Raw genomic sequence first — 53,636 nt, 5'->3', positions numbered from 1 at the left:
TCAGGTGCAGCTCGTCAAAACCAAGCATCGCCGCGGTGCGGCTGCGCGAGATCACCCACGGATGATTGGTGATGCGTGCCTCGTCACCGTCTACGCGGCCGGCCACCGCGAACACGCCGCGGCTGGCGGCAGCGCCGATCTGCTCAAGGTGATGGCGGGCGGCATCGCCAAGCGACGGGAACTCCGCCACTGCGTACTCGCGGATGCTCTCCTTCAGCAATGGCGCGTCCAGCGAGGTGTCGGCCAGGGCGAAGCGGGCGTTGGTGCCACCGATGTCGGCGACCAGCACCGGCTGCGAGTTGGCACTCATGCCGACGCCTCGCTGTCCGGTGCGTCCACGCCCTGCGGCAGGAACTCCGTTGCGTTGCTCGGGCCCCATTGGCCGGCGGGATAGGGTTCCAGCGGCAGCTTGGCCTCCTTCCAGGCGTAGGCCACGCTGTCGATCCACGCCCAGGCGGCGCGCACTTCGTCGTCACGCACGAACAAGGTGTGGTTGCCGTTGAACGCATCCAGGAACAGGCGTTCGTACGCGATGCGGCGATGCAGGCCGGTCGGCACCGACAGTTCCAGTTCCAGCGGATGCAGTTCCAGCGCGCCCCATTCCGGGCCGGCCAGGCTGCTCATCAGTCCCAGTTCGATGTTCTCCTGCGGCTGCAGCTGGAACACCAGGCGGTTCGGTGCGGCCTGGGCGCGCTGCGGGCGCTCGAACAGCCAGTGGGTGACCGGCTTCAGCGTGACCACCACGCGGGTGGTGCGCTCGGGCAGGCGCTTGCCGGTGACCAGGTGGAACGGCACGCCGCTCCAGCGCCAGTTGTCGATGTGCGCGGTGACGCCGGCGAAGGTTTCCACGTCGCTGCCTTCCGGCGGCTGGTAGGCCTGCGCCGGCTGGCCGTTGATGGTACCGGCGGTGTAGCGGCCGCGGATGCTGTCACGCGCGGCGTGCCTGGCATCGAGCGGACGCAGCGCGCGCAGCACCTTGACCTTCTCGTCGCGGATGCGATCGGCTTCCAGCGAGGCCGGTGGCTCCATCGCCACCATGCACAGCAGCTGCAGGATGTGGCTCTGCACCATGTCGCGCAGCGCGCCGGAGCGGGCGTAGTAGGCGTCGCGGCCATCCACGCCTTCGCTCTCGGCCACCAGGATGTGCACCGACTCGATGTAGTTGCGGTTCCATACCGCTTCCAGCAGCGTATTGCCGAAGCGCAGCGCGATCAGGTTCTGCACCGCCGCCTTGCCCAGGTAGTGGTCGAGACGGAACACACGGTCCTCGTCGATCCACTGGCCGATGGTGCTGATGATTTCCTCGGCGCTCTCGCTGTCGCTGCCGATCGGCTTCTCCAGCATCAGGCGTGCCGGCGCGGCGAGGGCGCCACCCTTGGCCAGGCCTTCGCAGGTGGAGATGTACAGGCCCGGCGGAATGGCCAGGTAGCTGACGCACTTGCGATGCACCAGATCGGAGACGGCGGCGGCGACAGAGTCGACGTCGCGCAGGTCGACCGAACGGTAGTCGATGCGGCGCAGCAGGCCGTTGATGTCGTCCTGCGAGGCCATCGGCATGGCCTGCTGCAGGCGCGGGCGCAGGATGTCATGGAAGGCTTCGGTGTCATGCCCGGACAACGCCAGTGCGCGGATGCGGAAGTCCTCCGGCAGCAGGCCGTCGCCAAGCAGGCGAAGCAGCGAAGGGAACAGGTAGCGCTGGGCCAGATCACCTGTGGCACCGAACAGGAAGAGGGTGTCGTGCATCGCTCGAGTTTCAGATCCGGGTGACATCGTTGTCAATCGCTTCATGGCTGGGTTCGGGGGACATCCGCGCAACTGCCTGTCCGAGGTTCGTTGGGGGCGTTCTCCGGGGCACCGGAAGACCGTTCCATTCGAAACCACTACCCCGGCGGAACCTTCGTTCAACCGCCGACGCAGATCGGTGCGCACCGATCATCGGATAGTGCCACGTGAAAACGTTTACATGGCAGAATGGGCAACTGTATTCGATTGCAGTGCTCGCCGTCATGCGGCAAGCGCGCAATCATCACTGCCATCGGGAGGGCCGAGGCAGTCCCAAAAGACAGCCCGGCTTCGGGCGGACCGGATAGGTGATATGGCAAAAGTGCAGTTGCAGGGTGTGCGCAAGGTCTATGACAACGGCCAGGTCGCGGTGAAGGACGCCACCTTCGAGGTCGCCGATGGCGAGCTGATGGTGCTGGTCGGTCCCTCCGGCTGTGGCAAGTCGACCCTGCTGCGGATGGTGGCTGGCCTGGAAGAGATCAGCGGCGGCACGCTGACCATCGGTGATCGCGTGGTCAACGATGTGGCGCCGAAGGATCGCGACATCGCGATGGTGTTCCAGAGCTACGCGCTGTACCCGCACATGACGGTGGCCGAGAACCTGGCCTTCGGCCTGAAGCTGCGCGGCCATGACAAGGCCACCATCGACAAGCGCATCGCCGAGGCGGCGCAGACGCTGGGCCTCACCGAGATGATGGACAAGCTGCCCAAGGCGATGTCCGGCGGCCAGCGCCAGCGTGTTGCGCTGGGCCGGGCGCTGGTGCGCGAGCCGGCGGTGTTCCTGCTCGACGAGCCGCTGTCCAATCTGGATGCCAAGCTGCGCCACAGCGTGCGTACCGAAATCGCGCAGCTGCACCGCAAGCTGGGCACCACCATGATCTACGTGACGCACGATCAGGTCGAGGCGATGACCCTGGGCCAGCGCATCGTGGTGCTGAAGGACGGCATCATCCAGCAGATCGATACGCCGATGGCGCTGTACGATCGTCCGGCCAATCTGTTCGTGGCCGGCTTCCTCGGCAGCCCGGCGATGAACGTGCTGCGCGGCACGCTGCAGGGCGATGCCAGCGGCGTGACCGTGGTCGACGGCGACTGGCGTGCACCGCTGGGCCAGGCCATGATCGATCCGGCGTGGCTGCAGAAGCCGATCGCGGTGGGTGTGCGTCCGGAGCACCTGCAGCCGGCCAGCGCCGATGATGCGCATGCGTTCACCGCGCGCATCGAAGGCATCGAGCCGGTCGGCAACGAGATCTTCGTCAACCTGAGCAGTGGCCAGCACGCGCTGACCATGCGCGTGGCGCCGCAGGCGCTGCCGGCGGTGGGCGAGCAGATCCGCGTGGCGATCCACCCGCAGGGCCTGCATTTCTTCAGCGCGGAAACCGGCGAGCGCCTGTAACGGGTAGTGCCGGCCGCTGGTCGGCAGCCTCAACCGTGCTTGGTTGCCGGCCAGCGGCCGGCACTACCATTTCAGGCGTGCGGACCAACGGTCCGCACCCACCAGTGCAGATCCCCACCAACCTGCTTCAGCGTGCCAATCCATCCAGCAACGGCACGCGCTGCGCGATGGCATCACCCACCTGCAGGTCAGCATCACCGGCCTCCAGTGGCAGCACCGCCAGTGCCAGGTCGCCGGCCACGCAGGCGATCGTGCCCAGCGCCGCGCCGTCCTGCTGCACGCCATCGCCGGCCTGCGCCGGTGCCGCGGTATGCAGCAGCTGCACCGCGCGCTTGGCCTTGCCGAGGAAGTGGGTGCGGGCGACGATTTCCTGGCCGGGATAGCAGCCCTTCTTCACGCTGTAGCCGTTCAGACGGTCCAGGCCCAGCTGCTGCGGGGTCCACACCTCGCGCTGGCCTTCTTCCAGCCGCGGCAGCCCGTAGCGCAGGTCGGCCTGGCGCCAGGCCAGGGCGAAAGCGGCCTCATCGGTTTCGCTGCCGGCCGCAAAGGCATCGGCGGCGCCGATGCGCAGGGTGCGCGGCAGGGCATCGCTGCCCAGGTCCAGTTCCCAGCCATCACCTGCGGCCTGCGCAATCGCAGCGCCGCTGGCGGCCTCGGGTGCAGTGAACGCCCCGGCCGCCGCCAGATCGTCGCGCACCAGCACCTTCACCTTGCGGCGGAACACGAAGCGCTGCAGTTGCGACGCAATCGCATCGGCATCGCCATCCGCCAGCACGAGCATCAGGTGGTCGTCGGCCAACCGCAGCAGCTGGAACACCGCCAGGGTGCGGCCCTTGGCGCTCAACCAGGCACTCCACTGCCAGTGCAGCAGGGGCAGGGCGGTGACATCGCTGCTGAACTGGGCGTGGGCAAAGACAGCCGCATCCGGGCCCTGCAGGCTCAGCAGCTGGTGGCCGGGCAGGCGCGGATATCCGGCGAAAGCAGGGGGCAGGTTGTCAGGCACGTGAACGAGGTCTAAAATTTGTGCGTTGCGAGACCGAACATGATAGGCCAAACAACCCCCACTCCCGACGACGAATCTGAAGCCCCGCTGGTCCCCGCGGCACCCGTGCCCGTGGAACAGGAAAAAGCAGAAGAATTCGGCGGCCGCGGCGGACTTGATCCGGTGCGGTATGGCGATTGGGAGAAAAACGGACGCTGCATCGATTTCTGATCAGCATTGAGCCAACGCGGCCGCGTGCCGCCCAGCCGAGACAACGAGCCCAGCGAATGGCGACCAGACAACGCCCACTTTCCCCGCACCTTCAGGTGTATCGCTGGCAGATTCAGATGGCCACCTCGATCCTGCATCGAGCCACTGGCGTCTTTCTGTCTGTTGGTGCCCTCATCATCGCTGCCGGCCTGCTGGCCCTGATGATGGGGCCCGAGTCCTGGAACTGCTTCACCGGCCATGCCGGGGCCTGGTATGGCCGCGTGTTCCTGTTCGCGTGGACATGGTCGTTCGCCTATCACCTGTGCAATGGCATCCGCCATGTGGTGCAGGACTTCGCCATCGGCTTCAGCATCCCCGCCTTCATCCGCAGCAGCTGGCTGTCGGTCACCGGCAGCCTGGTGATCACCCTGCTGGTGTGGGCCTATGTGATGTTCGGAGGTGCCGCGTGAGCAAGTTCCGTACCCCGTTGAAGAACGTGCGTGGCCTTGGCTCGGCCAAGACCGGCACCGAGCACTTCGTGCATCAGCGCCTGACCGCCGCCGCGCTGGTGGTGCTGGGCATCTGGTTCCTGGTCTTCGTGCTGGGCCTGCTGGGCTCGGACTACGCGACCGCCGCCGCCGCCGTGGCCAAGCCGTGGAACGCAGTGCCGCTGATCGGCCTGCTGATCGCCATGTTCTGGCACGCGCAGCTCGGCATGCAGGTCGTGCTGGAAGACTACATCCACGAATCGCTGCTGGCCCTGGTGCTGCAGACCGCGGTGAAGTTCGTCGCCGTGCTCGGCATGATCGTCAGTGTGTTTGCGGTGGGCCGCATCGCCCTCGGCGTTGCCTGAGCCCAGGCACCTACACAGGAATCCAGATTAGATGTCCGCTTACAAGATCACCGAACACAAGTACGACATGGTCGTGGTCGGCGCCGGCGGCGCCGGCCTGCGCGCCACGTTCGGCCTGGCCGCCAAGGGCCTGCAGACCGTGTGCCTGACCAAGGTCTTCCCGACCCGTTCGCACACCGTTGCCGCCCAGGGCGGCATCTCGGCCGCACTCGCCAACATGGGCGAAGACGACTGGCGCTACCACTTCTTCGACACCATCAAGGGGTCGGACTGGCTGGGCGACCAGGACGCCATCGAATACATGTGCCGTGAGGCCATCCCGGCCATCATCGAGCTCGAACACTACGGCGTGCCGTTCTCGCGCACCGCCGAAGGCAAGATCTACCAGCGTCCGTTCGGTGGCATGACCACCAAGTACGGCGAAGGCCCGGCGGCGCAGCGTACCTGCGCGGCGGCCGACCGTACCGGCCACGCGATGCTGCACACCCTGTACCAGCAGTCGCTGAAGCACGATGCGCGCTTCATGATCGAGTACTTCGCGCTCGACCTGATCTTCGACGACGAAGGCGCCTGCCGCGGCGTGCTGGCCCTGGACATGTCCGACGGCACCCTGCACCTGTTCCGCGCCCAGGGCGTGGTACTGGCCACCGGCGGCTACGGCCGTGCCTACTTCAGCGCCACCTCGGCGCACACCTGCACCGGCGACGGTGGCGGCCTGGCCATGCGTGCCGGCATCGCCATGCAGGACATGGAGTTCGTGCAGTTCCACCCGACCGGCATCTACGGCGCCGGCTGCCTGATCACCGAGGGTGTCCGCGGTGAAGGCGGCATCCTGCGCAACAGCAGCGGCGAGCGCTTCATGGAGCGCTACGCGCCGCACTACAAGGACCTGGCCTCGCGCGACGTGGTCAGCCGTTCGATGACCATCGAGATCCGCGAAGGCCGCGGCGTCGGCGAGCACAAGGACCACATCCTGCTCGACCTGACCCACCTCGGCCCAGGCGTGATCGACGACAAGCTGCCGGGCATCGCCGAAAGCGCCCGCATCTTTGCCGGCGTCGACGTGCACAAGCAGCCGATCCCGGTCATCCCGACCGTGCACTACAACATGGGCGGCATCCCGACCAACTACCACGGCGAAGTGGTGCAGAAGGTCGGCGACAACGACAATGCCGTGGTGCCGGGCCTGTACGCCATCGGTGAAGCGGCCTGCGTGTCCGTGCACGGCGCCAACCGACTGGGCTCGAACTCGCTGCTGGACCTGGTGGTGTTCGGTCGTGCGGTGGCCAACCGCTGCGCCGAGACCATCAAGCCGGGCGCATCGCACAAGCCGCTGCCGGCCGATGCCTGCGACAAGGCGCTGGGCCTGCTGGACAAACTGCGCCACGCCAACGGCGATACCCCGACCTCGGTCATCCGCGATCGCATGCAGCGCACCATGCAGGCCGACGCGGCCGTCTTCCGCACCAGCCAGACGCTGAAGGAAGGCTGCGAGAAGATGGACAAGATCTTCGACTCGTTCCAGGACGTGAAGGTCTCCGACCGTTCGCTGGTGTGGAACTCGGACCTGATCGAGACCTACGAGCTGAACAACCTGCTGCTCAACGCGGTGGCGACGATCAACTCGGCCGAACAGCGCAAGGAAAGCCGTGGTGCGCATGCGCACGAGGACTATCCGGACCGCGACGACGTCAACTGGCAGAAGCACACCCTGGTCAGCGTCGACGAGAAGGGCAAGTGCAGCTTCGACTACCGTCCGGTGCACATGTACACGTTGACCGACGACGTGTCCGTGGTGCCGCCGAAGCCGCGCGTGTACTGATCCGACCCCGCCTACCATGCAATCCGCGCCCAAGGGCGCGGGCCGCCTGAGCCAACGAGAGCAGCCATGGCCGAGTTTTCACTCCCCAAGAATTCGAAGATCACGAAGGGCAAGCACTTCCCCGTCAAGAACGGCGGCAAGAACGTGCGCACCTTCAAGATCTACCGCTGGAGTCCGGACGACGACAGCAACCCGCGCACCGATACCTATGAAGTCGATCTGGACGCCTGTGGCCCGATGGTCCTGGACGCCCTGATCAAGATCAAGAACGAGATCGACCCGACCCTGACCTTCCGCCGCTCCTGCCGCGAAGGCATCTGTGGTTCGTGCGCGATGAACATCGACGGCACCAACACCCTGGCCTGCACCCGAGCCATCTCGGACTGCGGCAAGAAGGAAGTGCCGATCTACCCGCTGCCGCACATGAACGTGGTGAAGGATCTGGTTCCGGACCTGACCCACTTCTATGCGCAGTACGCCTCGATCAAGCCGTGGATCCGCACCCAGACCCCGGCACCGCCGGACCGTGAGCGCCTGCAGTCGCCGGAAGACCGCAAGAAGCTGGACGGCCTGTACGAGTGCATCCTGTGCGCCTGCTGCTCGACCAGCTGCCCGAGCTACTGGTGGAACGGCGAGCGTTACCTGGGCCCGGCGATCCTGCTGCAGGCCTATCGCTGGATCATCGACTCGCGCGATGAGGACACCGGTGCGCGCCTGGACGATCTGGAAGATCCGTTCAAGCTGTACCGCTGCCACACCATCATGAACTGCGCCCGGACCTGCCCGAAGGGCCTGAACCCGGCGCTGGCGATCGCCGAGATCAAGAAGCTGATGATGGAACGCCGCGCCTGATCGGCTCTGGCCGTACCCGGTAGAGCCACGCCATGCGTGGCTGTGCCACCGCAGTAGAGCCACGCCTTGCGTGGCTTTGCTGTATCTGGAGAAACACGATGGAAGAAGACGTTCTGCTGAAGAAGCTGCGCTGGCGCTGCCGCCGCGGCATGCGTGAGCTGGACCAGCTGTTCGGCCGTTATCTCGACCACGAATGGAGCACCGCGCCGACCGAGGAGCGCGAGGTTTTCCTGTTCCTGCTCGACTGCGAGGACGATAAGTTGTGGCGCTGGTTCATGGGCTATGAGGCCTGCCCGCATGCGCACGCGATCCCCCTCATGCAGAAGATCCTCGCCCTCAAGCCTTGAGTGGCGCCCCTCGCGGCTGCAGGCCGCCGCCCAGCTGGCGGTGCTGCTGGCCGCACCCTGGCTGCTGCGTGCATCGGATCTGCCGCCCAGGCTGCTGACGCCGGCGGTGTTGCTGGCCTGGGGCATCGGGTTGGCCGAACTGGCCTGGCGCCAGCGCAGGCCGCGCGTGCAGGTGCTTCTGCCGGTACCGCCCGAGCCGCTGCAGGTGGCCGGGCAGGACGTCGATGCACCACAACTGGTCGTGCGTGGGCCGTGGCTGTTGTTGCTCTGGCGTGAGGATCGGCGCCGCCGGCGCCTGCTGTTCTGGCCCGATGTGCTCGATTCCAGGCAGCGACGTGAACTGCGACTGGCCGTGGCCGCACGCGGCGTTTCCCGTAGGCCCCGGTCGATGGCACCATAAGCTGAATTGACCGGCGTGCCTGCATGTTCAAACCCATTCCCGTGGCCATTGGCCTGCGCTACCTGCGCGCCAAGCGCCGCAACGGCTTCATCTCCTTCATCTCGATGGCATCGATCCTGGGCATCGCGCTCGGCGTTACGGTGCTGATCACCACCCTGGCGGTGATGAGCGGTTTCCAGAAGGAAATCCGCAGCCGCCTGCTGCAGATGACCGCGCACACCACCATCAGCCGCGACGGCGAGCCGATGCCTGACTGGATGCGCGTGGTGGACGTCGCCCGCAAGGACCCGCGCGTGGCAGGTGCCGCGCCGTACATCGAGATCCAGTCGATGATCAGCGGCCCGCGCGTGCAGGGCGCAATCATCCAGGGCATCGATCCGGCGCTGGAGCCGAAGGTGTCGGTGATCGACAAGAAGGTCACCAAGGGCAGCTATGACAGCCTCAAGCCGGGCAGCTTCAACGTGCTGCTGGGCAAAGAGCTGGCGGTCTGGCTGGGCGTGGACGTTGGCGACCAGGTGCTGGTGACCTTTGCAGAAGTGCAGGGCACGCCCGCTGGCGCAGTGCCGCGGATGAAACGCTTCACCGTCAGCGGCATCTTCGAGGCCGGCTACAACGAGGTCGACCGCGGCGTCGGCTTCGCCAACATGCAGGACCTGGAGCGCGTGCTGCGTTCCGATGGCGCTACCGGCGTGCGGCTGAAACTGCACGACATGGACCGCTCGCTGGAAGTGGGCGTGGACCTGGCGCAGAGCCTCGGCGGCGCGTACCGGGTAAGTGACTGGACCCAGCAGAATGCCAACCTCTACCACTCGCTGCGCATGGAGAAGGTAGTGATGGGCATCCTGCTGTCGCTGATCATCGCCATGGGCGCTTTCAACCTGGTGTCGTCGCAGGTGATGCTGGTCACCGACAAGCAGGCCGACATCGCCATCCTGCGCACCCTTGGCCTGACGCCGGGCGGGGTGATGCAGGTGTTCATGGTGCAGGGTTCGCTGATCGGCATCTTCGGCACGCTGGCCGGCCTGATCGGCGGCATCACCCTGACCCTCAACCTGGAACGCATCCTCGGCGCCATCGAGAGCGTGTTCAACGTCAAGCTGCTGCCGGAGGATGTGTACTACATCACCGGCCTGCCGACCGACATGCAGACCGGCGACGTGGTGGCGATCACCGTGGTCGCGCTGCTGATGAGCTTCCTGGCCACCCTGTATCCCGCCTGGCGGGCAGCACGCACCCAGCCGGCGGAGGCCCTGCGTTATGAATAAGGTCTTCAACCGCGGCGACGAAGTGATCCGCGCCGAAGCACTGGGCAAGACCTACGCCGAAGGGCGCATGCAGACCCCGGTGTTCGATGGCCTGGACCTGACCGTGACCGCCGGCGAGACGGTGGCGATCATCGGTGCCTCCGGCGCCGGCAAGAGCACGCTGCTGCACCTGCTGGGCGGCCTGGACATTCCAACCGCCGGCGAGGTCTACGTGACCGGGCAGCGCATGTCGGCGCTGTCGGATACCGCGCGCGGTCTGCTGCGCAACCAGGCGCTGGGCTTCGTCTACCAGTTCCATCACCTGCTGCCGGAGTTCACCGCGCTGGAAAACGTGATGATGCCGGTACTGCTGGCTGGCACTGCGGTAGCAGAAGCGAGCAGCCGGGCCACCACGCTGCTGGAAGCGGTGGGCCTCGGCCACCGCCTGGATCACAAGCCGGGCGAGCTGTCTGGTGGTGAGCGGCAGCGTGCTGCGGTGGCGCGGGCACTGGTCAATCACCCAGCCTGCGTGCTGGGTGACGAGCCGACCGGCAACCTGGATGACCGCACGGCCGCCACGGTGTTCGAGCTGATGCTGGAACTGAATCGTGCGCGTCACACCAGCCTGGTGCTGGTCACCCACGACCGCAGCCTGGCGCGCCGCCTCGACCGGGTGCTGGAGCTGCGCGAAGGGCGCTTGCACGCCCTGGCCCACGCCGACGTCTGAGGCGCCGGGGCCGCTTTTGTGGAAGCCGACCCTGGTCGGCTGCTCCTGCAGGGCAGGCGCCAGCCAAGGTTGGTGACTTCCGGAATCCGGGGCCTTGGGTCTGCTTTGGTAGAGGTCGGCCTTGGTCGACCGCCGACCAGCGCCTGAATGGGGCTGTCGGTCGTCGCGCCGCCGTTGGCGGCCCGGGCGCATGATGGCGACAGTTCCCCGAGGAGATCGCCATGAAGACCCCGTTCCTGGTGGCCGGACTCTGCCTGGCGCTGGCCGCGTGTGCGACCACTGGCCGGCTCAGCAGCGCCGAGAAGCTTGACCTGTACCGTGCCCACGCCGGCGCGCCGCAGAACGACATGCAGTTCTTCGGCACCCTCAATGGCTGGACCGAGCTGGGTGACAGCGCGCTTGCGGTATGGACGCGTCCCAGCGAGGCCTACCTGCTGGAGTTGAGGGGGCCCTGCCAGGACCTGCCATATGCCACCGCCATCGGCCTGACCAGCCAGATGAATCGTGTTTCGGCGCGTTTCGACAAGGTGCTGGTGCGCGACCCTACCGGCGGCCCGCGCCTGCCGTGTTTCATCGACAGCATCCGCAAGCTGGATGTGAAGGCACTACGCGCTTCCGAGCAGGAGCTGCGCCAGGCGCAGGTGCAGGAGCGCGAGGAAAACACGAAATAGCGCGGTCGTGCCGGCCGCTGGCCGGCATCGCGCAGATGCCAGGTTGCCGGCCAGCGCCCGGCACTACCTGTGCGTCAGGCTTCCGGAGTGAAGCCGGCCGGCTTTTGCGCGTCCTTCTCGAACAGGAACTTGACCAGTTCGCCTTCAAGGAACGCGCGATGTTCCGGCGTACGCGGCGACAGGCGGTTCTCGTTGATCAGCATGGTCTGGTGCGCCAGCCACGCAGCCCAGGCCTGCTTGCCGATGTTGTTGAAGATGCGCTGGCCCAGCTCGCCGGGGTAGGGCACGAAGTCCAGGCCCTCGGCATCGCGTTGTTCGTACTGGCAGAAGACGGTTCGGGGCATGGCACTCACTCGTGGTTGCGGGGTTTCTTGGAAGTTCGTTTTGGCGTCTTGATCGTCGCGCCGTCGAGCAGTTTGCGGATCGGCGCGGGCAGGCCCAGCGCGCGCAGTTCATCGTAGGCGACCCAGCGCAACGTGGGTTCTTCCACGCGCAGGCCGTTCACCTGGCGCGACAGTACCTGCAGGTGCAGCCTGTAGTGACTGAAGGTGTGCTGCAGCACTGGCAACTCCTCGGCGTCTTCCAGCGAACCTTCAACATGCGCATCGAACCAGTCCTGCAGGTCGCTGCCGGCCTCGGCCTGCGGCAGCGTCCACAGTTGCGCCCAGATGCCGGTGTCCGGCCGCTTCTGCAGCAGCACGCGCTGCTGGGGGTCGCGCAGCAGCAGGGCCACTGCTTCTCGTTCGGGCAGGGTCTTGCTGGGCTTGGGCGTCGGCAGTTCGGCAGTGCGGCCTTCGCGGCGCGCCACGCACGCGTCCTGCAGTGGGCAGATCACGCAGGCGGGTCTGGCGCGGCTGCACACGGTCGCGCCCAGGTCCATCTGCGCCTGGGTGTAATCGGCCATGCGCCCGGTCGGCACCTGCGCCACGTGCGCCTCGGCGATCGCCCACAACTGCTTCTCGATGGCCGGAAGGCCCGGGAAGCCGTCGATGCCGTGGTAGCGGCTGAGCACCCGCTTGACGTTGCCATCGAGGATCGCGAACGGGTCGTTCCAGGCCTGGCTGAGGATCGCACCGGCGGTGCTGCGGCCGATGCCGGGCAGGGCATGCAGCGCGTCGAAGTCACGTGGCAGGTCGCCGTCGTGCAGTTCCACGCAGCGCTTGGCTGCCGCGTGCAGGTTGCGTGCGCGGGCGTAGTAGCCGAGCCCGGCCCACTGCGCCATCACCGCGTCATTGCTGGCGGCGGCGAGGTCGGGCAGGGTCGGGAAGTGCTGCAGGAACCGCTGGAAGTACGGGATGACCGTACTCACCTGGGTCTGTTGCAGCATGATTTCCGACAACCAGACCCGATAGGGGCTGCGCGGATGCTGCCAGGGCAGGTCGTGGCGGCCGTGGTCGTCGAACCAATGCAGCAGGTGGGCGACGAAGTCGTCGGTCTGCGTGGTTCCGGCGCTGGCGTGCGGCTGGCGGGGCATCGGTATTCCGGAGGTGGGCAGCCACCCATGGGGGGGGCTCTACCGGGCTGCAGTAGAGCCACGCCATGCGTGGCTGCACGGTCTATCAGGCACCCAGCGCTTCGGGCAGCAGGGCGTCAACGAAGGCTTCCGGATCGAATACGCGCAGGTCTTCCGGGCGCTCGCCGATGCCGGCGAAACGGATCGGAATGCCGAACTCGCGGGCCAGCGCGAACACCACGCCGCCCTTGGCAGTGCCGTCCAGCTTGGTCACCACCAGGCCGGTCACGTTCACCGCAGCGTTGAACTGGCGCAGCTGCGACAGCGCGTTCTGACCGGTGGTGCCGTCGATCACCATCAGTACTTCGTGCGGTGCAGTGGCGTCGATCTTGCCGAGCACGCGGCGGATCTTGCCCAGCTCGTTCATCAGGCCGGACTGGGTGTGCAGGCGGCCGGCGGTATCGGCGATCAGCACCGAGGTGCCGCGGGCCTTGCCGGCCTGCAGCGCATCGAATGCCACCGAAGCGGCATCGGCGTTCTGCCCTTGGGCGACCACGGCCACGCCGTTGCGCTCGCCCCAGGCCTGCAGCTGTGCGACGGCGGCGGCGCGGAAGGTGTCGCCGGCGGCAAGCATCAGGCTGTGGCCTTCATCCTTGAAACGCTTGGCCAGCTTGCCGATGGTGGTGGTCTTGCCAACGCCGTTGACGCCGACGGTCAGCACCACGAAGGGCTTGGCATTGCGGTCGATCACCAGCGGCTTGGCCACCGGCTGCAGGATCGCGATCAGCTCGGCGCGCAGCGCGGCCAGCAGCGCATTTGCATCTGCGAACTCGCGCGACTTCATGCGCTTGCGCAGCCCCTCGACCAGATCGGTGGTGGCACCCACGCCGACGTCGGCGGTGATCAGGGCGGTTTCCAGCTCGTCCAGCAGGTCGTCGTCGAGTTTTGGGTTGCGCGAGAACAGGCCACCGAAGCTGCGCGCGATGACGCTGTTGCGCAGGCGTTCGCGCCAGCCGGGCTTGCCGGCAGGAGCCGGAGCAGCGTCGACCGAGGCGGCAGCAGGCAGGTCGTCGGTGACCGGTGCCGGGGTGGGCTCGGGCAGCGGTGCGGGTGCCGGTTCGATGGCCGGGGTCGCGATGGGGGCGACGTCGATCTGCGCCGTCGGCGCAGGAGCTGCCGGAACCGCTGCGGCTGGGGCCGGAATCGCCGGGGTGGGCTCGACAGCGACCGGAACGGCGGTTGCCGGGGGCGGCTCGACCGGTGCAGGCTCGGCCGGTACGGCTACCGGTGCCGGCTCCTTGTCCTCGACCGGCGCGGCCGACGGAAACGCCGCCGCCAGCTCTTCAGCCGAGTAGTGCTGGGTCTTGGGTGCCTCCGTTGCGGGGGCATCCTGGGGCTTCTTGCGGCGGAAAAAACTGAGCATTGGCAAAAGGCGCTGAAATCAGAGGGATATGCTACCACTCAGGCCTGTCGGGCCGATGTGGACTCAAGGTCGCGGCCGGCCGGCCGTTAACCGGTCCGGAGGGCTGCGCAGGGCGGTCCGGAGACCGCCATGAACAACGTGATGGGAATCGCCCTCGGCGGGATGCGTGCGGCCCAGCAGGGCGTGCAGGTGGCCGCGCACAACGTGGCCAACCTGGCGACTCCTGATGCCCAACGCCTGCAGCTGCAACGCAGTACGGTGGAGCAGGGCGGGGTGCAGGCCGCGGTGACCCCTACCGGCGCCGATGTCAGTGCACCACTGGGTGATCTGCTGGCAGCGAAAGCCGAGGTGGTGGCTTTCGCTTCCAACGCCGCGGTGATCCGACGCCAGGACCAGATGCTGGGCTCGCTGCTGGATCGCGAGGCCTGAACCCGCTCGCCAAGTGCCAACCGCCGCCTGTGGTGGGTGCCAACCTTGGTTGGCACGCTCGATCCGCCCTGGCAGGTGCCAACCAAGGTTGGCCTCTACCAGAGCATCGCCGGGCCATGCCCGGCGACCACCTTGTCGATCAGGCCGACAGCTCCAGCAGCAGCTTGTTCAGGCGCGCCACATAGGCGCCCGGATCCTTCAGGCTGTCGCCGGCGGCCAATGCAGCCTGGTCGAACAGCACCCGGCCCAGATCGTCGAAACGCGCGCCATCGGCTTCAGCATCCAGCTTGGCGATCAGCGGATGGCCCGGGTTGATCTCCAGCACCGGCTTGCTGTCCGGCACCTTCTGCCCGCTGGCTTCCAGGATCTGGCGCATCTGCAGGCCCAGGTCCTGTTCGCCGATGGCCAGCACCGCCGGCGAATCGGTCAGGCGGTGCGAGACGCGCACGTCGGCCACGTCATCGCCCAGCACCGTCTTCAGTCGCTCGACCAGGCCCTGCTTGTCCTTGGCCGCTGCTTCCTGTTCCTGCTTGTCCGCTTCGGTTTCCAGCGCGCCCAGGTCGAGGTCGCCGCGGGCGATGTCGACGAAGCCCTTGCCGTCGAAATCGGTCAGGTAGCCCATCAGCCACTCGTCGATGCGGTCGGTCAGCAGCAGCACTTCCACGCCCTTCTTGCGGAACACTTCCAGGTGCGGGCTGTTGCGCACCTGGCTGTAGCTCTCGCCGGTCAGGTAGTAGATCTTGTCCTGGCCTTCGGCCATGCGGCCGAGGTAGTCAGCCAGCGACACGTTCTGCGCATCGCCGTCGCCACGTGTGGAGGCGAAGCGCAGCAGGCCGGCCACCTTCTCGCGGTTGTTGTAGTCCTCGGCCGGGCCTTCCTTCAGCACCTGGCCGAATTCCTTCCAGAACGTGGCGTACTGCTCCGGCTTGTCTGTGGCCAGCTTTTCCAGCATGTCCAGCGAGCGCTTGGTCAGCGCGGCCTTCATCGAATCGATGACCGGGCCGGACTGCAGGATCTCGCGCGAGACGTTCAGCGACAGGTCGTTGGAATCGACCACGCCCTTGATGAAGCGCAGGTACAGCGGCAGGAACTGCTCGGCCTGGTCCATCACGAACACGCGCTGCACGTACAGCTTCAGGCCCTTGGGGGCATCGCGGTGATACAGGTCGAACGGCGCGCGGCCGGGCACGTACAGCAGCGAGGTGTATTCCAGCTTGCCTTCGACCTTGTTGTGGCTCCATGCCAGCGGATCGCTGTGGTCGTGTGCCACGTGCTTGTAGAACTCGGTGTACTCGGCGTCGCTGATCTCGGTGCGCGGGCGGGTCCACAGCGCGCTGGCGCGATTGACGGTTTCCCATTCGACCGCGGCGCCTTCTTCGCCACCTTCCTTCGGCATCTGGATCGGCAGGCCGATATGGTCCGAATACTTCTTGAGGATGCCGCGCAGGCGCCAGCCATCGGCGAAGTCGTGCTCGCCGTCCTTCAGGTGCAGCACGATGCGGGTGCCGCGCTCGGCCTTGTCGATGGTGGCCACTTCGAAATCGCCTTCGCCGCGCGAGGTCCAGCGCACGCCTTCGCCTGCAGCCAGGCCGGCGCGGCGCGAGGTCACTTCCACTTGGTCTGCAACGATGAAGGCACTGTAGAAGCCGACGCCGAACTGGCCGATAAGCTGCGAATCCTTTTTCTGGTCGCCGGACAGCTGGCGCAGGAAATCGCCGGTGCCGGACTTGGCGATCGTGCCGAGGTGGGCAATGGCCTCGGCGCGGCTCATGCCGATGCCGTTGTCTTCGATGGTGATGGTGTGGGCGGCGGAGTCGAAGCTGACGCGCACGCGCAGCTCGCTGTCACCTTCAAGCAGGGCCGGCTGGGTCAGGGCTTCGAAGCGCAGCTTGTCGGCAGCGTCAGCGGCGTTGGAGACCAGCTCGCGCAGGAAGATCTCCTTGTTGGAGTACAGCGAGTGGATCATCAGCTGCAGCAGCTGCTTGACTTCGGTCTGGAAGCCAAGGGTTTCGGTCTGGGTGGTCTCGGTCATCGATAGGGCTCCATGTGCAATGCCGCGCCAGCGCGTGCGGCCTCGCCAAGGGGTATGGCTGATTGTCCCGAAATCAAGGGGTTGGTCGGCAGGGCTTGCAGCCCTGCACCTGCAGAGGCCGAAGCAACAGCAACAGCAACAGCGGGCTATCCGTGGGATGGCGGGGCGGTGTGGGTTGGCAGGACACGCCGTAAACCCGTCCCTGGGGGCTCGATGGCGCCATCCATGGCGCCAACGGTCCTGCCAACCCACACCGCCCCGCCTCTGACAGGTTCACGCGGCTGTTGGCAGGTGTCGACCTTGGTCGACACATCTGTCAGATATCGATACATCAAATGGGGTCAGATCCGTTTTCCGCAGGAAAACGGATCTGACCCCAAGAGACCTTCCGGCAGATCGCAGGAAACTGTCGAAGGCGGGGTGGGGCAGGTTGTGGGGGTGTCCGCGGCATGGATGCCGCGGCCAAGCCCCCATGGACGGGTTTACGGCGTCCCCCACAACCTGGCCCACCCCGCCTACCCACAGGGAACCAGCTTTTGCCGTTGCTCTGGCTGTTGCTTCGGTCTCTGCGGGTTCCGGGCGCCGCCCGGACGACTACAATCCCGCTCATGCTGAATTTCTTGAATACATCCCGCCGGGGGCGCCTGTGAGCGGCCGTGGGAGCAATGACGGCCAGGTCCGCATCATCGGCGGTCGCTGGCGCAATACCCGCCTGCCGGTGCCGACCCTGCCGGGGCTGCGGCCCAGCAGTGACCGCGTGCGCGAGACCCTTTTCAACTGGTTGATGCCCAGACTGGGCGGCGCGCGGGTGCTGGACCTGTTCGCCGGCAGTGGCGCGCTGGGCCTGGAGGCGGTCTCGCGCGGTGCCGCCCACGCCACCCTGGTCGAGCGCGACGCGCAGCTGGGACGCAACCTGACCGCGGCCGTGGCCAAGCTCCAGGCCGCCGACCAGATCACCGTGGTGCAGGCCGATGCCCTGCGCTGGCTGCAGGGCGCGCCCGCGCAGCAGGCCGATCTGGTCTTCATCGACCCGCCGTTCGCCGATGGCCTGTGGCAGGACGTGCTGGCGCAGCTGCCGCGGCACTTGGCCGCCGATGCCTGGCTGTACCTGGAATCGCCGGCCGGCCACGTGCCGGTGCTGCCGCCGGACTGGCTGCTGCACCGCGAGGGCGGCACCCGCGAGGTGCGCTTTGCCCTGTACCGCCGCGCCACTGCTACACTTTGACCTCATCTGAACATCTGCATCCGCCCATGACCGTGGCCAACCGCCGCATTGCCGTCTATCCCGGCACGTTCGACCCGATCACCAACGGTCATATCGACCTGGTCAGCCGGGCCGCGCCGCTGTTTGAAAAGGTCGTGGTGGGCGTGGCGCAGAGCCCGTCCAAGGGCCCGGCGCTACCGCTGGAGCAGCGCGTGCAGCTGGCGCGTGGCGCACTCGGCCACCATGGCAACGTCGAGGTCATCGGCTTCGACACCCTGCTGGCCCATTTCGTCCGTTCGGTCCAGGGTGGGGTGCTGCTGCGCGGCCTGCGCGCGGTGTCCGACTTCGAGTACGAGTTCCAGATGGCCAGCATGAACCGCCACCTGATCCCCGAGGTCGAGACCCTGTTCCTGACCCCGGCCGAGCAGCACAGCTTCATTTCGTCCTCGCTGGTCCGCGAGATCGCGCGCCTGGGCGGCGACGTGTCCGGCTTCGTGCCGGCCGCGGTGCTCGAAGCCCTGCGCAAGGTCCGCGAAGCGAAGGCGGCACAGTCGTAAGCCCCGCTGTACCCGCACCCCATTACGTACAACACCACGCACCATTCCGGGAGGAAACCCATGAACACCACCATGCGCGCGATGCTGATCGCTTCGTTGGCCCTGGCCTTCACCGCCTGCAAGAAGGAAGAGGCCGCTCCGGTCGACGAGGCCAAGCAGGCTCTGGTCGCCCCGGCCAAGGATGATGATGCAGGCTGGAAGAAGTACCTGCAGGAAGTGGCCATCCAGAACATGGGCAATATCACCAACAGCCCGTTCCTGTACTACCTCTCGCCGGAATCGGACCCGGACTTCCAGGCCAAGTACGAGCGCCAGACCGAGAGCGCGACCCAGGCCGTGGCCCGTGGCGTGCAGCCGGGCAACATGCTGGCCTTCGGTTCGTCGGCCTCGGGCAAGATGGCTGACATGATCCAGGCCGTGTTCAAGGACGTGTCGCCGGATTCGATGAAGGGCGTGCGTGTCGTCTTCATCGGCCAGTCGGCCGACAACGCCCGCGTGCAGGCTGCCATCCAGCCGACCGGTGCCGAGTACATTTTCGTCGAAGCCAAGTAATACCGAGCCATGGCGGCCATGCTCCGGCATGGCCCGGGCGGCGTCCTGCAAGGGCGCCGCCGATGACCTGACCGGCCCGCGCGCCCGCGCTGGCCGGTCCTTTGTCCCAGGGCGCGGGCGAGGAGTATCGCCGTGTCGCTGAAAATCAACGAGCTCTGCGTCAACTGCGACGTATGCGAGCCGGCCTGCCCGAACCAGGCCATTGCGATGGGTGAAACCATCTACGTGATCGACCCTGCGCGCTGCACCGAATGCGTGGGTCATTTCGACGAGCCACAGTGCGTGGTCGTCTGCCCGGTCGAGTGCATCGATCCGGACCCGGAGATCGTGGAAACGGAAGACCAGCTGCTGGCCAAGCTGCGCCAGCTGCAGCACGATCACCCCGAACTCTATGCGGAGCCCCCATCCGAATGAAGACGCTGATCGTCCGCCCCCTGTTGCTGCTCGGCCTGCTGCTGAGCCCGATCGCCTGGGCCGACAGCCCGGCCCGTGCCGAGCGCCCCGACGGCGCGGCCATTGCCAGCGGCCACGCGCTGGCCACCCAGGCCGGCATCGACATCCTGGCGCAGGGCGGCAACGCCTTCGACGCCGCGGTGGCGGTATCGTCCACGCTGGCGGTGGTCGAGCCGATCAGTTCCGGGCTGGGTGGCGGTGGCTTCTTCCTGCTGCACGACGCGGCCACCGGCAAGGACGTGATGCTGGACGCGCGCGAGACCGCGCCGGCCGCGGCAACGCCGCAGGCCTTCCTCGACAAGCAGGGCAACCTCGACCGTGACCGCTCGGTCAACGGTGCGTGGTCGGCCGGTATTCCGGGCCTGCCTGCGGCGCTGGTCGAGCTGTCGGCCAGGCACGGCAAGCTGCCGCTGTCTGCATCGCTGCAGCCGGCGATCCGCATCGCGCGCGAAGGCTTCCCGGTCTACGACCGCATGGCCAAGGGCTATGCCTCTCGCCGTGAGGTGATGGAGCGCTATCCCGGCACCCGTGAGGTCTACCTGCGCAACGGCAAGCCGATCACCAGCGGTGACCTGTTCAAGCAGCCGGAGCTGGCACAGACGCTGGAGCGCTTGGCCGCAGGTGGCTTCGATGGCTTCTACAAGGGCCAGACCGGAAAGCTGTTGCTGGCCGGCGTGAAGCAGGCCGGCGGCCAGTGGACCGCTGAAGAGCTGGCCGGCTATCGCGTGAAGCAGCGCGAACCGATCGTGTTCAACTACAACGGCTGGAAGATCACCACCGCTCCGCCGCCGTCGTCCGGTGGCATCGCGCTGGCCAGCATGCTGCAGATCCTGGAAGGCTGGGACATCAACAAGATGGACCCGGCGCACCGCACCCACCTGGTGGTGGAGTCGATGCGCCGTGCCTACCGCGACCGCACCTTCTTCCTCGGCGATCCGGACTTCGTGCAGATCCCGCAGAAAGTGCTGACCAGCAAGGACTACGCACAGGGCCTGCGGGCGACCATCCATCCGGAGAAGGCCACGCCCAGCGACCTGCTGTCGGGCAACCCGACGCCGCTGGAAGACGACGAGACCACGCACTTCTCGATCATCGACCGTGACGGCAACCGGGTCGGCGCGACCCAGACCGTCAACCTGCTGTACGGCTCGGGGCTGATTCCGAAGGGCACCGGCGTGCTGCTGAACAACGAGATGGACGACTTCGCGCTGAAGCCGGGCACGCCCAACGCGTTCGGCGTGATGGGCTACGAGGCCAATGCGCCGAAGGCGGGCAAGCGCATGCTCAGCTCGATGACCCCGACCTTCATGGAGAACGCCGACAAGGTGGTGGTGCTGGGCACCCCGGGTGGCAGCCGCATCATCACCATGGTGCTGCTGGGCATCCTCGGCTACGACGCCGGCCTGGACGCGCAGCAGGTTGCCGCGCTGCCGCGCTATCACCACCAGTGGCTGCCGGACCTGATCGAAGCCGAGGACGATGCATTCGACGCGGCCACGGTGAAGCAGCTGCAGGCGATGGGTCACAAGATCGACCTGCCGGGCAATGTGGCCGCCGGGGGCCGCGGGTCCAGCCACGTGTGGGGCAACCTGCAGACCGTGGAATGGGACCGGAAGGCCAACAAGCTGTTTGGCGGCAGCGACCCGCGCAACCCGGTGGGCAGCGCCCTGGTCGTGCCGGCACGCTGATCCGGTCGTGCCGGCCGCTGGCCGCCAATCTGGCTGTTTACCGAAAACCCCGCCCTTGACGGCGGGGTTTTCTGTTTCCTTTCTAGCGATTATTTAACGAGCCGGCGCCGATAATCGACACATGAAACTCTGGTCTATTCGTGGAAACTCGCAGCGCCTCGACGGCGGCGCGATGTTCGGCAACGCGCCGCGCGCGTTGTGGGAAAAATGGGCGGCACCGGACGAGCTCAATCGCATCGAGCTGGCCTGCCGTGCGCTGCTTGCCAGCCCGCTGGAAGGCAAGACCGTGCTGTTTGAAACCGGTATCGGGGCGTTCTTCGATCCGCGCATGCGTGAGCGCTATGGCGTGCAGGAAAGCCAGCACGTACTGATCGATTCGTTGCGCGAAGCAGGTTTCGAGCACGAGGACATTGATGTCGTCGTGCTCAGCCACCTGCATTTCGATCATGCCGGTGGCCTGCTGGCGGCATGGAGCGAAGGGCGTGAGCCGGAACTGCTGTTCCCCAATGCGACCTATGTGGTCGGTGCGCAGCATTGGCAGCGCGCCATGCAGCCGCATCCGCGCGACCGTGCCAGCTTCATTCCGGAGCTGCCTGGCCTGCTGCAGGCCAGCGGTCGCCTGGAAGTAGTGGACGGCGAGTATTCGAAGGTTCTGGGTCGCAGCGTTCGCTTCAGCTACAGCGATGGCCACACGCCGGGGTTGATGCTGGCCGAGATCGTCGGCCACGCGCACGCCGGCGAAGATGCGCACGGCGGGGTGGTGTTCTGTGCCGACCTGATCCCGGGGCGCTCATGGGTACACGTGCCGATCACCATGGGCTACGACCGCAATGCCGAGCTCCTGATCGACGAGAAGCGGCAGTTCCTTGAGGACAAGCTGGCGCGCAACGTGCATCTGTTTTTCACCCACGACCCGCAGGTGGCGCTGGCGCAGCTGGGTCGCGATGACAAGGGGCGTTTCGTGACCCTGCACGAGCAGGGTGAATTGAAGGCGCGCGCGCTGGGGTGACGGGTGTTCGGCAGGGCTGTTCCCTGCACCTGCAGAAGCCGAAGCAAGATCAAGAACGGCATTCCGTGGGATGGCGGGGCGGTGTGGGTGGTCAGGACACGCCGTAAACCCATCCATGGGGGCTCGATGGCGCCATCCACGGCGCCTGCCCACCCACACCGCCCCCACCTCTGACAGGTGGCCGGTGGCTATTGGTGGGTGCCGACCGTTGGTCGGCACATCTGTCAGATATCGATATTCAAATGGGGTCGAATGCCATTGCTGTGCAACGGGCTCTGCCCCCATTCGATTGAACTGGACGAGCGATGCTACGACGCCTTCAGGCAGCTGCTCATGAAGGTCTTGCGCGCGTCACCGGCCAGCTTCTTGGCACCCGCGTCAGCGTTGCACTTGCGCATGCGTTCCTGTTGCGCGTTGGCCGGCTTGGCTTCGGCAGCGTGGCCACTGAGGCAGGAACTCTGCGCGGTCTTGTAGGCGTCACCCTTCAAGCCCTTGTTCTTGGCCGAGCAGTCGGCCATGCGCTGCTGCTGCGGCGTGGTGGCATTGGCAGCCAGGGGCAGGCCGACCAGCAGGACAGCGGCCAGCAGGAAAGAAGCTTTCATCGAGAGCACTCCAGGCGGTGGCGGGTGCGCGGAGCATTGGCCTGCAGGCAGCAACGCCACGTGAAGAATCGTGCCTCGGCAGCGACCGCTTGCAGGGGCATTCAGATCGGCGTATTAATTAGCCATATGGGTAAGTATGATCCCGCCATTCAAGACGTGTTCCAGGCACTGGCCGACCCCACCCGATGCGCGATCGTGGCGGCGCTGGGGCAGGGGCCGCGCACGGTGTCGACCTTGGCCGAGCCTTTTGAGATGGCCTTGCCCTCGCTGATGAAGCATCTGGCCGTGCTGGAGCGCAGTGGCGTGGTGCGCAGCCGCAAGCAGGGGCGTGTGCGCACCTGCGAACTGGTGCCGGAACGGTTGGGCCAGGCCGAGCAATGGCTGGCCGAACAACGTGCCATATGGGAAACGCGCGCCGACCGCATGGTCGAGTTTGTCGAAACCCTTCACCGACAGGAGCAGGCCCATGGCCGTAGACGCAGGTAACAACCCCGAGACCGATCTGGTCATCAGTCGCGTACTGAACGCACCGCGCGCCGCCCTGTGGCGGGCGTGGACCGACCCGGAGCTGCTGCGCCAGTGGTGGTGCCCGAAGCCGTGGTCCACCGAAGTGCGTGCCTTCGACCTGCGCCCGGGCGGCGCCTTCCACACCTTCATGCAGGGCCCCGACGGCGGCAGCAGTGACAACCCGGGCAGCTTTCTGGAGATCGTGCCGCAGCAGCGTCTGGTGTTCACCTCGATGCTGGGCCCGGGCTGGCGGCCGCAGTCACCGTGGCTGGGCTTCACCGCCATCATCTCGATGGAGGATGAGGGCCAGGGCTGTCGTTACACCGCGCAGGTGATGCACCCGGACAAGGCCCTGCGCGACCAGCATGAGCAGATGGGCTTCTTCGACGGCTGGAACACCGTCATCGGCCAGCTGGAAGCGTTCGCGGCCGGCCTGTAGGCCGGCATCCGGGGTGGGGTCAGAGCCCTTTCTGCGAAAGGGATCCGACCCCGGTTCGGCGGCTCAGCCGACGCGGGTACCGAAGATGCGGTCACCGGCATCGCCCAGGCCGGGCAGGATGTAGCCCTTGTCGTTGAGCTGGGCATCGATGGCCGCGGTGTAGATTTCCACGTCCGGATGCACGGCCTTGACTGCTTCGATGCCTTCCGGCGCGGCCACCAGGAAGATGCCCTTGATGCGGCGGGCGCCGGCACGCTTGAGCATGTCGATCGTGGCGATCAGGGTGCCGCCGGTGGCCAGCATCGGGTCCAGGATCAGCGCGTCGCGTTCTTCCAGGCGGCCGGTCAGGCGCTCGAAGTAGGGCACCGGCTGCAGCGTTTCCTCATCGCGCTGCAGGCCGACCACGCTGACGCGTGCCGCCGGGATCAGCGACAGCACGCCGCTGAGCATGCCCAGGCCGGCGCGCAGGATCGGCACCACGGTGATCTTGGCGCCGGCGATGCGCTGCACGGTGACCGGACCGGCCCAGCCGGGCAGGGTGTGCGGCTCGGTGTCCAGGTCGGCGGTGGCCTCGTAGGCCAGCAGCGTGCCGAGCTCGTTGGCCAGTTCGCGGAAATCCTTGGTGCTGAGCGCAGCGTTGCGCATCAGGCCGATCTTGTGCTGCACCAGCGGGTGGCGCACTTCGACGATCTTCATGGTCGGGAAGGGGGATAAGGAGAGAGGACGCCATTTTGCCGGATTGGGCGCCCAACCCCAAACCGGGGCCGGAGACGGCCCGCATGAAATGTGCAGATGCATGTCATTGCCATGCAACCTTGCGGACATACCGTGCAGACCCATTCTTAACAGGAATGGGGATTCCCAGTGCATATCAAGACTCCGTTGGCCGTTGCCATCACCCTGACCCTGGCGATGGGGGCTGCTGCACCACTGCAGGCCGCCGGGCAGCAGGCGGTCGCCGCCACCGGTGCAGTGGCCGCCGATGCGGTCGACCTGGACCGCATTGAAGTGCGCGCCCAGCTTGAATCGCAGATCCGCGCGGTGGACCTCAAGCGCAGCAGCAACGCCATCGAGGATGCGGTGTCGTCCGACGCGCTGGGCCAGTACCCGGACAAGAACGTGGCCGAGTCGCTGCAACGCCTGCCGGGCATCAGCGTGACGCGCGACCAGGGCGAGGGCCGCTACGTGGTCGTGCGCGGACTGGATGCCAACCTCAACAGCGTCAGCGTCGACGGCATCGCCATCGGCACACCGGACAACTCCAGCCGCGCCGCACCGATGGACGTGATCCCGTCCGATTCGACCGAGCGCCTGCGCGTGGTCAAATCACCGACCCCGGACATGCCGGGCGACGCCATTGGCGGCGCGATCCTGGTCGAGACCGCCTCGGCGTTCGACCGCGAGGGCCGCAGCCTGCGTGGCAAGATCGAAGGCAGCCACCAGCAGCTTTCGGGCGAGACCAGCCCGAAGGCCGCTTTCAACTACAGCGAAGTGTTCAACGACACCTTCGGCATCGCCGCCGGCGTGAACTACCAGAAGCGGACGTTCGAATCGGACAACAGCGAAGTGGAGTACGGTGATGTCAGCGGGAACAAGGATCCGACCACCACCCGCCCGGGCGAAATCACCGCGCTGAACCTGCAGAACCGCAAGTACGAGATCGAGCGCAAGCGCATCGGCGCCAACCTCAATTTCGACTGGCGCCCGAACGAGGACAGCCGTTACTACCTGCGCACGCTGTACAGCCAGTTCGACGATGCCGAAACCCGCCAGCGCGTGATCTTCAACTTCAACAGCGCCGACATGATCGCCACCGGCACCGACCAGTATCGACTTGCCGGCATGCCGAAGGATTCGATCGACAAGCGCATGCGCTACCGGACCAAGGAAGAGAACACCTTCGCCGCCAGCCTGGGTGGCGAGAACAAGCTGACCGACGCGGTACTGGACTACAAGATCGGCTATACCCGCACCGAAGAACGCGTGGACGACGAGATCGAATCGCGCTTCAAGCTCAACGGCAAGGCCTTCAATGGCACGCTGGACCAGCGCAGTCGCCTGCCCGCCTACACCTTCGACAACGACCAGTGGCTGGACAACGCCAACTACAAGTTCGACCGTGTGGTGGCCAAGCCGAAGAAGGTGGACGACGAGGAGCGCAGCGCGCAGGTCAATATCCGCTTCGACGGCGACAACAGCAGCTACAAGTTCGGCCTGCTCGGGCGCTGGCGCGACCGTGACGTGAATGTCGATGAGGCGTCGCTGCGCGTGGGTCCGGCGATCAAGCTCAGTGACTGGACGACCGGCTCGCCGGAACATCGCCACGGCCCGATGGGGCAGGGCATGGACTCATCGGCGATGCGCAGCTACTGGTCGCAGCACGGTGGCGAATACAGCGCGCGTCCGCAGGATGTCGGTGGCAACGCCGCGACGTCTCTGGAAGGCGACTACACCGCGCGCGAAGACGTGTTCGCCAGCTATGCGATGGGCACCTGGGACATCGGTGCGCTGCGCGTGATCGGCGGCGTGCGTGTGGAGAACACCCGCTTCAGCGCCACAGGCAATCGCGTGGACGTGGCCAAGGACGGGCGCTCCTACACCGCGACCCGGGTCACCGCCAGCAAGAGCTACAACAACGTACTGCCGGGCCTGCACCTGCGTTACGACGCCAGCGACGACTGGGTGTTCCGCTTCGCCGCCAACAAGACGGTGGCGCGCCCGGGCTTCGGCGATGCCTCGCCGCGCATCGGCCTGGCCCGCAACGACAATGAAGTGCGCCTGGGCAACCCGGAGCTGGATCCGTACGAGTCGACCAACATCGACCTGTCGGTGGAGAAGTACATCGGCGAAAGCGGCATCCTCTCGCTGGGCGTGTTCCACAAGTCGATCGACGGCTACATCGTGCAGGTCCGCCAGGCCGGCGCCGACGGCATCTACGACGGCCTGCCGGTGGTGACCTCGGTCAATGGCGACAAGGCCAAGGTGCGTGGCGCCGAGTTCAACTGGCAGCAGCAGCTGTCGTTCCTCCCGGCTGGCTGGGATGGCCTGCTGGTGGGTGCCAGCGGCACCTGGCTGGACACTGATTTCGACCCGGGCCTGGCCAAGCGCGCCGGTGAGGACTTCACCCTGCCGCGCGCCTCGAAGAACGTGTACAGCGCGCACATCGGCTATGAGAAGTACGGCCTGAGCACCCGCGTGGCAGCCGTACACCGCAGCGAGTACCTGGATACCCTTGGTGCCGGCCGTGCCTTCGACATCTACGTAGCGCCGAACACCCAGCTCGACTTCTCGCTTGACTACAGGTTCACTCCGCGCGTGAGCATGTATTTCGAGGCACAGAACCTGCTGGACAAGCCGCTGGAACTGTACCAGGGCACGCGCTCGCGCACCCTGCAGATGGAAGAATATGGCCGCACCTACGCACTGGGCCTGAAGGTGGCACTGTGAGCGGGCCTCGCATCACCCTGCTGGCCACCATGCTGGCCGTGACGTTGGTGGCCGGCTGCACGCCGGCCAACGGCAATGATCCGGCCGTGGCCAAGCCCGGGGCGAAGGCCACGAACGAGCGTGCGGTGACCACCATCGCCGAGGCATTCCTTTCACCGATGACGCCGGCTGACAACATCGATTCGCCTGCCGCCTGGCGTGCACCTGACGGAAAGCTCTGGCTGATCGCCACTGCCAAGGCCACCGACAAGCTGGTGGTCTACGACGGCAGCAGCGGCCAGCACCTGCGCGACGTAGGCAGCAGCGGCACCGCGCCAGGGCAGTTCGATCGCCCAAACGGCATCGCGGTGACCGACGATCTGCTGTGGATCGTGGAGCGCGACAATCACCGCGTGCAGGTGCTGAGCCTGCCGGACTTCACTCCACTGGCGACCTTCGCTGCGGACGACCTGCGCAAGCCGTACGGGCTGTGGGTCGACCGCCGTGCCGATGGCTACAGCGTCTACGTGACCGACTCCTGGGACAACGGCGAGGATGCACAGGGCCGTGACATCCTGCCGCCGCTGACCGAGCTGGACAAGCGCGTGCGCCAGTACCAGGTGACCCGCGATGGCGCGAAGGTCGAAGCGAAGCTTGTGGCCAGCATCGGTGATACCACTGAGGCGGGTGCCCTGCGCGTGGTCGAGTCGATCTGGGGCGACCCCGAGAACGATCGCCTGCTGATCGCCGAAGAGGACGAGGGCTACGCCAGCGAGTTCAAGGTCTACACGCTGGCCGGGCGTTTCACCGGCACCACCTTCGGCCGCGACGTGTTCAAGGCGCAGGCCGAAGGCGTAACCCTGCGCACCTGCGGCAAGGATGGTTGGTGGATCACCACCGAACAGGGCAAGCAGCGCAGCGTGTTCCACCTGTTCGACCGCCACACCCTGAAGCCGGTCGGCGCGTTCCAGGGCAATACCGTGGCCAACACCGATGGCATCTGGATGATGCAGCAGCCCAGCGCGCGCTTCCCGCACGGCGCGTTGTATGCGGTGCATGACGACCAGGGCGTGGTGGCGTTCGACTGGGAGAGCATCGCCAAGCAGTTGGCATTGCCGCTGGAGTGTGGTTCGTGAGCGGTCGTTGCCTGATGCGTACGTTGGCGCTGGGCCTGCTGCTGGCGGTGCCGTCGTTGTGCTTCGCGGCGGCTGAAGCGAACACCCAGGTGCCGCCGGGCAGCCGCCACTACGCAGCGACGACGGTGCCGGACCGCATTGTCGCTTCGCCGGCAGTCGATCCCGGCCATGGGTTCGCCGTGGCCTGGCGCACCGACGGCAGCGTGCAGGCGCCGCTGCTGGAGATTGCCCTTGCCGGTGATTCACCGGCCATCGAGGGCATCCGCCAGGTGCGCGCCACGACCCGCGCGCTGCAGACCGAGAACGGGCTGTCGCACCACCACCGCGCTGATGTCAGCGGCCTGCGGCCCGATACCCTGTACGTCTACCGCGTGCAGGGCAACGGCAGCTGGAGCGCCTGGAACCAGCTGCGCACGCTGGCTGCGCCCGACCAGCCGCTGACCCTGCTGTACTTTGGAGATACCCAGAACAAGAACGTGAGCCATGTCAGCCGCGTGGTGCGCGCCGCGCAGAAGGCCGCACCCGAGGCGCGCCTGAGCCTGTTCGCTGGCGATCTGGTCAGTGGGGGCGATGGTGCCGATGACAGCGAGTGGGGCGAATGGTTTGCCGCCGCCGGTTGGCTGGCGCAGGAAACCCTGGTCGCGCCGGCGATCGGCAACCACGAGTATGTCGAGGAGTTCGAGGACACTCCGCAGGAACGCCGCGTGCTGGGCAGGCACTGGCCGGTGACGTTCGCGCTGCCGGGCAATGGGGCATCCGCCGCACAGCAGACCAGCTACTGGTTCGATGCGCAGGGCGTGCGCGTCGCCGTGGTCGATGGCACGTCGGCACTCGACCTTGGCACGGCCAAGGCGCAGGCCCAGTGGCTGGACAAGGTACTGACCGGCAATCCGCAGCCGTGGACGCTCGTGCTGCTGCACCAGCCGTTCTATTCGCCGCGCGAAGGGCGCGAGAACGGCGCATTGCGTGACGTGCTGCTGCCGGTGGTTCGTCGCCACAACGTCGATCTGGTGCTGCAGGGCCACGATCACACCTATGGCCGCCGTGGTGAAGGACAGGCCGCGACGCCGCAGTATGTGGTGACCGTGGCGGGGCCGAAGCAGTACCGTCTCTCCGACGAGGCACGTAGGACGATGGATCCGGTGGCCGAGGACACCCAGCTGTTCCAGGTGTTGCACATCGATCCGCAGCACCTGCGCTATGAAGCCCGCACGGTGACCGGGCGACTCTACGATGCCTTCGAGCTGCGTCGCGACGCCAAGGGCGGCAAGCAGCGCACGGAGCTGACCGAAGGCCGCATCACGCCGCGTGACTGCCCGCGCGCGCACACTGCCAAGGGCCGCGCCGATCGCTGCTGGGAATGAGGAGGAGATTCAGATGAAAACCGTACACCGTCTTGTCCCCATGGCTGCCATCGGCGGGGCCCTGCTCCTGCTCGCGACCGCGGTGGCCGCCGCCGATGGCGTGCTGCACCCGTTCCTGGTGGCGCAGCCGAAGCAGGCGCCGCAGGAAGTGAACCTGGCGGTGGAGATTCCGGCCGGCAGCTTCACCAAGTACGAGATCAAGGAGGACGGCCTGGTGCATGTGGATCGCTTCCAGTCGATGCCGGTCGCCTATCCGGCCAACTACGGTTCGATGCCGCGCACGTTGGCTGGCGACAACGATCCGCTGGACGCGCTGGTGCTGACCCGTGAACCCCTGCATCCGGGCGTGATCGTGCGCTTCCGGCCGATCGGCTACCTGAAGATGGTCGACGGCGGCGAGCACGACGAGAAGATCATCGGCGTGCCGACCGACAAGGTTGACCCGACCTACGCCAACATCCGCGACCTGGCCGATCTGCCGGAGATCGAACGACAGCGCATCGAAGCGTTCTTCCGGGTCTACAAGGACCTGCCGGCCGGGCGCAACCCGGTGCAGCTCAACGGTTGGGGCAACGCTGCCGAGGCGCGGACGCTGATCAGCGAAGCGATGAAGCGCTTCGAAAAATAGATCCACGCCATGGCTGGATTCAGTCCAGCAACGTCTCGATGAACGACTCGGCCTGCAGGCGGTCGCCCAGTACCCGGGCCACCGCCTGTACGGCTGCCTCCTGGTGTTCAGGACGGATGCCGCCATCGTCATCGTCGTTGTAGAGGTCATCGCCGGCATCGAGGTACACCGTGCCTGCAGCAGCCAGAGCCGCCATCAAGGTCGGCACATCGGCAGTGATCTCGCCGGCATCCAGCAGGCCGGCACCGTGGTGGCTGAACAGCACACGGCCGTCGTCCAGGTCGAGGATGAACGGATCAGCGCCGCGATCGGCAATCACCAGCCAGTTCGATGGCCAGCCGTTGATCCGTTCGCCGCTGACGCCATGCCATCGATAGCCGGCCTGCTGGCTCCACAGGCGCTGCAGTGGCGGTATCCAGACATCAAGGCCGGGAACGGTGATGCCGGCGCGGCCAACCCTGGCATTGATCTCTTCGCCCAGCGGCCCGACCTGCGCGTAGAACGACGCCAGTGCCGTGGGCAGCGGGAACGGGCCCTGCCAGTCACGCTCGTGCTGCGCATGCAGCGGCCCGAAGCGGGCGAATGAGGCGTGCAGATCATCCATGTCAGAGTCCAACGGGTAGCGGCCGTGCAGCCTAGCAGACGGCGTCTGCGCGCATCCCCTTCACCACCGCTGGCTATCATGTGCGCCTTCCACAACGAAGGCAGTACCTGTGTCGGTAGCGTTGGTATGGTTCCGCCGTGATCTGCGGCTGCAGGACAATCCGGCCCTGCAGGCCGCGCTGGATGCCGGTCACGACGTGGTGCCGGTCTACATCCATGCGCCGCACGAAGAAGGTGAGTGGGCGCCGGGTGCTGCCTCCGATGCGTGGCGCCACCGTTCACTGGCCGCGCTGGATGCGGACCTGCGCACGCGCGGTTCCTCGCTGGTGCTGCGCAGTGGTGACAGCCTGCCGGCCCTGCAGTTGCTGATCGCGCAGACTGGCGCCGAGGCGGTGTACTGGAACCGCAAGTACGAACCGGCCACCCAGCCACGCGACGCCACCATCAAGCGCATGCTGCGCGAGCAGGGCATCGATGCGCAGAGCTGCAATGGCAGCCTGTTGTTCGAGCCTTGGGACATCGCCACCCAGCAGGGCCAGCCGTACAAGGTATTTACGCCGTACTGGCGCAACGTGCTCAGTCATTGGCGCCTGCCGGCACTGCAGGCCGCACCGGAAGCACTGGCGCCGCACGCGGCCGACAGCCTGGCATTGGATGACCTCCAGCTGGCGCCGACGCTGGACTGGGATACCGGCTTCTGGGAGCACTGGCAGCCGGGTGAAGCCGGTGCGCTGGAAGCACTGTCCGTCTTTGAAGACGGTGCCCTGCGCGGGTATCGCGAGCAGCGTGACCTGCCGGACCGTGTCGGGACCTCGCGGCTGTCGCCGCACCTGCATTTCGGCGAAATCGCACCCTGGCGGATTGCCCATGCGCTGGAAGGGCTGCGTAGTGCCGGCACCGACGCCGACATCGACGGCTACCTGCGCCAGCTGGGCTGGCGTGACTTCGCCTACCACCTGCTGCATCACTTCCCGAAGACGCCCACCGACAACCTCAACCCGCGTTTCGATCGCTTCCCATGGGCAACGCCCAGTGAGGCGCAGCTGTACGACTGGCAGCGCGGCAACACCGGCGTGCCGATCGTCGATGCCGGCCTTCGCGAGCTGTGGCACACCGGCTACATGCACAACCGGGTGCGGATGATCGTGGCCAGTTACCTGTGCAAGCACCTGCGCGCGCACTGGCTGCATGGCGCACGCTGGTTCTGGGACACCCTGGTCGATGCCGACCTGGCCAACAACACCATGGGCTGGCAGTGGGTGGCCGGGACCGGTGCCGACGCGGCACCGTACTTCCGTGTGTTCAACCCCGTGACCCAGGCCGAGAAGTTCGATCCGCAGGCACGGTACATCAGCCGCTGGGTGCCCGAACTGGCCGCGCTGCCGGTGAAGGCCCGGTTTGCGCCCTGGCAGCATCCGCTGCTGCTGGCGGCACATGCCCCGGGCTATCCGCGTACGCCGCTGGTGGACCTGGCCGCGGGCCGCGACGCCGCATTGGCGGCTTACCGCCAGTCGGGGGCGGGGTAAAGGGCGACCTGGGCGATCTGGTCAGTTAGCTGAACGCGGCCCTGTCGGTGAGCCCGATCATCATTCCGGCATCGCATCGGGCTGTTTATTCTCTTTGCGCCCGCAGGCCGCCGGCCGACCGGAAACCAAGGAGAACCTCATGATCCGCAACACCACCCGCAACGTCGCACTGGCCCTGATGAGTGCGGCCGTCCTGTCGGCCTGCGCCACCGGCGGCTCCTACGTACAGAGTGACCAGTACGGCAACCCCACCGAGCAGCAGAACCGCACCGGGCGCAACGCCCTGATCGGTACCGCCATCGGCGTGGCAGCCGGCCTGCTGACCGGCGACAGCGCCACCGAGCGCCGCCAGCATGCCCTGATCGGCGCCGGTATCGGTGCGCTCAGCGGCGCCGCCGTCGGCCAGTACCAGGATCGCCAGGAACGCGCACTGCGCGAGCGCACTGCCAACACCGGCATCGATGTGCAGCGCCAGGGCGACAACATCATGCTGAACCTGCCGGACGGCATCACTTTCGACTTCGGCAAGTCGACCCTGAAGCCGCAGTTCTACGGCGCGCTCAATGGCGTGGCAGGCACCCTGCGTGACTACAACCAGACCATGATCGAAGTGGTCGGCCACACCGACAGCATCGGCAGCGATGCGGTCAACAACCGCCTGTCGAAGGAACGTGCCGACTCGGTCGCGCAGTACCTGATCGGCCAGGGCGTGCAGAGCGTGCGCATCGAAACGCTGGGCGCCGGCAAGTCGTACCCGATTGCCGACAACAGCACCGACGCCGGCCGCGCCAAGAACCGCCGCGTCGAGATCCGGGTGATTCCGCTCAAGCAATAACGCGTAGCGTTACTGCTTGAGCCGGTCCGGCCATCGGCCGGAACGAAAATGCCGCCCTTGCAGGCGGCATTTTTGTGGGTGCCGAGCGTTGCTCGGCACGCCGAAAGCGCATCCCTCTGTAAGCCATGCCGACCAAGGTCGGCAATTACCAGGAGATGGGTAGGCGCTCTTGTTGCAGGCTACGCCGCCGAAGCGGCCACCTTCTCCAGGATCCGCTTGCCGCTGCTTTCCAGTGCGGCGTCTTCCTTTTCCTTCTGCTGCTGCGCCAGCTTCGCACCCGGACACTGCGCCAGCATGTAATTGGCGTCGAAGTTGAGCTTTTCGACCAGGAAGTCGACGAACGCACGCACCTTTGGCGAGACCAGGCGGCCGCCGGCGAACACGGCGTTGAAGTCCACTTCCGGGCCGGTCCAGCCGGCCAGCACGCGGCGCACCATGCCCGATTCAACGAACGGCTTGGCCATCACGTCGCCGGTCAGCAGCAGGCCTTCGCCACAGACCAATGCACCATTCAACGCAGACATGTCGTTGGCGGTCATCAGCGGGGTGACCGGGAAGTCACGCAGCTCGCCGCCGTTCTCGCCCAGCTGCCAGGTGAAGCGCGGCGAATTTCCGGTGTGGTACGGCTTGCGCATCGCCAGGATGCGATGGAACTGCAGCTCTTCCGGATGCAGCGGCTCGCCGTAGCGCTCGATGTAGGCCGGGCTGGCGAATACCTGCGTGCGCAGGCTGCCCAGCTTGCGCGCGACCAGGTTCGAATCGGGCAGGGCCCCCACGCGCAGCGCAAGGTCCGCTTCACCTGCAATCAGGTCCAGCTTCTCGTTGCCCATGTGCATGTCCAGGCGGATTTCCGGGTACTGCGCATGGAACTGGCCCAGCAGCGGGGCGATCCAGGTGATGCCGATCGAATAGGGCACGGTGAAGCGCAGCCAGCCGCGCGGGCCGGACTGCAGCTGGCTCACCGCGCTCTCGGCCTCTTCCAGTTCGCGCGCGATGCGCTGGCAATGTTCGTGGTAGATCGAACCGGCTTCGGTCAGGCCGAGGCGGCGCGTGGTCCGGTGCAGCAGGCGCGCGCCCAGGCGCGTTTCCAGCTCCTGCACTTTGCGGCTGACCGTGGTCTTGGGCAGGCCGAGCGATTTGGCAGCGGCAATGAAGCTGCCTTGCTCGACCACTTTGACGAAGATCAGCGTCTCGTTGAGATCGTGGGACATGGTCGGGGATCCTGGACGTCGGGGATGGGACAATCGTGACAGAACGATTGGACCGGGAGCGGGATGATTATTCCCCTTAATCAGGACTAATCAAGTAAAGGTTTGAGGTCTATCGTGGCGCCATTCGTTAATTGGAGCCCGTCCGCCATGAGCCTGCGCAACATTCTTGCCCGACTCCGGAACGCCGGCCAGAACACCCTGGACCTGGCGATGACCGTCGAAGCCCGTCCGAGTTCCTTGGTACACAAGGACTTTCGTGAGTTTACCGCGCCCATGCGTCAGCAGCGTGGCGGTGCCATCCGCCTGGCCCCTCACAAGGGTGACCGCCTGCGCCGAATCGGGACTATCCCGGATTTGGGAGGAAATGTCCCGTGAATGGGATGCTGACGCCTGAAGTCCTGGTCCTGGGCGGCACCGGTGCCGTCGGCCAGGGTGTGGTTGGCGCGCTGCTGGAGGCCGGCAGCCCGGTACTGGTTGTCGGCCGCGATCCGGGCCGGCTGGCGGCGCTGCACGAGCAGTTCGCTGACGAGCCGGGCCTGGAGACGCTGCTGGGGTCGCTCAGCGACGACGGATCGGCGCGCGCGCTGGCCGAACGCATCGCGCAGCGCCCGCGCCCGTTGGCGGCGGTGATCGCCGCAATGGGTGGACCGTACCGCCGCGGTCGCGTGGTCGACCGCAACGGTGACGAACTGATGGGCGCGATGCAGGCCGATCTGATGCCGCACGTGCACGCGGTGCGTCACCTGCTGCCGCTGCTGCAGGACAACGTGCATGCGCGCCGCTACGTGATGATCGGCAGCCCGGCCAACGCCAAACCATGGGCGGGCTACGGCGAGACCTCGATCACCACCGCCGCGCTGCGCATGTACGCGCAGGTCGTGCACCAGGAAGCGCAGGCGCTGGGCGTGCGCGCGCAGATGCTGGAAGTCTGCAGCCCGGTGTGCACCCCGGCCAATGCGGCCAATGCCTGCATCGAGTGGCCCAGCTCGCTGTTGGTGGGTCGTCGCGTTGTGTCGCTGCTGGATGGTTGCCGCGACAACCGTGCCATCGTCCGCTGTGACAGCAGCGATGCCGAACTGCCGCGCGGCCTGCTGCACCTGGAAGTTCCCCCTTTGTGGCGCGATACCGCAGGCGTCGCTTGACCTCGACCATGGTTGAGGTCGCAGGATACGCCGCCGATTTTTGCAACACGTTCTCGTATAGCTGTACCACCCCTCCGTACGGATGCATGCCATGACTTCCCCCAATACCACCCCACATCGTTTCGGCCATCGCATTGCGATGGTCGGCGTGTCGATCCTCGCCGCAGCCGTGCTTGCGGCCTGCAGCGGCGGCCACGCCGAAGAAGCCGGTGCACCGCCGCCGCCGCAGGTCAGCGCCGCGCCGGTACTGGTCAAGCAGGTCAGCCAGTGGGACGAATTCAGCGGCCGCGTCGAAGCGGTGCAGAGCGTTGAACTGCGCCCGCGCGTGTCCGGCTACATCGACAAGGTCAACTACGTCGAAGGCCAGGAAGTGAAGAAGGGCGAAGTGCTCTTCACCATCGACGCGCGCAGCTACCAGGCCGAGTACGATCGAGCGGCTGCCGAGCTGGCCCGCGCCCGCACCCAGGCCACGCTGGCCCGCAGCGAGTCCGAGCGTGCCAAGCGACTGTCCGAGCAGCAGGCGATCTCCACCGAGACCGCCGAACAGCGTCGCGCGGCCGCCGACCAGTCCGGTGCCGCCGTGCAGGCCGCGCAGGCTGCGCTGGACGCGGCCCGGCTCAACCTGGAGTTCACCAAGGTGCGTGCACCGATCGACGGCCGTGCCGGTCGCGCGATGGTCACCGCCGGCAACCTGGTCACCGCCGGCGACAGTGCCAGCGTGCTGACCACGCTGGTCTCGCTGGATACCGTCTTTGTCTACTTCGATGCCGACGAAAGCACCTTCCTGCGCTACGCCCAGATGGCACGCAAGGGCGAGCGCCCGAGCGAGCGTGACAGCGAACTGCCGGTGAAGGTTGGCCTGTCCGGCGAAGAGGGCTACCCGCACTCGGGCAAGGTCGACTTCCTCGACAACCAGGTCGCCCGCAGCACCGGCACCATCCGCGTCCGCGCACTGCTGGACAACGCCGACCGCCAGTTCACGCCGGGCCTGTTCGCCCGCGTGCAGCTGCTCGGCAGCGGCCAGTTCCAGGCGCTGCTGATCGATGACAAGGCCGTGCTGACCGACCAGGACCGCAAGTATGTCTACGTGGTCGACAAGGATGGCAAGGCCCAGCGCCGCGACATCCAGCTTGGTCGCACCGCTGATGGCCTGCGCATTGTCGAACACGGCCTGGCCGCGGGCGACAAGGTGATCATCGACGGCGTGCAGAAGGTCTTCATGCCGGGCATGCCGGTGCAGGCCAAGGCGGTGGCGATGCAGCCACAGCCGGCGCCGGCACCGGGCCGCGATGCCACCGCTGCCCTGAAGCACTGATCCGCGTCCCCGCTTAGCTGCCGGCGCCAGCGGCAGCCTTCCCTGCCTTCGTCATTTCGGCGAGGGGCAGGGTGGCTGTTGCCCGCCGAATGCCTTTCCCAGGAATTCCTCCATGGACTTTTCCCGTTTCTTCATCGACAGGCCGATCTTCGCGGCGGTGCTGTCGATCGTGATCTTTGCCGCAGGCCTGATCACGATTCCAATCCTGCCGATCAGCGAGTACCCGGAAGTGGTGCCGCCGTCGGTGGTCGTGCGCACGGTCTATCCGGGCGCCAACCCCAAGGTCATCGCCGAGACCGTCGCCACGCCGCTTGAAGAAGCCATCAACGGCGTCGAAGGCATGATGTACCTGAAGTCGGTCGCCGGTTCCGACGGCGTGCTGCAGATGACCGTCACCTTCCGCCCGGGCACCGACCCGGACGCAGCGGCGGTGAAGGTGCAGAACCGCGTGGCGCAGGCGCAGGCGCGCCTGCCCGAGGACGTGCGCCGGCAGGGCGTGACCACGCAGAAGCAGTCGCCGACCTTCCTGATGGTGGTGCACCTGACCTCCCCGCAAGGCAAGTACGACACCCTGTACCTGCGCAACTACGCCCGCCTGCACGTCAAGGATGCACTGGCGCGCATTCCGGGCGTCGGTGATGCGCAGATCTTCGGTGGTGGCGACTACGCCATGCGCGCCTGGCTGGATCCGGACAAGGTGGCTTCGCGCGGCCTGACCGCCAGCGACGTGGTGCGCGCCATGCGCGAGCAGAACGTGCAGGTGTCGGCCGGCCAGCTCGGCGCCGAACCGCTGCCGGACAGCAAGTTCCTGACCCTGATCAATGCCCAGGGCCGGCTGAAGACCGAAAAGGAATTCGGCGACATCGTGCTCAAGAGCGGCACCGATGGCGAGATCGTACGCCTGTCCGACGTGGCCCGCCTGGAACTGGGTGCGGGTGACTACACCCTGCGCTCGCAGCTGGACGGCAAGAACGCGGTCGGTATCGGCATCTTCCAGTCGCCGGGTGCGAACGCGCTGGAAATCCGTGACCAGGTCATCTCGACGATGGACGAGATGCAGAAGACCATGCCGGCCGACGTGAAGTACGAAGCGGTGTATGACACCACCATCTTCGTGCGCGACTCGATCAAGGCCGTGGTCTCCACGCTGCTGGAAGCGATCGCGCTGGTGGTGCTGGTGGTGATCCTGTTCCTGCAGACCTGGCGTGCCTCGATCATCCCGTTGATCGCCGTGCCGGTGTCGGTGGTGGGTACCTTCGCCGCGCTGTACCTGCTGGGCTTCTCGATCAATACGCTGAGCCTGTTCGGCCTGGTGCTGGCGATCGGCATCGTGGTCGACGACGCGATTGTGGTGGTGGAGAACGTCGAGCGCAACATCGAGGAAGGCCTGTCGCCCACCGCCGCGGCCCACCAGGCCATGCGCGAAGTGTCCGGCCCGATCGTGGCGATCGCGCTGGTGCTGTGTGCCGTGTTCGTGCCGATGGCGTTCCTGTCCGGTGTCACCGGCCAGTTCTACAAGCAGTTCGCGGTCACCATCGCCATCTCCACGGTGATCTCGGCGATCAACTCGCTGACCCTGTCGCCGGCCCTGGCCGCGCGCCTGCTGAAGGCCCACGGCGCACCGAAGGATGGCCCGAGCCGCCTGATCGACCGCCTGTTCGGCTGGGTGTTCCGCCCGTTCAACCGCTTCTTCAAGTCCAGCTCGGAGAAGTACGAGCGTGGCGTGGCCCGCATCCTCGGCCGACGTGGCGCGGTGTTCGTGGTCTACGCGATCCTGCTGGTCGGTACCGGCGTGATCTTCAAGCTGGTGCCGCCGGGCTTCATCCCGACCCAGGACAAGCTGTACCTGATCGCCGGCGTGAAGCTGCCGGAAGGTTCGTCGATCGCGCGTACCGATGAAATGCTGCGCAAGGTGGCCAAGATCGCCCAGGAAACCGATGGCGTGGCTCACACCATCTCGTTCCCGGGTTTGAACGCGCTGCAGTTCACCAATACGCCCAATACCGGTGTGGCGTTCATTCCGCTCAAGCCCTTCGCCGAGCGTCATGGCCGTACCGCTGCGCAGATCAATGCCGAGATCAACCAGAAGATCGCCGGCCTGCAGGAAGGCTTCGCCTTCGCGATGATGCCGCCGCCGATCCTCGGCCTGGGCAACGGCAACGGCTACCAGATGTTCATCGAGGACCGCGGCAACCTGGGCTACGGCGCGCTGCAGAATGCGGTGCAGGCGATGCAGGGCACCGTGGCGCAGACGCCGGGCATGGCCTTCCCGATTTCCAGCTACCAGGCCAACGTGCCGCAGCTGGATGCCGAGGTCGACCGCGTCAAGGCCAAGGCACAGGGCGTGCAGCTCACCGAACTGTTCGACACCCTGCAGACCTACCTGGGTTCGGCCTACGTCAACGACTTCAACCAGTTCGGCCGTACCTGGCAGGTGATCGCCCAGGCAGACGGTCCGTTCCGCGAGACGGTCGAGGACATCGGCAAGCTGCGTACCCGCAACGACCGCGGCGAGATGGTGCCGATCGGTTCGATGGTCACCATCAAGCAGACCTTCGGCCCGGACCCGGTGCTGCGCTTCAATGGCTACCCGGCAGCGGACCTGGCCGGTGAAGCCGACCCGCGCCTGCTGTCCTCGGCCGAGGCGATGACCAAGCTGACCGAGATCGCCGGCAAGGTGCTGCCGGTGGGCATGACCACCGAATGGACCGACCTGAGCTACCAGCAGGCGACCCAGGGCAAGGCCGCCTTCATCGTGTTCCCGGTGGCGATCATGCTGGCCTTCCTGGTGCTGGCCGCGCTGTACGAGAGCTGGTCGCTGCCGCTGGCGGTGATCCTGATCGTGCCGATGACCCTGCTGTCCGCGCTGTTCGGCGTCTGGCTGACCGGCGGTGACAACAACGTGTTCGTGCAGGTCGGCCTGGTGGTGCTGATGGGCCTGGCGTGCAAGAACGCGATCCTGATCGTCGAGTTCGCCAGAGAACTGGAGATGGGCGGCAAGGGAATCGTTGAAGCTGCGCTGGAAGCCTGCCGCCTGCGCCTGCGCCCGATCGTGATGACCTCTATCGCGTTCATCGCCGGCACCGTGCCGCTGGTGCTGTCGCACGGTGCAGGTGCCGAGGTGCGCTCGGTGACCGGTATCACCGTGTTCGCCGGCATGCTGGGCGTGACCCTGTTCGGCCTGTTCCTCACCCCGGTGTTCTACGTGGCCCTGCGCAAGTTCGTCACCCGCAACGGTGGTGGCCAGCTGGTGCAGCACGGCGAGCCGACCATCCACCACTGACATGGAACCCCGTCGCCGCCGGTCAATGGCCGGCGGCGGCTTCCCCCTCACAAGGCATGCATCCATGAATACCCATCAGAACAAGATCGCGCTGGTCACCGGCGCCACCCGTGGCATCGGCCTGGAAACCGTGCGCCAGCTGGCCCAGGCGGGCGTGCACACGCTGCTGGCCGGTCGCAAGCGTGAGATCGCCGTTGAGCTGGCGCTGAAGCTCCAGGCTGAAGGCCTGCCGGTCGAAGCCCTGCAACTGGACGTGACCGACGCGGCCAGCATCGCCGAAGCGGTCGAGCAGGTACGCCAGCGCCATGGCCGCCTCGACATCCTGGTCAACAATGCCGGCATCATGATCGAGAATCCCGCGCAGGCGCCGTCGGAGCAATCGCTCGAGACCTGGAAGCGCACCTTCGACACCAACGTGTATGCGCTGGTGGCGGTCACCCAGGCATTCCTGCCGCTGGTCAAGCAGGCCAAGTCCGGCCGCATCGTCAATGTGTCCAGCATGCTCGGATCGCAGACCCTGCACGCGGATCCCTCCTCGGGCATCTATGACTTCAAGATTCCGGCGTACAACGCCTCCAAGGCCGCGGTGAACAGCTGGACCCTGAGCCTGGCCTACGAACTGCGCAACACGCCGATCAAGGTCAATACCGTGCATCCGGGCTACGTCAAGACCGACATGAACGGTGGCAACGGCGAGATCGAAATCAGCGAAGGTGCACGCTCCAGCGTGGAAATGGCACTCATCGGTGAATCCGGTGCCAGCGGCAGCTTCACCTACCTGGGTGAGGTGCTGCCATGGTGATCCGCACGTTGGCGATGGCCGTCTCCAGCCTGGTGCTGGCGGGCTGTGTCAGCGTCGGCCCGAACTACAAGGCGCCGGTGCAGGAACCGGTGGTGCTGCAGGGGGCGCAGCAGCCGGTGTTCAGCACTACCTCGCCGGTGGCCAGCTGGTGGGCGCAGTTCGATGATCCGGTGCTGGAAGAACTGGTGCACGGCGCACTGTCGGACAACCTGGACCTGCGCGTGGCCGTGGCCCGCGTCAGCCAGGCCCGCGCGGTGTTCGTCGAAAGCCGCTTCGACCAGGCCCCGCACATCACCGCGGGCGGCAGCTACGACCGCCGCAAGCAACCCGATCCGCAGCTGGGTGGGCAGCGGGTGTTCAGTGAAAGCTACCAGCTCGGCTTCGATGCCGGCTGGGAGCTGGATCTGTTCGGCCGCAAGCGCCGTGCAGCAGAAGCCGCGCGCGCCGACCTGGACGCCGAGCAGGCCAACCTGGCCGATGCGCAGGTACTGGTCGCCGCCGAAGTGGCACGCAACTACTTCGAGCTGCGCGGTACGCAGAAGCGCATCGCGGTGGCCCAGCACACCCTGGTCAACCTGCGCGATACGCAGAAGCTGACCGAGGCGCGCTGGGAGCTGGGCGCCGGCAGCGAGCTGGACGTGCAGAGCAGTCGCGCCCGGCTGAAGGCGATCGAGGCCGATATTCCGCTGCTGGAAGTGGCCGAAACGCAGTCGCGCAATCGCCTGGCGGTTCTGCTGGGCCAGCGTCCGGAAACGCTGACCGCCATGCTTGCGCCGCACGACGTGCCGGCATTTGCCAAGGCGCTGCCGCTGGGCGATACCCGCGAGCTGCTGCGCCAACGCGCCGACGTGCGCGTGGCCGAGCGTCGCCTGGCCGCTGCCACCGCGCGGGTGGGCGTGGCCACTGCGGACCTGTTCCCGCGGCTGTCACTGTCCGGTTTCGTCGGCTTCCTTGGCGGCGACGCCAGTGGCCTGGTCAATGGCAACAACAAGGCCTGGTCGCTGACGCCGTCGCTGAGCTGGGCCGCGTTCGACTTCGGCACCGTGCGTGCACGCCTGCGTGCCAGCAAGGCTGAAGCCGAGGGCGTGGCGGCGCAGTATGAGCAGGCCGTGCTGCTGGCGCTGGAAGACACCGAGAACGCGCTGACCCGCTATTCCAAGCAGCAGGCGCGGCTGGCGATCGTGGTCGAGCAGGCGCAGGCGGCACGCCGGGCTGAGTCGCTGGCGCAGATCCGCTACCGCGAGGGCTCGGAAGACTTCCTGACCTTGCTGGATGCGCAGCGCACGCAGCTGGCGGCCGACGATGCGTTGGCGGCGGCTGAGTCCGAGGTCAATGTCAGCGTGGTGGGCGTGTACAAGGCGCTGGGTGGCTGGGGGCAATCGCCGCAGCAACCCAGCGTGGCGCAGGTGCAGTAACCGCAAGGGACGGAAGCAGTGGCTTCCGTCCCTTTCTTCTGTCAGGGCCAATGATTGGCCGGTGTGTCGCGCTCGCGCATGCGCACGATGCAGAAGCGATGGCCGGTGGGTGCTTCCATCACCCACCAGCGTTTGACGAAGCCGATCCGGCGCGCGCCGAGTTTTTCCAGTCGATCTGCCTCGGCATCGATGTCGTCGCTCTCGATGTCCAGGTGCACCCGTGAGGGGTGAGCGACACGTTGCACTTCCACGTTCAGGCCTGCGGGTGCGCCCTGCAGGTCGGCGTACTCGGCGCCATCTTCGCCATACGATGGCTGCGCCTGCAGACCGAGGGCGGCCGCCCAGAAGCGTGCGCCTTCGTCAGCGGGCGTGTCCTGGCAGTCGATGATGAATCCGGCCAGACGGCTCTGGTGCGCCATGACGTCCTCCGCAGATCGGGAATGGAGGAAGGGTAGCGCGTCGCGTGCTGTGGACGTTGTCACAGTCATGACGTTTCTGACTCTGCCAGAACCGGGGCCTGCGGTGTAACTAGTGGGGCAGATTCCGGGAGGGATGGCGATGAGCGACGACAAACGTGATACCCAGCGCATGCTGTTTGGTGATCCGGGACCGCCTGGCGCAGGGCTGTCGGTAGCGGTCGTAGTGCTGATGGTGTTGGCTACCATGGCGGCTGCGATCGGCTTCATGCGCCTGCCGGACCAGATGCTGGGGCTGGGCCTGATCGGCATCTCCGTGTTTCTGGCGGTCGGTGCCCGCATCTGCCAGGCACGCAACCAGCATCAGGCGCTGTACCGGCTGATGTCGCGACAGCCGCAGCCGTAGCTGCGGCTGCCGTACAGGTTCAGTGCTTCGGCCAGTCCAGCTCGACCACCAGCGGGAAATGATCCGACGGCAGCACGCCGTCGATGCGACGGTCATCGGTCAGGAAGCTGCGTGCATGGAAGCCACGCACCAGCACCCAGTCCAGCTGCACGGTGGCCTTGCCGGTGAAATCGTGGAAGGTCAGGCGTGGCCCCTGCGGAACCTTCACCTGGGTACGGGTGTCCTGCAGCAGGCGGGTGAATGCCTTGTAGGTGTCACCACCGGGCTCGCTGTTGAAGTCACCCGTCAGGACCACCGGCAGATCGGCCGGCAGGGCTTCCACGCGCTTGCCGATCAGCTCGGCACCCTTCACCCGGCGCGGTTCATCCTCGTCGCGGTAGGGCAGGTGGGTGTTCATGAAATAGAAACGACGGCCATCGTCCAGGCGGCGGAACAGGGCCCAGGTGACCATGCGCGGGTACAGGTTGCCCCAGGTGATGCTGCCGGGTACGTCGGGCGTATCGGACAACCAGAAGTTGCCGGACTCCTCGATGGCCAGCACCTTGCTGTCGTAGAACACGCCCATGTGTTCGTCACCGCTGCCACCACGGCGGCCTTCGCCGAACCAGCGGTAGCCGGGCAGGTGTTCGGACAGGTAGTCGGCCTGCTCCTTCACCAGTTCCTGGGTGCCGATCACAGCCGGGTGCGCATCGAGGATGACCTTGACCATGGCATCGCGGCGGTCGGGCCAGCGCTTGCCCGGTTCGGTATCGGCCGGGGTGCGTACGTTGAACGACATCACTTTGAGTGGCGCCGGTGCAGCAGCCCAGGCGGCGGCAGGCAGCGCAAGCGCCAGCAGCGCACACAGCGCGGGGCGACGGAAACGCGACAACATCGTGGAATCCCTCCATTCCATGAAAACGGTTTCATGGAGCATGCCATGGAAGGTGGGGGCAGCGGTATGCCGGGATGGGCGACTGGGAGATGCCGGACGGGCGGTGAAAGCGCCGCCCGGCGGATCGCGCGGGCGCGATCAGGAGGTCATGGGTGCTCAGTCGGCAGGCAGGTACCACTGGCCATTCTGGTCAATCCAGTACACCCGGATGTAGGGAGTGCCGTCCTCGTCGAAGTACGTCACTTCGCAACGTTGATGGTAATAGGGCCCCATCTTGACCCGGACGCAGTTCGTGTTCTCCGGACCACCGCCACCACCGCCGGCGGTGGCCTGGGACGGCGTGGAGAGAGCTCCCACGGCAAACATCAGTGCGGCCATCGAGGCCAGGTGCAGTTTCATGGGCATCATCCTTGTGTCTGCAATCGCGCATCTGCGCGGTGTCATGCAACTACCCCCGGTAGATCAGGCGACCGTGCGGCAGCTGCTGCGTACGCGCCGGCCCGGCTGGCGGCCCGACGCGGTCTCCACCCGGCTCAGTCGCGCAGGTAAGGGTTGCCGTACTCGTCAATCCAGTATTCGGCGGTGTAGACGTTGCCGAATTCATCGGTGTAGGTTTCCGTGCAGTGGTGGTGGACGCGGTTGCGATCCACATTCACTGGCACACAGGAAACATTCTCTCTCGGGACCCCTGTGTTGGCGTCCGCCACCGGAGCCAGGGTTGCAGTTGCCACCACCAACGCGGCCATCGCGGCCAGTTGCAGTTTCATAAGCATCATCCTTGCTTTCTGCAATCGCGCACATGCGCATGGCGTGTGTAACACGCGAGCCAAACCGCCGGAAGTGCCTCGCCGCGATCAGTCCTCGATCTCGCCGCGTCGATTGGCAGCACGTACCGCCTGCGCGGTGGTTGCCACCCCCAGGCGTTGGCGCGCGTGGCGCAGATGGTTCTCCACCGTGCGCGTGGAAAGCCCAAGCGTGGCCGCGATCTCAGCCTGACGGCGCCCGGCGGCAACCCAGCGCAGCACTTCGCGCTCGCGCGTGCTCAACGCGCTTCCCGAAAGCTCGGCAGGCGATTCGACCAGATGGCGTGCGGCTCGGAATGCTGCGGTTGCAGCAGCCGCCAGCTGCAGGCGCGCGCTGGCCGACGCGTCGATCGACGTACCGGCAACGCTGATCGCGCCCTCCAGGCCGGTGGTGCCGAACACCGGCACCTGCAGACCATGCAGGCCTTCGCCGCGTGGCTGCTTCACTATCTGGTAGCGTTCGCCGCGAACGCCCTGGTGCTTGCTCCAGAAGAACGGCGCGTCGCTGTCCAGCACGTGGCGATTGACCGGGCAGGCGTGGAGGTAGCCCGCAAGGTCGGTATCGCTGCCATCGCCGAACCAGTCGCCCTCGATCCAGTACACGCGTTGTGTACCGCGCTCCAGCCCGGTGCCGGTGGCGAACACCAGCACGCGGTCGTAGCCGAGTGGTGCCGCGATGCCTCGCAGGACCGCACCCACCGCGCTCAGCGAACGGGCGCGTTCCATTTCCAGCAATGCCTGCACCAGCGCGGTCATCCGGTTCAGCGCCCGGCCAGGGCGTTGAGCAGCGTGCGCGCGGCCAGCTTGCCCAGCGCATTACCGGCCAGCGGGCTGTCGCCGGTCAGCAGCAGGCGGTCCTGCAGCACGCTGCCATCGATGCCGTCATTGACGATCTGCACGCCCTGCTGCGCCAGGCGCTCACCGAAGAACCACGGCAGTTGCCCGGGCATGTAGCCGATCTCCGGCGTCTGCCGGTCCATCGCATCGGGGAAGGCGCAGATGCGATAGCCGCGGAACAGCGAACCGCCGTCGGCCTCGTCCACGCCTGCAGCGAGCAGTGCGGCCGGGCCGTGGCACAGGGTGATGATGTGGCGTTGCTGGGCCATCGCCCAGTGCAGGACGTCCTTCACTGCACGGCTCTGCGGTAGTCCGATCAGGGCGCCATGGCCGCCGGGGATGAACACTGCGGCATAGTCCGAATCCGCAGCAAGCCCGGCGACCACCTCATCCAACGGCAGCGGCTGGCGGAAGCGCGACTCGTAACGTTCGTACAGTCCACCGATCTCCGTGTCCTCACGCGGGAACGCCCACCACTCGAACTTGGCGGCGTTGCCCGACAGCGTGGCCACATCGATGTCGAAGCCGGCCTTGTCCAGGTGGTACATCGGCAGCAGGGTTTCCACCGGATGGTTGCCGGTGGAGAACAGGTGGCCGTTGGCAGTGGGCAGATAGCGTTCGTCCGCAGCGATCATCAGCACCTTCCAGCGGCCATCGCGGCGTGCGTCCGGATAGTCGGCACCGGACAGGTTGCTCTTGGGCGATGTGAACTGCGACAGCGAGTAGGGCGACGGGAAGAAGGCATCGCGCTCGGCCGGGTCGGGGCTGGGCTGGCGGCTGGGCTCTTGCGTGTTCATGCGGACCTCCAGTGGGGTGGTGGAATCCAGCATAGAAGGGCTGATGCGTACTGGCGATGAGGGTTTTCCCTCAGCCGCGCGCAGCTACTTCACCGTGGCCGAATGCTGCTGCATGTCTTCATGCAGGATCCGCCGCAGTTCGACGATGGCCGGCGTGGCTTCCTGCACGCTGTGCCCGGATACGATCACCTTCTCCGAATCCGCGTGCGGCAGGTGCGAGCTCCAGTAGGGCACCAGCCCGTCGTCGGTCTTTTCCAGCGGCCCATCGGCCTTGGCGCGCGCGATGATCGAGTGGTAGTGCACCTTCGGCGACATCGGCAGGTCGGCCACCGCGCGGACGAAAGGATCGTCCTTGTCCAGATTCTGGATGCTGTTCATCTGGTAACCGTGCTTGCCATCATTGCGGTCGATCTGGCCGTCGTTGGCGATGGTGGCGACGTCTTCCAGCACGGTCAGCGGCAACCGCACCAGGCGACCGATCCAGCGGCCCAGGCGGGTGCCCGCCACGTCGGTGCCGCGGTGTGGCGTGGCGATGAATACCACGCGCGATACTTCCGGTTCCGGCAGGAAAGTCAGCACCGGTGCGCCCTTGGTACGCAGCAGTTCACGCTGTGCCGGCGTCATCTGCGCAGTCTCCAGCAGGGTGTCGACCAGATGATCGCCGGAAGAGGAGATCATCAGCCGCGCGATCACGCCACCCATGCTGTGCCCGACCAGCACCATGTCATGCGAAGCCTGCGCCTTGCCGCTGGGGTCGAAATGCTTGAGCACTTCGGACAGCGTATGACGCATCGCATCGTGGCTCATCGCGATGGGCATGTTGGTCGGGTAGTAGAACTGCCAGACCTGGAAGTCCTGGCGGATCTCGTCGTCGCGCATCAGTTCGTTGGCGACGTTCACCCAGGCTTCCGGGCTGCTGGCCAGGCCATGGATCATCAGCAGCACGCGGCGGTTCGGATCGTAGGGCTGCATCATGTACAGGTGCGGCGTGTCGATGCCGCCCTTGCCACCGAAAAGCGAGCGCAGCGACTGGTGGCTGAAGTTGGAACGGGCCAGCCACAACGCATAGCCGGCGGTGAAGTTCGCGGCCAGCGGAACCTGTTGGCCATGCAGGGTGACTTCCGTGACCTGGTAGGGATCGTGGATCTCCAGCTCCGGCTCGTCGTCGTGCAGCACTTCCCACAGGTTCTTTCCCGAGAAGCGCAGCAGCACCGTCATCGAAGGGGAGGGCATCTCGCTCCAGCTCTGCGCGGCCGAGGTGCTTGCCTGCGCGGCGGGCGTCGCTGCCGAAGGCGGGGTGGCCGTGCTGCCAGCCGGATCGTTCATCACCGCCACCAGCTCGGCACCGAAGCCATCGCGGCGATGCACGCTGCGCAGCGTGCCAGTGAACGACAGCGAGGCCGCCGGTACCAGTTCGGTAGGGGTACGCGTATCCAGCGGTGATGCTTCGCCTGAAGGGGCCAGCACGAAGGTCCAGCGGCCCAGCTGGAAGTGGTTGGCCTGGCCGTGCACGCGGCCCGTGGCATAGGCGTCGTACAGCTGTACCGAGGCTTCCTGCACGGCCAGGTTGTAGTAGTCGCGCACCTGGGTCTGGCGATCTTCGAAGCCGCGCTGGTTGGCGGTGCGCTCGGTGAAGAAAAGATAGGCATAGGCCTGGCGCGCGACCTGCATCCACGCATCCAGGCGCGGTTGGAAATCGGCATCCAGCTCGGTGATCGCGCTCTTGGCGCGGCCGGATGCCGAGTACTCACGCTTCGGCGCCGGCAGGGTCATCGCATACTGCAGCCACAACTCGGCCAGGCTGGAGCGTTTGTCTTCCTCGCGCACCACGATGCTGCTTTCCATCGCCTCGATGCAGGGCAGGCCCGGTTTGGCGCATACGCCTTCATCGAGGCCGGCCACCCGCAAGGTCTCCGTGGTCGCCGCGCTGAGCTTGCCGGAAGTGAGGATGTCACCGCGCTTGAGCGCGATGTACTGACCGGGCGTGACCGAGGCCACCTGCACCGACGGCCCGAACTGGCGCAACGTGGCGCAGCCGCCCAGGGTGAGCAGCACAGTGATGATGAGGGTCGTGCGGCCGATGAAGCCCAAGCCCGTGGTTGCCATACGATCCTCCTGCGCGGTGGCGCCACTCTAGCGGTCGGCATGTCAAAGCGGAAGATACCGGGCGGTCGGTTTGGGGCGCTCAGGCGCTGCCATCCAAGCGATTCAGCCGGTTCCGTGTGACACTGGGGTGAATGGAGTTATGCAGGGACTGCGATGACGTGGCTTGAGACCCGGATCCCGCCGCCGCTGGTGATGCTGCTGTGCGCGGGGATCGGCTGGCTTGGGAGCCGACTGTGGCCGGAGGCGGTCTTGCCACTGCCGATGCGGGCGCTGATGTCAGGCGGGGTGATTGGGATCGGTGTGGCGCTGAACCTGCTGCCGAAGCTTGCGTTCCAGCGGGCGCGCACCACGGTCAATCCGCTGCGCCCTTCGGCATCAAGCGCGCTGGTCACGCGCGGCATGTACCGTTACACGCGCAATCCGATGTACCTGGGCCAGGCAACGATCCTCACTGGCGCAATGTTGTACCTGCAGAACACGATCGCGTTGCTGGCTGTGCCGTTGTTCGTGCTCTATATCACCTGGTTGCAGATCATGCCGGAAGAGCGGGCGTTGCTGGCCCGCTTCCCCGACGTGTATCCGATGTTCCGCCAACGAGTGCGGCGTTGGCTGTAGCGGGCATCACCCATTATCGAGAGATCTGGCACTTCACGGCAGCGGAATAGCCTTCGTAGTCATCGCCTGCGATCACGTGCAGGGTGTGGCGCTTGTCAGTGGTCTTCACGTATGAAGGTTCCTGCGTGTTGGCGTGTTCGTTGACCGTGTTCACTGACCACGCTTTGGCCAGATGCGTGGCGTCAACGCCGTTCAAGTAGACGAAGAGGCTCTTCTCGCCCTCGGCCACGTTCACATCGGCACTGGTGACGGTGCCGCCGAACAGGGCGACCGGCTTGTCCTCCGGCTCGAAGGTGCCACCCGGTTTCCTGGCCAGGCCAGCGGCCTGGAGTGCATCGATGGCGTCGGCCTCGCTGAAGTCCGAGCCGGCCTTGCAGGCCAGCAGGGCTTCCAGCGTGGCGGTGCCGGGGGGCGCGATGGCCGGTGCCGCGGCGTGCGTGGCTGGGGGTGCGGCGAGGGCGGTGAGGAGCATGGAAATCGTGAGGGAAGCTTTCATGGCAGATCCTTCTGGCGGTCGCGGGGTGGGGCTGCAGTGTGGAGGTGTCATCCCGATTATGCGCCACGCGTCCTGCGCGACGTGCAGGCACAAAAAAGCCGGAACTCCATTGACGGGAGATCCGGCTTCTTGCGGCCTCGACAGGCCATACAGATGGTGGAGGTGGGCTCTACCTTAGATCCGACGCAGGCCCTGGAGTTGCGTGGGTTCGGGTCTATGCAGCGTCCGCGATACCCCCATTTGTACCCCCGGTTTCGCCACTCTGGTCGCGCTGCTCCATCTGGTCCTGGATCCAGGAATCGATCTCCGATTCGACCCCGCGAACGGAGCTGCCCAGGTGGACCGGTTTGGGGAAGGTTCCGGCGGAAATGCGCAAATATAGGGTCGACTTAGCAATCCCCACCCGGGCCAGGACGTCGGCGCGGCGCAGGAGGCGGCTAGGTGTGACTGCGGTGCTCTCGTTCATGCTTCCTCCTTCGGTGCCCTGTCGGCGGCCAGACTGGTGCCGCGGCGGCGTTTCGATACGGGTTCCATGATCCGGCCGGCTTCGGCCCGGTCCCCACGGGAGAGTGCGATCAGCGCTAGGCCACGGGCCTCCCACGCGCGCACGGTGGCCTTGCTGGCCTTGGCGAGGTCCACTCCCGACAGGCTGGCCAGCACCCGGCCGACTTCGCAGTAGTCGACATCCAGAGCGCTCTCATCTTGCGTCCAGTCCACTGCTTCGCCCTTGTAAGGCTTCATTGACTGATTCAGCATGCTGGACACCTCGCCGGAGCCCTTCTATGCCCATTGCTGAAATGATCGCCGCCATCGGAGTCGATGGGCGACAGCTGACTATTGCAGGACAAGTGGCTGGCTTGGTGAGCGCTGTGTTGCTGTTCTTCTGGGGGAGTGCTGGATGGAAGATCACGAAGGAGGGGTACGTCAGTAGTCCCGGTGTCGCTTTGCCATTGGACCACCCTCGTAGAAAGCGCGCGGTCTTCTGGTTTAAGGTGCGCTACCTCGTGATGAGCAAGGTCGCGTTGATCTTGTTGTTTGCTTCTTTCCTCCTTCAGCTTTTGGCACTGTGGGCGCCTGCTTCGTAGCCCTGTGGATTCGCCTTGGCGCTCATAGGGCTGAGTCTGTGCGGCGGTGAGCGGCTGGTCAGCCATGGGCTGCCTCCGTCCGTGGCGATGGCGTGGCAGAATGCCGGCCAGTTCGGAGTCGGATCAGAGAATGAGCGTGTTGGATGGGGTTACTCAGTGCTGGTGGTTGAGCAAAACCTGCGCGATTGATTGGACGGCCTGGTCGGCCGTGGCAACAGGCGCTGCGGTCGTTGTCGCTTTGCTTGTGGGCGCGCTTCCCATTCGGCTTGCGCGCGATGCGCGCAGGACGCAGATGAGACTGCTGGCGAAGGTGGTGGTGGATGATCTCTATATTCAGGAAGTCCACCTTCGTGCGGCCATGCTTATACCTGCCGCCAACGTCGAGTCTGTGGATAGTTGGGAGTACGCAGAATGTGCGAGGTGTTCGTCGATGGTCTCGCCGCAAACCGTTGCAGACCTGATTCCTTACAGTGAATTCCTGCCTAAAGATGTCGAGGCGGCACTGGCTCGATGTATTGCGATGCTCGCGGCTGCTCGGCAAAGACGCGTATTCGTCGTACCAATTCAGCCTGGTGAGACGTGCAACTTGGGAGGCGAAATAGACTGGTACAAGGCAGTCTGTGTGAGCCTTTTTGCATTGCGTGTGGAGCTCTCGACTTGGCTCAATGTCGAACTGGAGGATGCGTCTGAGAATGCGTTGCTGCTTGGCATGGCCCTGATGGGAAATGCGGGAGTGGAAAGAGATAAGTGGCACAGAGCGCAAACCACTGCGTAGTCTCTGATTTCTCATACTTGCTTCTCCAGTAGGAAGTTGGTGTCGATGTGCCAGCCGGCCTCGCGGGCCCCGAGTAGGCGCAGTTCGTTGGTGTCGAATTCGTCCAGGCCGAGCATCTCCGCGGCCAACTCAATGTGCTGCGGGGAAATTGGCCGGTCGCGATAGAACAGGTCATAGACGTTGTGCTTCGAACAGCCCCAGGCGTCGGCCAGGTCCTGCATGCGCTTGCCTTCCTCAAGCAGATGGCGCTTCAGGTGCGAGCGCACGCTGTCGATCGAGCGGGGGATGCGAATCGGACGGCCGCCGGCGGCCATGCCGTTGTTCGCGTGCTGGTCTCGGATAGGGGTGATCTCAGCCATGGTTCTCTCCAGTCAGTTCGGCACGCAGCTGCTCAACGCGCGTGCGCCAGTAGTCGATGGTTCTGTCGCTGCTGCTGCGTAGCGTTTCGTGGTGCCCGAGGGCAGTTGCGGCCGTTACCAGGTCAGCGACCAGGCCGGGCCGGGTGGTGCTGGTGCTGCCGCCGGCGCGCAGTTCGGCCACCTCGGCCTGCAGCTGCTCGATGCGTTCGTTGGCCTGGGCCAGCCACTGCCGATAGGCGTCCTTCGTTGGCTGCCGCATCCGGGCCGGAATGCCCGGATCCTCCCGCGCCGGCACCAGCACCAGGCCGGTCATCCCCGGGCCTCGCGCCGGGCTTCGGCCAAGATTTCGCGCAGGTCGTCCTGCACCTTGCGGTCCTCGCCCTGAGCGACGGCGGCGGCCAGGGCGCGCTCCAACGCGTAGACCCGGTCGTTCGAATGGATGTGGTTCATGGCAGAATTGATTCAAACAGGGAGGTTTTATGGGTGATTTTTTGTGGTGGACGTTCGTCCGTTGCTGGCCGCTAGGCGCAAAGTGCGAAGTGAACTGGGATGCCTGGGCTGCTGTCGGAACGTGTGCCGCGGTTGTAGTAGCGCTCTGTGGACCTGCGGTTAGCCGCGCGCTTGTGAGAAAGAAGGCAGATGCGCTTTTCGCTATGGCGTACAGAAAAGACTTGATATCTGCCTTGGTCAAGCTGAACACGATCGCGGAGGAGTACCCTTTCCACGACACGAACGTTTCGTGGGCCGTTGAATCCATGCTTGAGCAAGAGGGGAAAGTGCGTAAGCGATTCCTCGTTCTGAGCCGGGCGCTTAGTGCCTTGACCAGCCGAGAAGTGGATCTCACCAAGTGGCCAGCTGTAGACCTGAATTTGGCTGCCAAAGTGGTTATCGCCATTGAGACAACCAAGCAGTTTCAGTTGGGTGCTGAGCATTTCGCTCACCCACCTGCCGACAGAGACTGGAACAGAATGACCAGCACCGTTGGACGCGCTCTCTTGGACGCGCTGCTGGACGTGAAGGCAGCAAATGATGCAGCTGCCACCGCTGAGAGGAAGATCAAGAAGAGCTCTGATGAGTCGCGCGAGGGGAGTGTCGACTGATTCACGCGGCCACTCCCATCGCAACCAGGTCGATGTAGTCCACCTTGTCGCGCAGGTAGCGGCAAGGTGGAGGTGTTCGAGGATCACCGCACGGCCCTCATGGGCAAAGAAGGTCTCCGCGTGCATGTGCAGCGCACGACGCTGGTCGCGGCGGTACAGGCGCCAGGTGATGGTGCTGCCGTCGGCGGTCGGGAACCGGCCCCAGGCGAATCCCAGCGTCTCCTTGGGCTCGCGGCGGGCGATGTGTCGGCTCATGCCTGCGTTGCCTTCTTCGCACTGCGGCGACCGTCGCCGCATTCAACCACCTGCCTGCGGCTGATCGTGCTCTTGTCGATGCCGCTTGTGCCCAGGATTTCGACCTTGCCGCCGCCGGCTTCGAAGCGCGCCATGTCGCTCGCCAGCTTCTGCCGGGCCTGGTCCTTCTCGCGGTCGGTCGCGCCCCTGAAGACGGGCTTCACGTGGATGCTGGTCATGCTGCGGCTCCTTCGTAGACCCAGCGGCGCACGGTCCCGAACGGGACACCCAGCGCGGCGCTGATCTGGTTGACGGTGTTGCCGCTGGCCCGGAGCTGCCGGGCGCGGCGTTTAGTGGTGGCCGGCCAGTACCGGGCATGACGCTGGCGCGGTACCGGCATCCCTTGGCAGCGG

The 53,636-nt window shown here is 66.1% G+C and carries 62 protein-coding genes (1 of these 62 running past the window's edge); 37 read left to right on the top strand and 25 right to left on the bottom strand.

Annotation, left to right across the window (positions count from 1 at the left end):
• Together glk and zwf are read right to left on the bottom strand one after the other, a co-directional pair.
• Positions 1-310, bottom strand: the 5' end (the start) of a protein-coding gene (gene glk, locus AC5P67_RS05710) for a glucokinase (protein ID WP_005412971.1). The gene continues 698 nt to the left of window position 1, outside the view; only the first 310 of its 1,008 coding nucleotides appear in the window; its start codon is at positions 308-310; its stop codon lies beyond the left edge, outside the window.
• Positions 307-1,743 (bottom strand): glucose-6-phosphate dehydrogenase, encoded by a 1,437-nt coding sequence (gene zwf, locus AC5P67_RS05705; protein WP_495214380.1) that lies wholly within the window; start codon positions 1,741-1,743, stop codon positions 307-309. Before zwf ends, glk begins: the two co-directional genes overlap by 4 nt.
• A 352-nt stretch (positions 1,744-2,095) precedes the next feature.
• On the opposite strand from zwf, the gene AC5P67_RS05700 reads away from it, so the two are divergent.
• Positions 2,096-3,178, top strand: a complete 1,083-nt coding sequence (locus AC5P67_RS05700; RefSeq protein ID WP_099527503.1) for an ABC transporter ATP-binding protein — start codon at positions 2,096-2,098, stop codon at positions 3,176-3,178.
• Between the two features lie 127 nt (positions 3,179-3,305).
• Here AC5P67_RS05700 and ygfZ read toward each other — a convergent pair whose 3' ends face one another.
• Positions 3,306-4,181 (bottom strand): CAF17-like 4Fe-4S cluster assembly/insertion protein YgfZ, encoded by an 876-nt coding sequence (gene ygfZ, locus AC5P67_RS05695; RefSeq protein WP_012479770.1) that lies wholly within the window; start codon positions 4,179-4,181, stop codon positions 3,306-3,308.
• A 39-nt stretch (positions 4,182-4,220) separates the two neighbouring features.
• Here ygfZ and AC5P67_RS05690 point away from each other — a divergent pair, with 39 nt between their 5' ends.
• The 10 genes from AC5P67_RS05690 (at position 4,221) to AC5P67_RS05645 (ending at position 11,286) form a co-directional block, all read left to right on the top strand.
• The gene (locus AC5P67_RS05690; RefSeq protein WP_005409075.1) at positions 4,221-4,391 is read left to right on the top strand and encodes a DUF1674 domain-containing protein; all 171 of its coding nucleotides are present in this window, start codon (positions 4,221-4,223) and stop codon (positions 4,389-4,391) included.
• Positions 4,392-4,447: 56 nt separating this feature from the next.
• Entirely contained in the window at positions 4,448-4,840 is a 393-nt protein-coding gene (gene sdhC, locus AC5P67_RS05685) for a succinate dehydrogenase, cytochrome b556 subunit (protein WP_005409076.1), read from the top strand.
• Positions 4,837-5,223, top strand: coding sequence for a succinate dehydrogenase, hydrophobic membrane anchor protein (sdhD, locus tag AC5P67_RS05680; protein WP_005409077.1), 387 nt, complete (start codon positions 4,837-4,839; stop codon positions 5,221-5,223). The genes sdhC and sdhD overlap by 4 nt, the downstream gene beginning before the upstream one ends.
• A 31-nt stretch (positions 5,224-5,254) precedes the next feature.
• Entirely contained in the window at positions 5,255-7,045 is a 1,791-nt protein-coding gene (gene sdhA, locus AC5P67_RS05675; protein WP_005409078.1) for a succinate dehydrogenase flavoprotein subunit, read from the top strand.
• 66 nt (positions 7,046-7,111) lie between these two features.
• Complete coding sequence (locus AC5P67_RS05670; protein ID WP_005409079.1) at positions 7,112-7,897, top strand: succinate dehydrogenase iron-sulfur subunit; 786 nt, start codon at positions 7,112-7,114, stop codon at positions 7,895-7,897.
• 98 nt (positions 7,898-7,995) lie between these two features.
• A complete protein-coding gene (locus AC5P67_RS05665) occupies positions 7,996-8,244 on the top strand; it encodes an FAD assembly factor SdhE (RefSeq protein ID WP_005409080.1) in 249 nt (82 codons plus the stop codon).
• Positions 8,195-8,644, top strand: coding sequence for a hypothetical protein (locus AC5P67_RS05660; protein ID WP_049451041.1), 450 nt, complete (start codon positions 8,195-8,197; stop codon positions 8,642-8,644). Before AC5P67_RS05665 ends, AC5P67_RS05660 begins: the two co-directional genes overlap by 50 nt.
• 23 nt (positions 8,645-8,667) lie before the next feature.
• Complete coding sequence (locus AC5P67_RS05655) at positions 8,668-9,909, top strand: lipoprotein-releasing ABC transporter permease subunit (RefSeq protein WP_005409082.1); 1,242 nt, start codon at positions 8,668-8,670, stop codon at positions 9,907-9,909.
• Positions 9,902-10,615 carry a lipoprotein-releasing ABC transporter ATP-binding protein LolD gene (gene lolD, locus AC5P67_RS05650; RefSeq protein WP_005409083.1) on the top strand — a complete coding sequence of 238 codons (714 nt, stop codon included), beginning with the start codon at positions 9,902-9,904 and terminating at the stop codon, positions 10,613-10,615. The genes AC5P67_RS05655 and lolD overlap by 8 nt, the downstream gene beginning before the upstream one ends.
• 221 nt (positions 10,616-10,836) lie before the next feature.
• Positions 10,837-11,286 (top strand): DUF6491 family protein, encoded by a 450-nt coding sequence (locus tag AC5P67_RS05645; protein WP_005409084.1) that lies wholly within the window; start codon positions 10,837-10,839, stop codon positions 11,284-11,286.
• Between the two features lie 74 nt (positions 11,287-11,360).
• Here the strand turns inward: AC5P67_RS05645 and AC5P67_RS05640 are convergent, their stop codons facing one another.
• The 3 genes from AC5P67_RS05640 to ftsY all read right to left on the bottom strand — a co-directional run bounded on the left by AC5P67_RS05640 (position 11,361) and on the right by ftsY (position 14,162).
• Positions 11,361-11,630 carry an oxidative damage protection protein gene (locus tag AC5P67_RS05640; RefSeq protein ID WP_005409085.1) on the bottom strand — a complete coding sequence of 90 codons (270 nt, stop codon included), beginning with the start codon at positions 11,628-11,630 and terminating at the stop codon, positions 11,361-11,363.
• 5 nt (positions 11,631-11,635) lie between these two features.
• Positions 11,636-12,760, bottom strand: coding sequence for an A/G-specific adenine glycosylase (gene mutY, locus AC5P67_RS05635; RefSeq protein WP_065183333.1), 1,125 nt, complete (start codon positions 12,758-12,760; stop codon positions 11,636-11,638).
• 85 nt (positions 12,761-12,845) lie between these two features.
• Positions 12,846-14,162, bottom strand: coding sequence for a signal recognition particle-docking protein FtsY (gene ftsY, locus AC5P67_RS05630; RefSeq protein WP_012479774.1), 1,317 nt, complete (start codon positions 14,160-14,162; stop codon positions 12,846-12,848).
• Between the two features lie 129 nt (positions 14,163-14,291).
• Here ftsY and AC5P67_RS05625 point away from each other — a divergent pair, with 129 nt between their 5' ends.
• On the top strand, positions 14,292-14,591 hold the full coding sequence (locus tag AC5P67_RS05625; RefSeq protein WP_012479775.1) for a hypothetical protein: 300 nt from the start codon (positions 14,292-14,294) through the stop codon (positions 14,589-14,591).
• A 139-nt stretch (positions 14,592-14,730) separates the two neighbouring features.
• Here AC5P67_RS05625 and htpG read toward each other — a convergent pair whose 3' ends face one another.
• On the bottom strand, positions 14,731-16,623 hold the full coding sequence (gene htpG / locus AC5P67_RS05620) for a molecular chaperone HtpG (RefSeq protein ID WP_012479776.1): 1,893 nt from the start codon (positions 16,621-16,623) through the stop codon (positions 14,731-14,733).
• 628 nt (positions 16,624-17,251) lie between these two features.
• Here htpG and rsmD point away from each other — a divergent pair.
• The 6 genes from rsmD (at position 17,252) to AC5P67_RS05590 (ending at position 22,086) form a co-directional block, all read left to right on the top strand.
• Positions 17,252-17,848: a 16S rRNA (guanine(966)-N(2))-methyltransferase RsmD gene (rsmD, locus tag AC5P67_RS05615; RefSeq protein WP_308150307.1), complete on the top strand. Its 597-nt coding sequence runs from the start codon at positions 17,252-17,254 to the stop codon at positions 17,846-17,848.
• Positions 17,849-17,874: 26 nt separating this feature from the next.
• A complete protein-coding gene (gene coaD / locus AC5P67_RS05610; protein ID WP_005409091.1) occupies positions 17,875-18,384 on the top strand; it encodes a pantetheine-phosphate adenylyltransferase in 510 nt (169 codons plus the stop codon).
• A 60-nt stretch (positions 18,385-18,444) separates the two neighbouring features.
• Entirely contained in the window at positions 18,445-18,936 is a 492-nt protein-coding gene (locus AC5P67_RS05605; RefSeq protein WP_005409092.1) for a hypothetical protein, read from the top strand.
• A gap of 132 nt (positions 18,937-19,068) precedes the next feature.
• Positions 19,069-19,350, top strand: coding sequence for a YfhL family 4Fe-4S dicluster ferredoxin (locus AC5P67_RS05600; RefSeq protein WP_004153175.1), 282 nt, complete (start codon positions 19,069-19,071; stop codon positions 19,348-19,350).
• Positions 19,347-21,077: a gamma-glutamyltransferase gene (gene ggt, locus AC5P67_RS05595; protein WP_049395944.1), complete on the top strand. Its 1,731-nt coding sequence runs from the start codon at positions 19,347-19,349 to the stop codon at positions 21,075-21,077. The genes AC5P67_RS05600 and ggt overlap by 4 nt, the downstream gene beginning before the upstream one ends.
• 121 nt (positions 21,078-21,198) lie before the next feature.
• Complete coding sequence (locus AC5P67_RS05590) at positions 21,199-22,086, top strand: MBL fold metallo-hydrolase (RefSeq protein ID WP_005412984.1); 888 nt, start codon at positions 21,199-21,201, stop codon at positions 22,084-22,086.
• A 308-nt stretch (positions 22,087-22,394) separates the two neighbouring features.
• Here AC5P67_RS05590 and AC5P67_RS05585 read toward each other — a convergent pair whose 3' ends face one another.
• Positions 22,395-22,688 carry a PsiF family protein gene (locus AC5P67_RS05585; RefSeq protein ID WP_005412985.1) on the bottom strand — a complete coding sequence of 98 codons (294 nt, stop codon included), beginning with the start codon at positions 22,686-22,688 and terminating at the stop codon, positions 22,395-22,397.
• Positions 22,689-22,748: 60 nt separating this feature from the next.
• Here AC5P67_RS05585 and AC5P67_RS05580 point away from each other — a divergent pair, with 60 nt between their 5' ends.
• Both AC5P67_RS05580 and AC5P67_RS05575 read left to right on the top strand, forming a co-directional pair.
• Positions 22,749-23,174 carry an ArsR/SmtB family transcription factor gene (locus tag AC5P67_RS05580; protein WP_223846393.1) on the top strand — a complete coding sequence of 142 codons (426 nt, stop codon included), beginning with the start codon at positions 22,749-22,751 and terminating at the stop codon, positions 23,172-23,174.
• Positions 23,155-23,634 carry an SRPBCC family protein gene (locus AC5P67_RS05575; RefSeq protein WP_024956419.1) on the top strand — a complete coding sequence of 160 codons (480 nt, stop codon included), beginning with the start codon at positions 23,155-23,157 and terminating at the stop codon, positions 23,632-23,634. The genes AC5P67_RS05580 and AC5P67_RS05575 overlap by 20 nt, the downstream gene beginning before the upstream one ends.
• Before the next feature lie 63 nt (positions 23,635-23,697).
• On the opposite strand, the gene upp is transcribed toward AC5P67_RS05575, so the two are convergent.
• Entirely contained in the window at positions 23,698-24,330 is a 633-nt protein-coding gene (upp, locus tag AC5P67_RS05570) for a uracil phosphoribosyltransferase (protein WP_005409099.1), read from the bottom strand.
• A gap of 216 nt (positions 24,331-24,546) precedes the next feature.
• On the opposite strand from upp, the gene AC5P67_RS05565 reads away from it, so the two are divergent.
• The 4 genes from AC5P67_RS05565 to AC5P67_RS05550 are packed head-to-tail and all read left to right on the top strand — an operon-like array spanning position 24,547 to position 30,188.
• Positions 24,547-27,081 carry a TonB-dependent receptor gene (locus AC5P67_RS05565; RefSeq protein WP_194434587.1) on the top strand — a complete coding sequence of 845 codons (2,535 nt, stop codon included), beginning with the start codon at positions 24,547-24,549 and terminating at the stop codon, positions 27,079-27,081.
• Between the two features lie 29 nt (positions 27,082-27,110).
• Entirely contained in the window at positions 27,111-28,196 is a 1,086-nt protein-coding gene (locus tag AC5P67_RS05560) for a phytase (protein ID WP_032966030.1), read from the top strand.
• Positions 28,197-28,210: 14 nt separating this feature from the next.
• On the top strand, positions 28,211-29,560 hold the full coding sequence (locus AC5P67_RS05555) for a purple acid phosphatase family protein (RefSeq protein ID WP_495214441.1): 1,350 nt from the start codon (positions 28,211-28,213) through the stop codon (positions 29,558-29,560).
• A gap of 13 nt (positions 29,561-29,573) precedes the next feature.
• Positions 29,574-30,188 (top strand): inorganic diphosphatase, encoded by a 615-nt coding sequence (locus AC5P67_RS05550; protein ID WP_012479786.1) that lies wholly within the window; start codon positions 29,574-29,576, stop codon positions 30,186-30,188.
• A 19-nt stretch (positions 30,189-30,207) separates the two neighbouring features.
• On the opposite strand, the gene AC5P67_RS05545 is transcribed toward AC5P67_RS05550, so the two are convergent.
• Entirely contained in the window at positions 30,208-30,792 is a 585-nt protein-coding gene (locus tag AC5P67_RS05545; RefSeq protein WP_111193348.1) for an SMI1/KNR4 family protein, read from the bottom strand.
• 109 nt (positions 30,793-30,901) lie between these two features.
• On the opposite strand from AC5P67_RS05545, the gene AC5P67_RS05540 reads away from it, so the two are divergent.
• Positions 30,902-32,317, top strand: coding sequence for a cryptochrome/photolyase family protein (locus AC5P67_RS05540; protein ID WP_111193347.1), 1,416 nt, complete (start codon positions 30,902-30,904; stop codon positions 32,315-32,317).
• A gap of 139 nt (positions 32,318-32,456) precedes the next feature.
• Positions 32,457-33,152, top strand: a complete 696-nt coding sequence (locus AC5P67_RS05535) for a YiaD family glycine zipper/OmpA-like lipoprotein (RefSeq protein ID WP_005409106.1) — start codon at positions 32,457-32,459, stop codon at positions 33,150-33,152.
• Between the two features lie 179 nt (positions 33,153-33,331).
• Here AC5P67_RS05535 and AC5P67_RS05530 read toward each other — a convergent pair whose 3' ends face one another.
• Complete coding sequence (locus AC5P67_RS05530) at positions 33,332-34,363, bottom strand: LysR family transcriptional regulator (RefSeq protein WP_005409107.1); 1,032 nt, start codon at positions 34,361-34,363, stop codon at positions 33,332-33,334.
• A 147-nt stretch (positions 34,364-34,510) separates the two neighbouring features.
• On the opposite strand from AC5P67_RS05530, the gene AC5P67_RS05525 reads away from it, so the two are divergent.
• From AC5P67_RS05525 to AC5P67_RS05500, 6 genes are all read left to right on the top strand, one after another.
• Positions 34,511-34,738 (top strand): hypothetical protein, encoded by a 228-nt coding sequence (locus AC5P67_RS05525; protein ID WP_005409108.1) that lies wholly within the window; start codon positions 34,511-34,513, stop codon positions 34,736-34,738.
• Positions 34,735-35,505 carry an SDR family NAD(P)-dependent oxidoreductase gene (locus AC5P67_RS05520; protein ID WP_005409109.1) on the top strand — a complete coding sequence of 257 codons (771 nt, stop codon included), beginning with the start codon at positions 34,735-34,737 and terminating at the stop codon, positions 35,503-35,505. The genes AC5P67_RS05525 and AC5P67_RS05520 overlap by 4 nt, the downstream gene beginning before the upstream one ends.
• A gap of 91 nt (positions 35,506-35,596) precedes the next feature.
• On the top strand, positions 35,597-36,820 hold the full coding sequence (locus tag AC5P67_RS05515; RefSeq protein ID WP_005409110.1) for an efflux RND transporter periplasmic adaptor subunit: 1,224 nt from the start codon (positions 35,597-35,599) through the stop codon (positions 36,818-36,820).
• Between the two features lie 112 nt (positions 36,821-36,932).
• Positions 36,933-40,103 (top strand): efflux RND transporter permease subunit, encoded by a 3,171-nt coding sequence (locus AC5P67_RS05510; RefSeq protein ID WP_005409111.1) that lies wholly within the window; start codon positions 36,933-36,935, stop codon positions 40,101-40,103.
• A 64-nt stretch (positions 40,104-40,167) separates the two neighbouring features.
• On the top strand, positions 40,168-40,905 hold the full coding sequence (locus AC5P67_RS05505; RefSeq protein ID WP_043035476.1) for an SDR family oxidoreductase: 738 nt from the start codon (positions 40,168-40,170) through the stop codon (positions 40,903-40,905).
• A complete protein-coding gene (locus AC5P67_RS05500; RefSeq protein ID WP_043035475.1) occupies positions 40,899-42,320 on the top strand; it encodes an efflux transporter outer membrane subunit in 1,422 nt (473 codons plus the stop codon). The genes AC5P67_RS05505 and AC5P67_RS05500 overlap by 7 nt, the downstream gene beginning before the upstream one ends.
• Before the next feature lie 41 nt (positions 42,321-42,361).
• On the opposite strand, the gene AC5P67_RS05495 is transcribed toward AC5P67_RS05500, so the two are convergent.
• Positions 42,362-42,739, bottom strand: coding sequence for a VOC family protein (locus tag AC5P67_RS05495; protein ID WP_005409114.1), 378 nt, complete (start codon positions 42,737-42,739; stop codon positions 42,362-42,364).
• 139 nt (positions 42,740-42,878) lie between these two features.
• On the opposite strand from AC5P67_RS05495, the gene AC5P67_RS05490 reads away from it, so the two are divergent.
• A complete protein-coding gene (locus AC5P67_RS05490) occupies positions 42,879-43,142 on the top strand; it encodes a hypothetical protein (protein ID WP_060380179.1) in 264 nt (87 codons plus the stop codon).
• 19 nt (positions 43,143-43,161) lie between these two features.
• On the opposite strand, the gene AC5P67_RS05485 is transcribed toward AC5P67_RS05490, so the two are convergent.
• The 6 genes from AC5P67_RS05485 to AC5P67_RS05460 all read right to left on the bottom strand — a co-directional run bounded on the left by AC5P67_RS05485 (position 43,162) and on the right by AC5P67_RS05460 (position 48,559).
• Positions 43,162-44,016, bottom strand: a complete 855-nt coding sequence (locus tag AC5P67_RS05485) for an endonuclease/exonuclease/phosphatase family protein (RefSeq protein ID WP_060380172.1) — start codon at positions 44,014-44,016, stop codon at positions 43,162-43,164.
• A gap of 156 nt (positions 44,017-44,172) precedes the next feature.
• Complete coding sequence (locus AC5P67_RS05480; protein ID WP_005409117.1) at positions 44,173-44,415, bottom strand: hypothetical protein; 243 nt, start codon at positions 44,413-44,415, stop codon at positions 44,173-44,175.
• A gap of 134 nt (positions 44,416-44,549) precedes the next feature.
• A complete protein-coding gene (locus tag AC5P67_RS05475; RefSeq protein WP_006433851.1) occupies positions 44,550-44,783 on the bottom strand; it encodes a hypothetical protein in 234 nt (77 codons plus the stop codon).
• Between the two features lie 87 nt (positions 44,784-44,870).
• Positions 44,871-45,575: a PA1136 family autoinducer-binding transcriptional regulator gene (locus AC5P67_RS05470; RefSeq protein WP_012479796.1), complete on the bottom strand. Its 705-nt coding sequence runs from the start codon at positions 45,573-45,575 to the stop codon at positions 44,871-44,873.
• Positions 45,576-45,580: 5 nt separating this feature from the next.
• Entirely contained in the window at positions 45,581-46,453 is an 873-nt protein-coding gene (gene hchA / locus AC5P67_RS05465; RefSeq protein ID WP_012479797.1) for a glyoxalase III HchA, read from the bottom strand.
• 84 nt (positions 46,454-46,537) lie between these two features.
• The gene (locus tag AC5P67_RS05460) at positions 46,538-48,559 is read right to left on the bottom strand and encodes an esterase/lipase family protein (RefSeq protein ID WP_024956433.1); all 2,022 of its coding nucleotides are present in this window, start codon (positions 48,557-48,559) and stop codon (positions 46,538-46,540) included.
• A 153-nt stretch (positions 48,560-48,712) separates the two neighbouring features.
• Here AC5P67_RS05460 and AC5P67_RS05455 point away from each other — a divergent pair, with 153 nt between their 5' ends.
• Complete coding sequence (locus AC5P67_RS05455; RefSeq protein ID WP_024956434.1) at positions 48,713-49,174, top strand: methyltransferase family protein; 462 nt, start codon at positions 48,713-48,715, stop codon at positions 49,172-49,174.
• A 13-nt stretch (positions 49,175-49,187) separates the two neighbouring features.
• Here AC5P67_RS05455 and AC5P67_RS05450 read toward each other — a convergent pair whose 3' ends face one another.
• The 3 genes from AC5P67_RS05450 to AC5P67_RS05440 all read right to left on the bottom strand — a co-directional run bounded on the left by AC5P67_RS05450 (position 49,188) and on the right by AC5P67_RS05440 (position 50,411).
• A complete protein-coding gene (locus AC5P67_RS05450; RefSeq protein ID WP_111193345.1) occupies positions 49,188-49,670 on the bottom strand; it encodes a hypothetical protein in 483 nt (160 codons plus the stop codon).
• A 214-nt stretch (positions 49,671-49,884) separates the two neighbouring features.
• Complete coding sequence (locus AC5P67_RS05445) at positions 49,885-50,136, bottom strand: helix-turn-helix transcriptional regulator (protein WP_111193344.1); 252 nt, start codon at positions 50,134-50,136, stop codon at positions 49,885-49,887.
• Positions 50,133-50,411: a hypothetical protein gene (locus AC5P67_RS05440; protein ID WP_111193343.1), complete on the bottom strand. Its 279-nt coding sequence runs from the start codon at positions 50,409-50,411 to the stop codon at positions 50,133-50,135. The genes AC5P67_RS05445 and AC5P67_RS05440 overlap by 4 nt, the downstream gene beginning before the upstream one ends.
• 41 nt (positions 50,412-50,452) lie before the next feature.
• Between AC5P67_RS05440 and AC5P67_RS05435 the strand changes: the two genes are divergently transcribed.
• Positions 50,453-50,755 (top strand): hypothetical protein, encoded by a 303-nt coding sequence (locus tag AC5P67_RS05435; protein ID WP_111193342.1) that lies wholly within the window; start codon positions 50,453-50,455, stop codon positions 50,753-50,755.
• A 130-nt stretch (positions 50,756-50,885) separates the two neighbouring features.
• Entirely contained in the window at positions 50,886-51,530 is a 645-nt protein-coding gene (locus tag AC5P67_RS05430) for a hypothetical protein (RefSeq protein ID WP_146256488.1), read from the top strand.
• Positions 51,531-51,541: 11 nt separating this feature from the next.
• On the opposite strand, the gene AC5P67_RS05425 is transcribed toward AC5P67_RS05430, so the two are convergent.
• From AC5P67_RS05425 to AC5P67_RS05415, 3 genes are read right to left on the bottom strand one after another with little or no spacing between them, the layout of a single operon-like run.
• On the bottom strand, positions 51,542-51,889 hold the full coding sequence (locus AC5P67_RS05425; protein ID WP_111193340.1) for a hypothetical protein: 348 nt from the start codon (positions 51,887-51,889) through the stop codon (positions 51,542-51,544).
• Positions 51,882-52,202 (bottom strand): hypothetical protein, encoded by a 321-nt coding sequence (locus tag AC5P67_RS05420; protein ID WP_111193339.1) that lies wholly within the window; start codon positions 52,200-52,202, stop codon positions 51,882-51,884. The genes AC5P67_RS05425 and AC5P67_RS05420 overlap by 8 nt, the downstream gene beginning before the upstream one ends.
• On the bottom strand, positions 52,199-52,339 hold the full coding sequence (locus AC5P67_RS05415) for a hypothetical protein (RefSeq protein WP_181453179.1): 141 nt from the start codon (positions 52,337-52,339) through the stop codon (positions 52,199-52,201). Before AC5P67_RS05415 ends, AC5P67_RS05420 begins: the two co-directional genes overlap by 4 nt.
• 233 nt (positions 52,340-52,572) lie before the next feature.
• Here AC5P67_RS05415 and AC5P67_RS05410 point away from each other — a divergent pair, with 233 nt between their 5' ends.
• On the top strand, positions 52,573-52,989 hold the full coding sequence (locus tag AC5P67_RS05410) for a hypothetical protein (protein ID WP_146256487.1): 417 nt from the start codon (positions 52,573-52,575) through the stop codon (positions 52,987-52,989).
• Positions 52,990-53,240: 251 nt separating this feature from the next.
• On the opposite strand, the gene AC5P67_RS05405 is transcribed toward AC5P67_RS05410, so the two are convergent.
• On the bottom strand, positions 53,241-53,462 hold the full coding sequence (locus AC5P67_RS05405) for a hypothetical protein (RefSeq protein WP_111193337.1): 222 nt from the start codon (positions 53,460-53,462) through the stop codon (positions 53,241-53,243).
• Positions 53,463-53,636 lie beyond the last annotated feature (174 nt).

This window comes from Stenotrophomonas sp. YJH_SMC_21 (genome assembly GCF_059369555.1).
This window is presented reverse-complemented; position numbering and strand designations above follow the sequence as displayed.

Coding starts and splice junctions, on each gene's coding strand:
- AC5P67_RS05575 (WP_024956419.1), top strand. CDS start 23,155: ATGGCCGTAGACGCAGGTAACAACCCCGAGACCGATCTGGTCATCAGT.
- upp (WP_005409099.1), bottom strand. CDS start 24,330: ATGAAGATCGTCGAAGTGCGCCACCCGCTGGTGCAGCACAAGATCGGC.
- AC5P67_RS05670 (WP_005409079.1), top strand. CDS start 7,112: ATGGCCGAGTTTTCACTCCCCAAGAATTCGAAGATCACGAAGGGCAAG.
- AC5P67_RS05655 (WP_005409082.1), top strand. CDS start 8,668: ATGTTCAAACCCATTCCCGTGGCCATTGGCCTGCGCTACCTGCGCGCC.
- AC5P67_RS05700 (WP_099527503.1), top strand. CDS start 2,096: ATGGCAAAAGTGCAGTTGCAGGGTGTGCGCAAGGTCTATGACAACGGC.
- AC5P67_RS05665 (WP_005409080.1), top strand. CDS start 7,996: ATGGAAGAAGACGTTCTGCTGAAGAAGCTGCGCTGGCGCTGCCGCCGC.
- AC5P67_RS05585 (WP_005412985.1), bottom strand. CDS start 22,688: ATGAAAGCTTCTTTCCTGCTGGCCGCTGTCCTGCTGGTCGGCCTGCCC.
- lolD (WP_005409083.1), top strand. CDS start 9,902: ATGAATAAGGTCTTCAACCGCGGCGACGAAGTGATCCGCGCCGAAGCA.
- ftsY (WP_012479774.1), bottom strand. CDS start 14,162: ATGCTCAGTTTTTTCCGCCGCAAGAAGCCCCAGGATGCCCCCGCAACG.
- sdhA (WP_005409078.1), top strand. CDS start 5,255: ATGTCCGCTTACAAGATCACCGAACACAAGTACGACATGGTCGTGGTC.
- AC5P67_RS05430 (WP_146256488.1), top strand. CDS start 50,886: ATGAGCGTGTTGGATGGGGTTACTCAGTGCTGGTGGTTGAGCAAAACC.
- AC5P67_RS05425 (WP_111193340.1), bottom strand. CDS start 51,889: ATGGCTGAGATCACCCCTATCCGAGACCAGCACGCGAACAACGGCATG.
- AC5P67_RS05455 (WP_024956434.1), top strand. CDS start 48,713: ATGACGTGGCTTGAGACCCGGATCCCGCCGCCGCTGGTGATGCTGCTG.
- AC5P67_RS05625 (WP_012479775.1), top strand. CDS start 14,292: ATGAACAACGTGATGGGAATCGCCCTCGGCGGGATGCGTGCGGCCCAG.
- AC5P67_RS05640 (WP_005409085.1), bottom strand. CDS start 11,630: ATGCCCCGAACCGTCTTCTGCCAGTACGAACAACGCGATGCCGAGGGC.
- sdhC (WP_005409076.1), top strand. CDS start 4,448: ATGGCGACCAGACAACGCCCACTTTCCCCGCACCTTCAGGTGTATCGC.
- AC5P67_RS05480 (WP_005409117.1), bottom strand. CDS start 44,415: ATGAAACTGCACCTGGCCTCGATGGCCGCACTGATGTTTGCCGTGGGA.
- AC5P67_RS05645 (WP_005409084.1), top strand. CDS start 10,837: ATGAAGACCCCGTTCCTGGTGGCCGGACTCTGCCTGGCGCTGGCCGCG.
- AC5P67_RS05450 (WP_111193345.1), bottom strand. CDS start 49,670: ATGAAAGCTTCCCTCACGATTTCCATGCTCCTCACCGCCCTCGCCGCA.
- AC5P67_RS05415 (WP_181453179.1), bottom strand. CDS start 52,339: ATGAACCACATCCATTCGAACGACCGGGTCTACGCGTTGGAGCGCGCC.
- AC5P67_RS05490 (WP_060380179.1), top strand. CDS start 42,879: ATGAGCGACGACAAACGTGATACCCAGCGCATGCTGTTTGGTGATCCG.
- AC5P67_RS05405 (WP_111193337.1), bottom strand. CDS start 53,462: ATGACCAGCATCCACGTGAAGCCCGTCTTCAGGGGCGCGACCGACCGC.
- AC5P67_RS05510 (WP_005409111.1), top strand. CDS start 36,933: ATGGACTTTTCCCGTTTCTTCATCGACAGGCCGATCTTCGCGGCGGTG.
- AC5P67_RS05560 (WP_032966030.1), top strand. CDS start 27,111: ATGCTGGCCGTGACGTTGGTGGCCGGCTGCACGCCGGCCAACGGCAAT.
- AC5P67_RS05535 (WP_005409106.1), top strand. CDS start 32,457: ATGATCCGCAACACCACCCGCAACGTCGCACTGGCCCTGATGAGTGCG.
- ggt (WP_049395944.1), top strand. CDS start 19,347: ATGAAGACGCTGATCGTCCGCCCCCTGTTGCTGCTCGGCCTGCTGCTG.
- AC5P67_RS05435 (WP_111193342.1), top strand. CDS start 50,453: ATGCCCATTGCTGAAATGATCGCCGCCATCGGAGTCGATGGGCGACAG.
- AC5P67_RS05525 (WP_005409108.1), top strand. CDS start 34,511: ATGAGCCTGCGCAACATTCTTGCCCGACTCCGGAACGCCGGCCAGAAC.
- AC5P67_RS05500 (WP_043035475.1), top strand. CDS start 40,899: ATGGTGATCCGCACGTTGGCGATGGCCGTCTCCAGCCTGGTGCTGGCG.
- htpG (WP_012479776.1), bottom strand. CDS start 16,623: ATGACCGAGACCACCCAGACCGAAACCCTTGGCTTCCAGACCGAAGTC.
- AC5P67_RS05550 (WP_012479786.1), top strand. CDS start 29,574: ATGAAAACCGTACACCGTCTTGTCCCCATGGCTGCCATCGGCGGGGCC.
- AC5P67_RS05445 (WP_111193344.1), bottom strand. CDS start 50,136: ATGAACGAGAGCACCGCAGTCACACCTAGCCGCCTCCTGCGCCGCGCC.
- zwf (WP_495214380.1), bottom strand. CDS start 1,743: ATGCACGACACCCTCTTCCTGTTCGGTGCCACAGGTGATCTGGCCCAG.
- AC5P67_RS05590 (WP_005412984.1), top strand. CDS start 21,199: ATGAAACTCTGGTCTATTCGTGGAAACTCGCAGCGCCTCGACGGCGGC.
- AC5P67_RS05475 (WP_006433851.1), bottom strand. CDS start 44,783: ATGAAACTGCAACTGGCCGCGATGGCCGCGTTGGTGGTGGCAACTGCA.
- hchA (WP_012479797.1), bottom strand. CDS start 46,453: ATGAACACGCAAGAGCCCAGCCGCCAGCCCAGCCCCGACCCGGCCGAG.
- AC5P67_RS05495 (WP_005409114.1), bottom strand. CDS start 42,739: ATGGCGCACCAGAGCCGTCTGGCCGGATTCATCATCGACTGCCAGGAC.
- AC5P67_RS05660 (WP_049451041.1), top strand. CDS start 8,195: ATGCGCACGCGATCCCCCTCATGCAGAAGATCCTCGCCCTCAAGCCTT.
- AC5P67_RS05440 (WP_111193343.1), bottom strand. CDS start 50,411: ATGAAGCCTTACAAGGGCGAAGCAGTGGACTGGACGCAAGATGAGAGC.
- AC5P67_RS05530 (WP_005409107.1), bottom strand. CDS start 34,363: ATGTCCCACGATCTCAACGAGACGCTGATCTTCGTCAAAGTGGTCGAG.
- AC5P67_RS05545 (WP_111193348.1), bottom strand. CDS start 30,792: ATGGATGATCTGCACGCCTCATTCGCCCGCTTCGGGCCGCTGCATGCG.
- coaD (WP_005409091.1), top strand. CDS start 17,875: ATGACCGTGGCCAACCGCCGCATTGCCGTCTATCCCGGCACGTTCGAC.
- AC5P67_RS05565 (WP_194434587.1), top strand. CDS start 24,547: ATGGGGGCTGCTGCACCACTGCAGGCCGCCGGGCAGCAGGCGGTCGCC.
- AC5P67_RS05555 (WP_495214441.1), top strand. CDS start 28,211: ATGCGTACGTTGGCGCTGGGCCTGCTGCTGGCGGTGCCGTCGTTGTGC.
- AC5P67_RS05505 (WP_043035476.1), top strand. CDS start 40,168: ATGAATACCCATCAGAACAAGATCGCGCTGGTCACCGGCGCCACCCGT.
- AC5P67_RS05515 (WP_005409110.1), top strand. CDS start 35,597: ATGACTTCCCCCAATACCACCCCACATCGTTTCGGCCATCGCATTGCG.
- AC5P67_RS05485 (WP_060380172.1), bottom strand. CDS start 44,016: ATGTTGTCGCGTTTCCGTCGCCCCGCGCTGTGTGCGCTGCTGGCGCTT.
- AC5P67_RS05420 (WP_111193339.1), bottom strand. CDS start 52,202: ATGACCGGCCTGGTGCTGGTGCCGGCGCGGGAGGATCCGGGCATTCCG.
- mutY (WP_065183333.1), bottom strand. CDS start 12,760: ATGCCCCGCCAGCCGCACGCCAGCGCCGGAACCACGCAGACCGACGAC.
- AC5P67_RS05690 (WP_005409075.1), top strand. CDS start 4,221: ATGATAGGCCAAACAACCCCCACTCCCGACGACGAATCTGAAGCCCCG.
- AC5P67_RS05605 (WP_005409092.1), top strand. CDS start 18,445: ATGAACACCACCATGCGCGCGATGCTGATCGCTTCGTTGGCCCTGGCC.
- AC5P67_RS05460 (WP_024956433.1), bottom strand. CDS start 48,559: ATGGCAACCACGGGCTTGGGCTTCATCGGCCGCACGACCCTCATCATC.
- AC5P67_RS05470 (WP_012479796.1), bottom strand. CDS start 45,575: ATGACCGCGCTGGTGCAGGCATTGCTGGAAATGGAACGCGCCCGTTCG.